Source organism: Methylobacterium litchii, assembly GCF_038442315.1.
GTDB lineage: Bacteria > Pseudomonadota > Alphaproteobacteria > Rhizobiales > Beijerinckiaceae > Methylobacterium > Methylobacterium litchii.
In genome coordinates, this window is sequence record NZ_JBBXMY010000001.1 from 1 (window position 1) to 55,868 (window position 55,868).

Consider the following 55,868-nt stretch of genomic DNA (forward strand, 5'->3'; position numbering starts at 1 on the left):
GCGGCGCCCTCGTCTCCACCACCACCCCCGGCGTCACCCTCGTCTCCGGCCCGGCCAACACCCGCCGCGACACCGAGTTCGCCGTCGTCCGCGCCGGCGTGAACTACAAGTTCGGCTCGTACTAAGATCTTTCGTTCGGATTTGGCCCCAGAGTCAGCCCGATCGAACTGATTTCATAGGCCAAGCAGCGCCCCAGGAGTGTCACAACTCCTGGGGCGTTTGTGCTTTACTCGGCCGCTTCGGCCTTGGCGTCGTCCTCATCCAGGATCACTTCGAGATCCCCGACGAGCGCGTCGAGCTGTTCGGGCGTGCCCTTCAGCTTCAGCTTGGTCCCGTCCTCGGCTTCGACCGCGATCTCGATGTGATCGCCGACCTTGGCGGCCATGGCCTGCTTCACGGTGTAGGTCGTCACGTCTGCCTTGTCGGCCATGCCTGTCTCCTTGATGGGCTTCAGGCAACGGGGCGGACGGGCCATGGTCGCTGCGGCAGAACCCCGCGCAGGCCGTTCGTTCGCGGGCGGCGGACGGCCCGACGCGCGGGCACCGGTGCGAAAATGCACCTGTCTGGCTCGATGATCGCGAAACGGCGCCCACACCCGCCTCGGCGGGCTTGTGTGGTGCAATGCAAAATCTTATAAATGCAGTGCAGGACAGCGATGGCGTCGCCGTCCTGCTGCCCTTCTTGGGCGTTTCCTCCCTAGACTTACAGCCGCTCCTCGTGGGCGGCTTTTTTCTTGTCCGGGACACCGGCCGTAGCCGAGAGCGCGCGGCCAGACAAGCAGGATTGCGCTACAAAAGCAGCGCGATGGCAATTTACTGCAGCGATCCGCCCTTATGCCGTGGATCGTCCCCCGCCAGCCGCGACGGTGACCCGATGACTCTCCCGATCCTCCCCGCCTCCGCCTTCAAGGCTCCGACGGTCCTGCTCTCAGGGGCCGTCGACTACGCGATGTACAAGGATTTCCGCCAGCAGTTCGAACCGGCCCACGAGCAGGACCTCGTCGTGATCGAGTTATCGACCCTCGGCGGCGATCCGGAGGTCGCCCGGATGATGGGCGAGGACGTGCGCTACCATAGCGAGATGAACCCGGAGAAGCGGTACGTCTTCCTCGGCAAGGCGGCGATCTACTCCGCCGGCACGACCTTCATGAGCTTCTTCGCGAAGTCCAACCGCTACCTGACGCGGGGGACGCGGTTGATGATCCACGAGCGCAAGATGGACAAGCACCTGCATGTCCAGGGGCCCCTCACCACCTGCGTGGCGGCGGTGAAGGCGACGCTGCACGAGATCGAGACGTCGATCGCCATCCAGAACGAGGGCTTCGCGAACCTGATCCTCGGCTCGTCCGTGACGATGGAGGAGGTCCTGCAGCGGGCGCCGGCCAATTGGTACCTGGAAGCGGAGGAGGCCCGGGGGCTCGGTCTAATCGAGGCGGTGCTCTGAGACCGGTCCTGCCCTCCGGCGGGGAACGAGCCTGTCGATTGCGTCATTGGCCCCAACCTGACGGAGGTTGTGGCGTATGAGCCTCGTGGCTGATTTTCTCACCCGTGTCGCCCGCGCGGTGACGGCCTATGCCGGCGACGAGACGCTGATGCAGGCCGCCGTGTCTGCTGCCGCCAACGTGATGGTGGCGGACGGCGAGGTGGCAAGCGAAGAATTCGAGACCGCTCTGACGGGTGTGCTGGCCAGCCCTATCCTCGAGAAGGGCTACGATGCCCTGATGGTGGAGGAAGCGCTCTACGAGGCCATAGGCCGGGCGCGCACGCGGGCCGGCCGGGCGGACAACCTCCGCCGCATCTCGGCGATGGCCGGCAGGCCGGGCGATCAGCGCGAGAGCGTGTTCCTTCTCGCGGCGGATGTCGCCGACCATGACGGCATCGCCGAGATCGAGCACGCCGCGCTCACGGAGATCGCGGCGGCTCTGATCGTCGACAGGGATCGCCTGCTCGACGCGGTGGCGGCCAAGCCGACACGTTAGCGGGCCGCGGCCTCAGCGACGACGCGCGACTTCGCCGGAGCGACCGGCACGAGGCGCGGCGTCGTGGTCAGTTCGGACGCCGGCCGCACCGAGGCGGTGACGCGCGCCTGATCGCGGTACAGCGTGGGGGTGAGGTTGATGCGCTCATCCGCCAGGGCTGGCCCCGCGAGAGCGACGGCGGCCAGAGCGGCGAGCGTGACGGTACGAACGGTCATTGTGATTGTCCCTCAGGTGCTTGGAGGCTGGTGCCTCCTGTCGAGGGGGAATGTGTACCGCGCCGCACCATCATTCAAACAAATGAGATCGATAGCCGAAATCGATGTTATCGATGCTCTCTGGCCGAGGAGCCCAAACAAAAAAGGCGGGGCTCTCGCCCCGCCGTCGATCCTTCGTGATCCCTCGTCACAGGGCCATCAGTACGCCGGCCGAGCCGACGACGGTCATCACAAGGCCACCGACGAAGATGGCCGCCATGGCGTAGGAGAACACTTTCAGCATCGCACTGTCCTTGTGAGCTTAGCAGCGGTTGCCGCCAGCGGTCTGGCCGTACTGCTTCACCGGGAAGTTCTGCTGATTGGCGTTGCCTTCAGCGGCCGAACTCATCGGACAGGTCGCGGGGTTGCGGTCGTACCGGCTCCCCGAGAAATCGAGCGAGCCTGTCGTCTCGACCTCGTAGGGGGTGAGACCGGTCCAGGTGGACCGCTCGAAGGCCATGGCCGACGCGATCGGAGCGACGCCAAGCACGAGCGCGGTGACGACGGCGGCGATACGGGTCTTCATGGCTTTTTCTAAACTCCTTTACGCAGATCAGTCCGAGTTATTCGGTCTATTTCTCCTTGCGTGATCCTAAGATGGTGCTTGTTTTGCCGGCATGACGTGCCTCCGCGCACGCGGCGCGGCGGATTAAGATTGCCGGAGATGTTTCGCGGATAGCGCCGGGCGCCGGGCGATCAGACGATGAGGCGAACCGCCATCCCGAGCAGCACAGCGGCCCCCAGGCAGCGTCGCCACGGGTTGACGCCACGGAGCACCTCGTCAGCCGCCCAGACCGCGAGTGCGATCCAGGACGCGAGTTCCGCCCAGCGCCCGATGGCGTTTGCCTCTCCGGCGATCCAGGCGACGGCCTGCGCGAGGCCGAACAGCCAGAGCGGAAGGTTCGGCCACTGGCCGATGACGATGCGCCCACTGGTGCGATCGCGGAAGAACCAGTCGAAGGCCGCGTTCAATGGCTGATCAATCGTGAATGCCGACCACCTGAAGGCCCGCGCAGGAAGCGCCAAGGCCTTTGGTGGAGCTGAGGGGAGGAGAACCCGCGAGATACAAGACATGTAAAATCAACATCTTAGGTCGGCTGCTCAGGCGACTGGTGTACCACAATTTTGTACCAGCGTGAGTTGCACCTGGGTGCAACTCCGCGGCCGCCATGTCACTTGGTCCGGATGCCGTGCTGATCGACATCGGCATCAGCAACACAGCTGTGGCTTAGCGAGCCCCGATGACTGAGGCGCCCACGAACACGGCTTTTGGACCAGCGAGGCCTCGCATGAGTTCCGACGAGCGAATCGTCTACGGATTAGAAGTACCACTGAGGCTCGTAGCTTCGCACGATATCGCCCAGCCCGGTTTCCAGTCCGCGCGCCGCGGCGAGTTCGTCCTCATGGATGCCTCGTCTCAAGATGCCTCCACGGAGATCGTCCTTCGCGACCTGACCATCCTCGGCGTGCTTCTCGTGAAGTTCGCCCTGCAGAGCCCAAACGGGGATACCCGGCTACTCCGGGTCGACTTCGATCGCGCTATGACCGAAGCGGACGCGTTCGTGTTCATTCAACGCTTCGCCGATGGCTGGTCGGCGACGCTCGCCGATGGCCAGCGCGATCCGTGGTACGGCAACCTTTACGTCGACATCCGTTGGGCGGGTGTGAAGACACTTACGGCTCAGAGCGGTGGTATTGAAGCCTCTATGCAGATGACCTCCATTGAGGGCGTCGCTGTTGCGCCGGCGCTTTTGTCCGCCTTGGAATGGTCGCCGCTCACCGACGTGTTCGTGGAGGGCATGAAAGCGTCGCAGCCGAAGTCGAAGTTCCTGTTCTGGTTCGTGATCCTGGAGGAACTGGAGAAGCGGAAGGAGTTCCTGACCCTGTTTACGCCGTTGTTCTCGGCCGAGGACAAGGCGCAGTTGCAGGACGCCATGCGCTCGAACAGTCCGGCGCTGCAGCGCCTGAACGGTCTGTTGAACAATCCTGCTACGACGCTGGAGGGCCGGGCGGCGAAGCTCGCCCACATCGTCGAAGCGATAGGCGGCTCCAGCATCGACGGTCTGAGCGGCCCGATCCTCGTGGACCAAGCGCGCTGCGCCGCCTTGATTGAGCAGCGAAACAAGGTCGCTCACAAAGGATCGAGCATCGACAGGGATCTACTCTACTCGGTGCTCTTCCCTCTCAGCCGCATCGCACTCAAGTACATTCTTGACCGGGATGCCGGCACTGCCAGCGAACCTCGACCCTGAGTTCCCGTTCACGCGGGATCGTTCAGACTGGTGGGAAGCGGACCTGATGAACGCTCAAGTTGGATCGCAAGCAGCCCCACGCGATTGACGCCGGGGTAGTGCCGAAAGCGTTTTGAACCTAGGTGCAAAATCTATATTCTGTTTAGAAATTCGTCTGACATTGCGGGACGAGATACCGAATATGCTCTCTGATATTACGATCGAACCGACGCACGCCCTTCCAGAGCGCGTGAGCAGCGCACCACCCGCTGATTATCCGATCGGCCCGGATTTTCCTTTCTTCTGAACTGATATCACCGCGGTCCCACAAAGCCTCTATCTTATGAAGTATGTCTTCCTCTCGGCCGTAACCAATCTCAATCCTGACGCGCCGACGAACCAGTCGCAGTACGTAGCCAAGTGCCGGTAGCCCATTCCTAATTCCCTGCGGGCCTGTCGAATGCACTCTCAGCAAGCCGGCAGGATGCGCCTCGAAGAGGCGCTCCAAGGTCTGTTGGTGCTGCCTTGCTCCGATCTCGTCAGGTGCTGAGACGAAGATGTTGTCGACGTATGCCTCAAAGGCGACGCCTTCGGGCACCTCTTTGAGAACACACGCCAGCACGTACTCTGCGATGATCGGAGACACGGCGGACCCCTGTGGAAGACCCTGCCGGCTTGTGGGGCATGTGCCCGCATGAATGTCTAATGCTATTAGATTGATTTGGTCCGCTGCACACACCGCCTGAGTGACCTCTGGTGGCAACGGTAGGTGCTCCTTCAGCCAATCAACCCTGATTGATCCGAAGCAGTTTTGTACATCTAACTCTACGGCGTACGTGTGCCTCCTTTCCTCTATGGTTTGCGCGAATTTCTGAATGGCTTTGTCTCGCCCGCCATTCAGTGCGTTCTGCTGGTGCAGGAGCTTGGGAAGGATCCAAGGCTTCAAGGCCCAGCTAACCAGGATCTGTCGAGCGCGGTTTTCGATACCGAAGGCGACTACATAACGATGGCCACCGCGCGGTTTTGGTATAGAGCGGATCGTCGCTTTTTCACTCGATGAGCTCCACAGGTTGAGCGTCTGGGCCAGCTCAAACAGCTGATCCTTAGGAAGCCGCGCGACAGGCTGAAGGCGACGATTAGCAGCTTCCACAGCTGCGAGCTTGGCATGAAATGAGTTGAGCAGTCGGATTATCAAACCCCTAACGCGGCGCTCATCATTACCTGCCATTGCTGTCCGTATCCGCCGTACTAATTTCGCGACAGTCCGACGCGCCCGTTTCGGCAAATTAGCCGGAGCGCAAGTCAGAGCGGTCGTCGAACTCGTAGGCTGGATAGTCATCTTTGCTTCCCCTGTAGGCTCGGTACTCGCTGCTTGGGGAAGCAAAAGCGGAGCACCGAGCCATCAATTCGGCGGCCAAACCGAATTGATGCAGAAATTCTGCATTGGTGAGTCTATCTTCATAAACTTTATTGTCAACAACAGAATTTTGCACCTGGGTGCAAAGCTGAAGGGTTGTTTTGCCGGGGTCTATTTCAGGACCGAGACCCGAACGTGCAGATGATGGCTGTGCTCTCTGACGAAGGTAATTGCCGGCAACGCACAATTTAGCTTTTTCTGACGAGTTGCACACCGCGCAGAAATCCATCAGACTTATCTGAGCGACGCCGAGCGTGGGAAGCGAAACCCGAGCATCCTCGTTTAAAGCCGCATCGCGGCAGCCCTTTCCGTGGATGTTGGAGAGCTTTTTAAAAGGCGCTGACTTCCTATTGCCAAAGCGGTTTGCACCCAGGTGCAAAGTTCAGTCCCGTGCAGCCGCAGGCAGCGTCGTAATTTAGTGATGTGCTTGAGGAGCACGGTACTTCGCCGGTAGCATCGGGTGCGAACCGCCGAACCCGATGTGCTTCATGCCGAACTCGGGGATGATAAGCCCAAGGTGGTGGAGTAGCCACGCGGAGATGTAGCCGCGGTGGCACCAGTCCGGTCCGCCTGCGCGCTCGTAGCAGCAAAGCACGGGGATCTTGCCGCCGGCCGCCTTATCGATAGCCGCGACGACCTGCATGGGACCGAGCTTGGCGAGCTGCCCGACATAGAGCGAGCGGTAGGTCTCGGTGTCGGCGGTCTTGAACCAGGGGCCGGGATTGAGCGAGAGGATGTTCGGTGCGCTGATCACCCCCCGTGGCGTGCCGCGAGAAACGCCAATCTTGATATGGTCGTCAGGCAAGCGTGTGAACCAACTCGAAGTCAGCCTGGGATCGAAGTCATCTGGTTGGCATAGATCATCTTGAGCCGGTGACGATCTCGCGTCCAGGTCAGGAATCCACCAAAACTGGGCATTAAAAGAAGTGCGGAACAAAGGCGTCTATGCGATTTTCACATCAATGATATCAGCGACTTATGCAACTACTGGCTCCCGTGAAAGAGGCGCGGATTTGGGCGGCATTTGCAGCAACGGGCTTGAATGAGATCCGCAACCGTTTGCAGCTCACTGTGTCCACACGGCACTGAGTATTGATGGCTTGAGCGCCGCGTTGTCCTTGGCGCTCGTCTAAGGCCGTCCGCAGCATCAAAGCTTGCACCTGGGTGCAAACCTGCTCGGTCAGTCTGCGGCCTGGACCTCAGTGCTTCTGGTCGGCTCCCGACCCAACCCAGCCGCCGGGAACGCCATTTGCGTTTCTATAAAGCGGTCATTCGCCGGCCACCCCGCAAGCTCGGCTCTGGGTGGAAACCAGCCCCTCGCCGATCGGGCTGAAGCCGACGTTCCGTCTACGACCCAGCCCCGCAGTTCGGTTCGATCAATTCGAGGACCGAGTCGATCAGTGGGTTGTGATGCGCGGTGGACCAGACCAACGCGGTGACAACGATCTCGACCCGCTCCTTCAATGGTCGGAAGACGACGCTCGATGGAGCAAGCCTCTCGGACCTTGACGGGACGAGGGCGATCCCCTGACCGCATCCCACAAACGCAATCTGCGATGTGACGGAGCGGACTTCATGCAGGATGCGAGGCGAGAAACCTCCATCCTGGCAGGCCGCCATCACCTTGTCGAAGTAGACCGGGCTCGAACGGCGCGCGAACATCGCGAAGTCCTCCTGCGCCAGCATGGCGAGAGGGACCTCGGCCATGGTCGTCAGACGGTGTCCCTCGGAAAGGACCACCGCAAGCCTGTCCTGCGCCACCGGCCGCGACTGGATCGTCGGACCGAGCACCCCTTCAAGCCGAGCGAAGGCAAGATCGATGTCGCCAGCCTCAAGGGCCGGGACCGCCTCAACGCTGTCGATCTCCCTGATCGCCACAGTCAGGCCGGGATGCGTAGTTCGCAGAGAAGCGACCAGGGGCGGGATGTCCTCGACCAGCGCCGCGTTGATGGCGCCGATGGTCACTGTCCCGGTCCGACCAGCCACCGCCTCCCGTACCGCGAGTTCCAACCGTCCCGCCTGATCGACGAACTTGCGCACGGCCGGGAGGATTGCGGTGCCCGCCGCTGTGAGCCGAACTCCACGACGGTCGCGCACGAACAACGCCGTCCCGAGGGCCTGTTCCAAAGCCTTGATCTGCTCGGTCAGCGGTGGTTGTGACATCCCGAGCCGCTGGGCCGCACGTCCAAAGTGGCGCTCCTCCGCGACGGCCAGGAACAGCCAGAGGTGCCGAAGCAGGCGGAAGTTGACCATTGACGATAGGCTCAGCGGATCACAGGCATCCGTTCTTCGTATTTTACCTATGAAAGCGGCGGTGAGAAGAAGCGCTGAACGCGCCCTTTCCGAGGCTCCATGCCCGATACATCCACCCTAACGGCCTACCTCATCGTCATCTTGGGCTTGGCCGTAACGCCGGGACCGAACATGATCTACCTGATCTCCCGCTCCATCGCGCAGGGGCGCACGGCCGGGATCGTATCGCTAGGTGGAAGCGCGCTCGGCTTCATCGTCTACATGGGGTGCGCCGCCTTCGGGATCACTGCGCTTCTGACGGCCGTTCCGATGGCCTACGAGGCTCTGCGCATCGCCGGAGCGGCCTACCTGATGTTCTTAGCTTTCCAGGCGGTCCGGCCCGGCGGGCGCTCGCCCTTTCAGATCAATGCGCTGCCGAGCAGTAGGCACGGCAAGGTCCTAGCGATGGGGTTCCTGACAACGATCCTGAACCCGAAGGCTGCGCTCATCTATCTCGCACTGCTGCCGCAGTTCGTTGTCCCAGGACACGGCAGCATCCTTTCGCAGACCCTCGTTCTGGGATCGATGCACATCGCCCTGAACCTCGCCCTGGGCATCGTCATCGCCAGCACGGCCGGAACTATGGCTACCGGATTGGCGAAGCGGCCCTCCTGGCTTCTGCTGCAACGTTGGCTCATGGGCGGCTTGCTTACGGCGTTCTCCGTTAAAATGCTGTCGGAGGCTTAAGAACGGTTGCCGGTAATCAGACCTTCCGAGGGTCAGCAAAGGGTCGTGAGCGGTCCCCGTGGCTATGTCCGCTTAATGCAACTGCTGACCAGAAGCGGAACGGCGAAAAACCACCCCATGCGGTCCTACGGCTTGCGACCCAACCAAGACGCCGGGACTGCTGATTGCGCTTCTCCAAAGCGGTCGCTTGTAAGCCGTCGCGCAACTTCGGCTGGAGTTAAAGAGCGGACGCTGACCCTTCGCCGTGAAGCGGACGTTCCGTAACCGACGTGTAGATGACCGCGGCTCAGGTTTGCGACAAGCACTTTCAAGGTGCATCCCCGCCGACCGTCTCAAGGATTACGCGCGCCGTTTCGACAGGCTGATCCCAATGCGGGAAGTGGCCGCAGCGATTAAACCGATGCAGCCGAGCCGACGGAAAAGCTACCCGAGCGTGGGCAGCCTGGCGCGGCAGCAGCAGCTGGTCGTGGCGGCCCCATCCTAAGGTGACCCGGCCAGGGTGTCTGCTGGCCCTGCCGCAACGGCCCGCGTGCCAACTCACACAGCATCGCATCGAACACCGGTGTGGCCGCTAGGCTCTGCAGCTCCTCTACGACAAGCTACGGTGGCAGCACCCACGGACGGGCCGACAGTTGGGCTAGCAGCAGCGTGCGGGTGACGGCGTGGCGCGACAGGCCAGGATGGAATGGCCGGAGCAACCGCACCAGGCGTATCGACGCCGCGAGCGTCCAGTGAAACCAGCGTGTTTCCCACCCACACCAGAAACCACCGGGATCGAGCGCCACGCAGTGCCGACCGATGCCCCGCCGCGCCAACTCCAGCACCAGCCGGCCCCCCCACCGAAGTACCGACAAGGTCCGCTGTCGTCAGACATTGCGACTTCACAAAGCTGGCGAGGGCGTCCGCATGGGCCTCAACTGTCTGCGGGCCCGCGAGTTGGGCCGATCGGCCATGTCCCGGCAGGTCAACCAAGATCAGTTCGCGCGAGCCTCGCAAGGCGGTCAAGAGCGAATCCCAGGTGCGCAGATTGGCCCCCAGCCCATGGACCATCAGCAGGGTCCGGCCCATGCCCTGGCGTTCAAACTGCAGGGACATAACGGTATGCTAAAACAGAGTCCGATGGGTTATGACGTCGGTCAAACCGGTTTGCTCAGCAGGACGTCGAGCTTGTCGAGACGCGCCGGCGCCTTGAGAAGAGCGTTCGAACGTTTCATCAGGATCTCTGCTCCCTCACCTGTCAGGTGCGCCTCGCGGCCGGCCTCGTCGGGGAAGACTTCGAAGATGCCGAAAGTGGAGTGGCTGAGCCGGACACCGTACCACGGCGCGGTCGCCCGCTCCCGTCGGACACAAGTGAGGATGTCCCGGAGCAGGGTCTCAACCTCCGCCTCATGTCCGGCCTTGGCCTCGAGATGGATATGCAGCGCCTTGGCCGTGGTGCTCCCCGCCGATCCGGTTATGTTCACTGGACGGTGCGGCAACGCTTTTACGATCGCCCCGAGCACCAGCCCGGCGCCGACGACGGCTGCATTTGTCAGCAACGGGTTGAGCGCCGCTTTGGTGTAAAGGCTCGTCTCGAGAACGCGACCCTCATAATTGCCGCGCTCGCTTAACATCTCGGTCGCCTCATCCAGTCCGCTGCGGTCACGGCTGCGCTGCAGTGGACGACCACTCGGCGTATCCGGGATGATCTTCGCGTTCATGCCTCGATCGGTCAGGCTGGGCGCTAGATGCGCGACCTCCGCCATCACCTTGGCGCCGCCGCCGACATAGACGTCGCGCACCGGCTTCTCGGCAGCCGAGAGGATAGCCTCGGCCACGACACCGGGTGCGTAGACCGGCGGCACATGGTGCGGCTCGCTGTCGAGGTAGTTCTTGGCATTGACCGTGAACGGCGTGTCGATCTGTCCGGGCTTGATCAGCGTCACCGAGACCGGCGCGCCCTCATTCTGCAACTCCATGCGTAGCGCGTCGGTGAAACCCTTCACCGCGTGTTTCGATGCGGAGTACATCCCCTGAAGCGGCACTGCCCGTTCCGATACCTCGCTGCCGACGTTGATCAGCGCGCCGCCGTGCTTCTTGAGGTGCTTTACCGCCTCCAGCGAGCCATAGACCTCGCCCCAGAAGTTGGTTTCGAACAGTTTGCGCATGTCTGCAAGGGAGACCTCCTCCAAGCGTCCGTACAGGCCAATGCCGGCGTTGTTCACCCAAGTGTCGAAGCCGCCAAACGTCGTGCGCGCCTCTTCGGCGATACGGGTCAGATCCTCCGGTTTACAGACATCGGCCACCACGACGTGTGCCCGTCCGCCCTTGCTTTTGATTTCGTCAGCGAGTTGCTGGAGCGCACCGTCGCTGCGTGCAGCCAAGATGACGCGAGCGCCGCGATCGGCGGCCATGCGTGCGGTTGCGAGGCCGATGCCGGAGGAGGCACCAGTGATGACGACGGTCTGCTCGGCGAGAGGCTTCAGGGTCGGCGTCATGTAAATCCTTGCGCGGTCTGGATGATCCGATCCAGCATGCTTATCCCGTCATTTTGGGAAGCCGGCTGCAACATGGATCAGAGGAACGACCGGCCCCTCACTGATGCGGTGATTTGGTCGGTAATCCATCTGAGCTTCTGCCGCGTCCTGTCGCGTCGTCGACGCATCTGCTGAGGACCTTGCCTGGTTCTTTGGAGCGGAGGCTCCCTACACTGTCGCCGCGATGTTCATGCCCCAGCTCTCGTAAGCGTTCGAGATCGCGGGTGAGCGCGAGGATGGCGTCCGCTTTCAACCTTTGTGCACCAGGAGCGAACCAGCTCCATTCCACCCCGAGCCACCGTTCCGCACCCGACCCAACTCGGCCGCCCACGATTTTTTTGCGCCTCCATAAAGTTGACGTTCGACCTTGCGCCCGTCTCAGTCATTTGAGGCACATTCGTTCGTCCCCATAAGCAGACGACGGCAGACCCGGCGTGGGAGTTGCACCTCGTCCGCCCGCCTTTCAACGTCGCTTGGATCGCTCCGCTTCCAAGAGTGCGACCGCGGCCAGCACACCGCCAAACGCCAGCCCGAGCGTAAGGCCGGGGTGCATGGCCGCCGTGGTGGTGAGCGCGGTCTCGCCCGGATAGCGGGTCGAAGTGCGGCGTGCCAGCAGGTGATCGTAAAGTTGCGTGAAGGCGCGGTCGATCGCGCGGGTCTCAACGAGCGTGCGGTCTAAGAGCTTGACTGCTTTGGCGTGTCCGAGCGCCTGTGCGGCGCTACGCAGCGTGCCATACCGGGCGATGTAGAAATGCGCCGCAACTTGACCGTACTCGATGTTGATGAGGTCGCGGTCGGCGGCATTCCCGTGCTTGGCTATTTCCGCTTCGTTGAGATCGCAGATGCCCTGCATGGCGAGATCGTTTCTGGGGTCGGGCCTGACGCCGATTGAGGCAAAGACCTTATCCAACCGCTTTAGCTGAACGATGTTCTGCTTCGATCCAGCCTCCAGCATCTGTTTCAGCTTCGGCAGCGTAGCCGTCTTGTCGTTGCGCTTTGCCTGCGCCGCTCCCTGCCGATGCGCTCCGTGGAGCAGATGTAACCCATCCTCGAAAAGTCGCCGGTTCCCTTGCATTGTTCGACACCTCGTATGCGCGTTCTTGGGCGCAAAATCTGTTTGGCAGTTCTAACCGCCCTAGTCGTTCGGTCGATGCGAGCGACAGCCGGATGCCGGCGCGGCTCCCGCCGTCTCAGGCCTCGGTCACCGCGCGGACCACTTCGAGCGGAAAGCGGAGACGATTCGCGAGCGAGCAACCGTAACGATCGGTTCGCCTGTTGGTTGAGTCTCGTACGAACTACTCCAGCAAGTAGTTGTCGGCCGAGTGGATCTCGACCCCGTCGAAGCCGGCGCGCCTGGCGTTCACGGCCGCGCGTCGGCAATCCTTGACGATGCCGGGGATCTCGTCGGTTTCTAACGCCCGTAGGGTGACGTGGAGCTTCATCCCCTCCATCGTGAAGGCAGTCCCCTCCGGCTTCACCGCCGAGGCCGAAACCGGGAGCCCGCTCCCCGCCTGAAGGTCGGAATGGGATATCCGGCCGGTGTGCTAGAGCTGGAGGAAAATGCATCCGCCGTTGGCGTGGACCGTCGAGACGACGCGCGTTCAGGCCTCTACTTGATACATCCGACCAGATCCCCGGCGTGTAGGCGTAGCCTACGGCCTGGGGCGAGATGTTGGTTGCCAGGGAGACGATCAGGCCGGCGCTGGCGCGTTGACCGTAATAGTCGGCGGCGAAGTCCGGCGGCACGCCTGCGGTCGAAGACCGACTGCGGGTCAGCAGCGCCTTCACGATGCGGTTCTAGAGGGTCAGGTCGCCGATGGTGACGAGCTGAAGGATCGGGCTCGATGTGATGGCTCCTCGGATCATGATAGCGATGGCGAGCGGACCGAGGGTCAGCCCCTCAGGAATGCCACGAGATCGCCGTTCAGCCGCTCGGCATGGGTAAACGGGATCGCGTGAGGGGCGCCTTCGTAGACCACGAGCTTGGCGCTGGGGATCGCAGCTGCGTTAGCCTTGCCCGACACGTCGATCGGCACGGTCTGGTCGGCGTCGCCGTGGATGACGAGGGTCGGCACGTGGAACGCGCTCATGTCAGCGCGGAAATCAGTCTCTCCAAAGGCGGTCACGCTAGCGATCGTCGCCTTTGGCGAAGCGAGCATCGCAAGGTTGCCGGTCCATTGGATCAGGTCGGATGAGACCGGCGACGAGAGCATCCCGACCCCGAAGAAGGTCTTGGCGAAGGTCGCCATGAAGCTCGGGCGGTCCTTCTTCAATCCATCGATCATACCCGTGAACACAGACGGATCCACGCCCTTGGGATTGTCGGCGGTCTTGAGCATGTACGGCGTCACCGCCGAGACCAGCGCCGCCCGGGTGACCCGGGCGCCGCCGTGTCGGCTCATGTAGCGGGCGATCTCGCCTCCACCCATCGAGAAGCCGATGAGAGCGACGTCCTGCAGGTCGAGGGCGTCAAGCACCGCCTTCAGGTCATCGGCGAAGGTATCGTAGTCGTAGCCACCCCAGGTCTGATCCGAACGGCCGAAGCCGCGACGGTCGTAGGCGATAGTGCGCAATCCCGCCTCGGTGAGCGCCGGCTGCTGAAACTCCCACATGTCCGCATCGAGCGGCCAACCGTGGATCAGCACGACCGGCCGACCGCTGCCCCAATCCTTGTAGAAGAGTTGCGCTCCATCCTTAGCCGCGAGGAAGGGCATGCCGGTATCTCCGATCGGTCGTGATGTCGGGCGGGGAAGGCCCACTGGGCAGCGACGGTTCCCATGCGGTGTACGTGGGGATTCAGGCGCCCTACCTGGCGGAAGGCTAGGGCCTGACACCTGGATGCATCATGGTCAGGTTGCGACCGGGTTCGTCGGCAATCTGAAGCATGGCTGCCCCTGCCGCGATGAAACCAGCCATCGCCCTCACATCAGAAGGCTGCTTCGGATCACGCGAGATCGCGTCAGTCTCTCGCTGCAGGCGGACGTTGCAAGCGCGAGACGGCATCCTGCCGTTCGGCGTGCAGGCGTCGTGCCGGGCGCAGGCTGCGTCAAGGGCGTCAATTGGCGGAAATGGGGCGTTGTTGCCAGGGCCGCAGTAGTTGCCATGGATCAGCATTTTCGGCTCACCCATAGCACCGGGTTCGGCCAGGACCGGTGTCGCGATGCTTATGGCGAGAAGAAACGGTACGACGGTTCTGCAAAGCATGGTTTCATATCCCGAGGCGAGCACGCCCCCTCAGACGGCTGGTATTGGGCGCTGCTTGACAGCATCCCGGAAATAGAACTGATCACCGAACAGCGGGTTTCGGTACGAGCTATGCATCGCATCGGGCTAGGTGTGACGCGAACAAACTCTATACGTGGGAAGAGATAGGCACGGGTCGACGATAGCTAATTGCCAAAGCTGTGAAGGGCAGAGGAGCCCCGCCACCCATTTTGCGACGGATGGCGGGGTGAGATGCTATCAGCGACCCATGGTGCCCGAAGAGCCACCCGTTCCGTTGCCCATCGAGCCGGAACTCCCGGCCGAGCCGGTTCCCATTGAGCCGGAGTTGCCCGTCCCCATGCGGCCACCCGTGCCGGTCCCGTCGTTCATCTGACCGCCTGTGCTCATGCTGGTGCCGGATCCGCCACCTGCACCCATCGAACCGCCCGTTCCCATAGAGCCGCCGCTCATGCCGGTGCCCCCACCAGTGCCTGCACCACCAACTCCACCACCTGCCGCACCGCCCTGTGCGAGAGCAAAGCTAGCGCTTCCAAGAAGCACAGTCACAGCGATCAAAGGCATGCGAAAATTTCTGACGTTCATCTCAAACTCCCTGTGTCATTCGCGGAGATCCTTGGGAGGATCTTGAACGGCAAACCGCGTCACCGAGGAGATGTTCCTGCCTATAATCGCCTTTCGCTCGTAATATTTTGTCTACTTTTTCAAAATTTACATAGATTATAATCCGTGGTTGCCCTGCGATAGGACGTAATCTCCGAGTGTGTGCGTTCATTTTATAGTGAGCGACTATTCCACCGGCGGCGGCCATCTCCATATGCATCTCCATGCTCAGCTGGAACAGCATGCCCCCAACTGGCATATCTCACGATCATAGTGAACTGCTTATCGCGTTCCCCCGTGTTCGCGACGATGTGTTCGGCAAGCAATCGGGTGCCATACCTTTTGGTCGCACCAAGATCGCCCAACAGGACATCAACGCCGTCCGGCCTTATGCGTCGGCTGTACACGAGGTCGAAGAAGTAACGCTTGGCCATACCTATGAGTCCGGATGCTAAAATATTCGCTGAGGGAGTGTCCGCTTTCGGGCTGCCAGCGTTGACGGTTGGATGGCGGCAATGGGCGCGATCCAGCCGAGCGGCTTGGAGCCCCCCAACGTCGCAGCCGAAGCACCTATCGTTCAGATCTCCGTGCCTTCCGCCAGGACGAGCGCGTCTTTGACGTCGACCCCGAGGCAGCGCCTACGACGAATTCGAGACATCGCTCGCTAGGTCAGGTGTTGGCCGGGAGCTTGCCAAGTTCGTGGAAGAAGTGATGCACGTCGGCGTAGAGGAACGGCTTGAAGCAGCCGTAGACCCCCGACCAAGGCGGCACCCAATCCACTAGGGCATCGGTCAGCGCCGACAGGAGTGCGGGGTCGAGGCCGCGCCGGGCGACGATGACGGCTGGCTTGGCGTCTTCGTAGCGATCGATGACCTTCGTCGTGTCGGCGTTGCCGGGCGTCGTGCGCCAGACGTCCTCCGGCACCATGGTGGCGCGCACCTCGCCCGCGGTCACGGCGTCGACCTGCCCCTGCCACGCCTCGACCGGCCGGCCGTCGAAGAAATCTGCGAACCGGATGCCATGGGCGTGCAGCATCACGATCGGTGGGAAGTAGCTCGACGTGCAGGAACTGTTGATGAAGCCGTAACTCGCCCCCCTCAAGTCCATCAGACCCTCGGCCGGGTCGTCCTTGCGCACCACGAGGACGCTGGGCAGGTCGGTGCTGCCGGTGAACTTCGAGGTGGGCATGACGAAGCCGCGGTAGTGGCGGTCCCCCCGGCGCAGGGCGCGCTGCCAGTCGGCCGAGGGGATGTAGGCAAGGTCGGGTTCGTGCCCCGCGACCCTGCGGCCGATCAGCGGCAGATCGGTCGAGCCGTCCACCGCGACGTCGAACCCCCGCAGCACCGCCGCCACGGCCTCGTCGTCCGTGTCGATCGGCAGGTTGGTGTCGATGAGGAACCGGTAACCCATGCGTGCGCCTCGCTCGTGGGGGCCGTGTGGATGGTGTGGAGGAACGCGCTCAGTACGCCCCGGACTGCAGCGCGCCGCCGCCGGGCGCGATCGCTTCAAGACCCAGCGCCCTTAGCCGGGTGCGAATCAGCGGCGCCTTCACGATGCGGTTCTTGAGGGTCAGGTCGCCGATGGTAACGGGCTGCAGGGTCGGGCTCAACGTCATGGTTCCTCGGATCATGCTGGCGATGGCGAGCGGAGTGTGGGTCAGCCCTACAGGAAGGTGATGAGATCCCGGTTCAGCCGCTCGGCATGGGTGTCCGTCCCGCGCGGCCGCCGTCGAGAGGTAGAGCACGTTGCCGACCCGGCGCGCTGGCACGTAGGCGCCGACCGGCTGTGGTTTCATAACAGGTCGACCGAGGATCTCGACCAAGCGTGCGTCGCGTGATGGTTCTGCGGCGCGCAGCGCGGCGATCGCAATCAGCTCGCTGGTCAGTCCTGTGATGAAGGCCCACCTCGATCCCGGGCATGCACGCATATCGGTAACCGCCTAAGTGCGACCGCGCGGAGGGATGCGAAATCGAAGCCGGCTCCAGCCGCCGAAAGAACTCGATCAGTCAGGCAACACCATCGCCTCCCGCGGCTCGGCGATGGTGCGACCGTTCCGCTCGGCGCGGAAGCGCTTGCCCATCTCGTAGGCCTGCTTGCGCGAGCGCATGATGCCGCCGAGGGGCCGGTGCGCGGCGAGCCCGTGCCATGGGCTGAACGACAAGCCGTCGTCGACCGCGCTCGACCGGGCCTCGCTCCAGGCTATCTGCGGCTTCACCCGGATCCGCGCCACGGTCTGATACAGGCTCTTGCTCTCGGGCCAGACCGTGGCGGCGTTCTCGACCGGCATTTCGTCAAGGTCGGTGCAAAGCTGCGCCCTGACCTCCCAGACTCCCCCATTCGCGCGGAAGAACTCGACGACCGCCTCGCGTATGGCGTTCGGGCCTCCGTCCTTCGCCAGGGGCTTGTCGGTCAAGGCCGTCAGTTCGGGTGCGACCGGCACCACGGACAACTTGGCGACGTAGTCGCCGAAGCGCACGGGCACCTGACTGTAGAAGGTCTCGCCAAGGATGTTGGTCTCGGGCTGGCCGCCCATCGTGGCGACGGTGGCGTTGGGTCCACCGGTGGTCGCGACGATGATCTCCTGCACGCCGCGCATGGCGCCCGAGACGACCTTCTTGAACCCCTCCGCCTTGTCGGTCGTGGCCGCGAGCAGCTTCAGCGTGGCGAGGAAGGCCTTCGGCGTCGGCGCACCGAAGGCGGGTCCGTTGACCAGCACGAGGTCCTGGGTGACGTCCCCTTCGGAGCCCTCCAGCCGCTCACCCTCGACACCGATGATCTTCACGGCGAGGCCGCGAGGGGTCGAGACGCTGTCGTCGCTGATGTCGCCGGGGATGGTCGAGAGCCGCATGATCACGGGATAGGTCGCCGGTTTTGAAAACAGGCCCTGTGCCAGCATGGGCGGAAGCCCCGAGGCCACCTCAAGCTCGCCCTCAAGGAAGCCGTGGCTCTTGGCGTGGACGCTGCGGATCGCGTGGCCGCCGTCCGCCAGGGTCTTTTCGCTGACCGAGCGCATCGTCTCCATCAGGCCCTGCGCCGTCTCAGCCTCATCATCGGCGACGGTTTCGATGTCTGGACTGTAGCGAAGGTAGAAGGCACTCGCGTCGATCATGATAATTCCTCGGGGCGGGAGCAATTGCACGACCGAGGACCGGTCACCGTTTGTCGACGCCCACTGAACGTTGCCAAGACAATGCGACTTCGACAGTTCCAGGGGCTCGGTCTCGTCGAACGCTCGCGGACGTGATCCGAACGATGGAGCACCGAGACGGGGCCACTCGACGTCTTGACGGGATCAGGTCGGTTCTGTGGGAGGCTCGCTCTCAATGCGCTCCGGCTCGCCTTCGTCCATTCCGCCCACCAGACGAAATTGGCTCGGCGCGGCCCCGAACTCTACCTCAAACGCCTTGCTGAACGCGCTCCGGCTCGCGTAGCCCACGGTTGCGGCGATGACCTTCACCGGCAAGTCGGTGCCGCTGAGGAGACGGGAGGCAATGCGGAGGCGAACCCTCTGGACGAACTCCATCGGGCCTTGTCCGAAGGCCGTGGCGAACCCTTCCGCGAAGCTGGTCCGGCCCATGCTCGCGAGGGCCGCCAAGCTGTCGACGGAGTAACGCGCACCCGGCTGTTCGAGGATCGCCAGGACGGCGCGGGCGAGCTTCGGGTTCTGCAATGCCGCCAGGATCGGGGATGTGAAGTCGCTCGCCACCAGTTGCCGGCGCAGGAGGAGGATGAGACACTGCTTCATCAGCACCTCCGTCATCGCCTGTGTCGCGAGATTGGGGCTCACGACCTCGGCGAGCATGAGCTCGAAGGCGTAACGTAGCACCGGATCCGAGGGAAAGGTCTCCACCATAGGGGCTTGGAACAACTCGAACAGACCCATCGCACCGGTGTGGGTGTCGGCGATCTGGCCGCATACGAAAAGCGCGTCGGGGCTCCCGTCACCCGCCGTGAAGGAGATCAACCCGTCACCGTGAAGGACGCAGTGATCCTCGGCGCGGACCTCACCGATGCAATCCTCGGCAGCGCCAAGGCTGTGCGAATGTCGTGCCGGCACGACGATGATAGTGTGCGGCGCGAAGGACCGCCACGGTCCGTGCCCGACCCGGAGGCTCCCGGTTCCACGCAGCACGTAATGGACGGTGATCGCCTCGAACGGACTGAACCCCAGGCGCCACCCGCGCTGTATCGTGCAGACGGAGAACGAGCGCAGCCGCACCGCGAGCGTGACGAGAAGGCGGTCGAGAATATCGGCTTCCATGGTGGCAGACTATGCGTCATCGAGGTCGAAAGCCCCAGTGATTTCGAGCAGACGGGGGCGGTGAAGCTGATACGCTGCTTTCAATCCTTAGCGGGCCCGACGACGATGTCCGCTTCCATGGATCGCCGCCCCGAAGCGGACTGACGGCAATCCACCCAACTCAGTCATGTCAGTTGGTCCTATAGGGGATCACTCTGCAGCTCAGGCAACTAGCTCTCAAGTCGGATAGCCAGCGTCCGCCAATGCTACCGGCAGGCGCATCGGCTTCGGCTCGCTCAACGCTCGCTTGCGCGAACCGTCGAGCGAGCCGATATCCGGCACCTTGTCCGCCGTGGATCGATCCCGGAGTGGTTGCGCGTTCGATGGAGATATGCGGCGACAGCTTGGATGAGATCCTGATCGACCTGTACCAATCCCTATTGGGATCAGGCCGTCCCAACACCGGCTCCCGCGGCTCTACTTATGAGGTCTTGGGAGCCGCGATCCGGCTCCGGAAGCCTCGGGCGCGCCTCAGCCGGTCCGAAAACCGAGGGAAGCCTTTCAGCGCGCTCGCCGAATTCCTTTGGTATCTCTCAGGCTCTGGCGATCTGGAGTTCATCCGGCCTTACATCCCGGACTATGTGGAGGAGGCAGTCGACGGGAAGATCCCAGGTGCCTATGGCCCCCGCATCTTCTCCATGCGGTCCGGCATCGACCAACTCGACAACGTCACGAAGCTCCTCGAATGGAAGCCGACGTCTAAGCGCGCCATCATACAGCTTTTCAATGCGGAGGACATCAATCTCGATTACGCTGCCGCGCGGAGCGAAGGCTTCATCTACCGCGAGGTGCCTTGCACCGTCAGCCTGCAATTCCACCTGCGGGAAGGGCTGCTGCACCTGTCGGCCAACATGCGGTCCAACGACGCCTACAAGGGGCTTCCGCACGACGTGTTCTGCTTCACCATGATTCAGGAGATGATGGCGAGGCGCCTAGGCGTCGAACCGGGCGAGTACCTCCACTACGCGGGCAGCATGCATATTTACGAGACGGATCTCGACAAGGTCCGCGGCTACGTCTCGGAAGGGCATCAGAAGATGGTCGAGATGCAGCCGATGCCCCCGGGCGACGCGTTCGGGCTCGCAGAGACCCTCGTCGCGGCGGAGGGCAGAATCCGCGCTGGTGAACCCCGCTCTGCGGCCGAGGTGACCCTCGCCCCCTATTGGGCAGACTTACTCCGTCTCCTGGAGGCGTTCTGGGCCTCGGGCGACGAGACCAAGCTCGATGCGCTCAAAGCGGACATCACGCCGGCCTTTCGGATATTCGTCGACAGCCGTCGCGACAAGCCGAGGCGTTGTCCCATGCCTCGCCAAGTGCAGTTCGTCAGGGGGAGGAGGCTCTGATGTGGCCGAGCTGGACCCCAGAACACGCCCGTCTGACTTCCGCCCTCCAGACGCATGCGGGCCCGCTGCCAGGCTTGGCGGATCCCCGTGCCCTCGACGTCCTGGCATGGCAGTTCGTAGCGAGCCTTCGGCGCGAAAGCTACTATAGACAGGTTCAGGCGAAGTCGATCTCCGCGAATCGAGCCGACCCGAATAACAGGAGCTTCGACGCCGAACGGGCGGTCGCGTACCATGTCCGTCAGGGCGACCTGGACGAGGCAGGTTGGCTCATTTTCCTCATGACCCATTTCGCGCGGCCAGCCGACAGCGGCTGGCGACGCTTGCAAGACGTGTACGGCCGCCTCGGCACAGGCAGATGGGATTGGGTTACGGTGAGCGCGGATCCCGGGGCGTTCACAGCGTGGCTTGCCGCGAACTGGATGTCGGTCGGCGGCAAGTTCGGCAACCATAGGAAGTACGAGAGCCTTAGACCCGACTCGAACCGGCCGATATCCGCGGTCGTCGCAGCCTATGTGCGCTGGATCGGACCAGTCGGGCACGCCCGGTTCTATGCCGACGTCGTAAGGCGAACAGGCAACGACCCGCACGCCATCTACGATGCCCTCTATCGAGACCTGCGTGTTCCGACCTTCGGCAGACTCGCGAAATTCGACTACCTGTCCCTGATCGGCCGGTATGGCATCGCCCCTATCGCGGCGGGCTCGGCCTACCTCCAGGGTGCCACCGGCCCGGCAAACGGGGCCCGCCTGCTACTAGACGGCCGGCGGGACGGCCCTTCGTCGATCCAAGAGCTGCAGGCGGGCCTCGATGCCCTGGACAAGGACATCGGCGTCGGTATGGCGGTTATGGAGGACGCGCTCTGCAATTGGCAGAAAAGCCCGACGAGGTTCATTCACTTCAAGGGCTAGGCCAGCGCCGGATTAATCTCGTCCCAGGTCCAGGTCCGCCTCAGCTTGTTGAGCCGACTGTGCGGGATCAGGCCGCTGTGCTGCATCTGTCCCACCGTAAGTCCCGGGGCGACCCGCAGCTCGCGGCTGAACCGGATGACCGGCTCGTGGTCAGGCCGGAGGCTCGCAAGTTCCTGTCGCCGGTCCGGCGGGATGATGTGATCGGCCGCGAACGCATTCGCCTCGCGTTCGGGCCCGTCCTCGTCCGCGCCCTCCTCGTCGACGAAGGTCCGCCCCCCGTGCAGGAGTAGGTGGCCGACCTCATGGAGCAGCGTGAACCAGAAATGGTCGTCCGAGCGGTGCCGGAAGCTCGCTAGGACCATGGCCTTGGTCGGGGACAGCATCCGCGCCGCGCCGCTCGCTCGGCAGCCCTCAGGCGCCCGCACGATAGCGAGCGCGACGCCGAACCGGGCCAGCAGCGCCCTCAGCCGGGGGAGAAAGCGAACGGGCTGGCCGATCCGGCTGAGCTCGACGATCTCGCCGATCGCTGCACGCAGCCCGTCGGGATCCCATGCGTCCGTCGAAACCAACGCGGCCTCGACCTCGCCCTGCCGCAGCCACATGGCGGTAGCGCCCGGATTCACCTCGAACGCGGCGGATTCACGAAATTGGGTCTCGCAGCGCAAGGCCCCATAGCGGCGGGACCATGCCTCCGCGCCATTGACGTCGAAGAATACGAGCCTCCGCTCTACGGCGGCGCGGCGGCTGTCGTCGCCCGTTCGCTCGCGGATGACCGGTCCGGCCGAAGCCGGGACCGGGACCCTTGCCAGCCACGCGTCGCCGTCGGTTGCCAGCACCGCGTCGACCACGCGGCCGAGACAGGCCTCGTACAATCCCTGCCGGCGCAACCAGAACGTAGTGGTGCCGCCCACGCTGGCCGCGAGGCCTCCCGCGACAGCCTCGTCGATCGCAACGTCACCTGTCAGCAGGCCACGGAGCGTGGCGAGGCCGCCCGGCAACTCCCGCGCGACGTCGGCGGGGGCCAACCGCTTGCGCTGCATCATCGCCAGCATCGAATCGGCGGGCTTCGAAAACCAGTCGCGGTCGAAGGCAGGCTCGTTCATCATGGGCGCGGCGGCAAGGCCGTCAGCTTGAGATATTTGACGGTCGACCAATCGGGGCTCCCGTCGGGATGCTTCTGGTAGCGCGAGCCGACCGGCACGAAGACCGCATGACGCTCTGGTCCGACGGTCACCTCGATTTCGTCGCTCTGGGAGACTCTAGCACCGTCCACCGCAAGTTCCAGGAACTCATTGGCGGTATCCAAAGCCTCGATGTCTGACAGGATCGTGAGGAGCGAGCGCGCATCGGCCAACCCAAGCTCGCGCTCGGCGGCGTCTTGTGTGGCGCACAACGTGCGCAGGGCAGCGGTTTCGAACGAGACGATCACGTCAGGTTGATGTGAGCCAGAAGGGCGGGTCCGAGGCGATCGTCGGGATCCGGCACGCGGATCGAAAGGGTATCTGACCTAGGATTGACGGTAGGAGCATGCCCGGTTCTCACCGGCGGGACAAGGTCGTCCGTTCGCCCCCGGCCGCTTTCGGATCCGCTTCGACGGCGACGTCCTTCGCGCACAGCTCGCTGCCAACCCTGCAAACGTGCCGATCTGCGAGCAGGCTGGTTCGATCATCGCCCGGATGGAGCGCGGGGAGAAAGTCACAGCCGACGGCATCCATCCCGCGTTGCGCCCGCTGTTCCAACCCGAGGTGTAGAGTTTCTTAATCAGCCTATTCGCGCTCGATCCCACCAAGCTCATCGCCGCCTATGACGGTCCGGCGCTATTCCATCAGGGCCTTCGCAACATTCAGGTCAATCACACAGACGCGGAACGGTTACATCAGGCTAGACCAGATACCGAGATCGTCTTGCTGTCGGATACCAATCATATCCTCAAAGCGGTGACGTCGGATGACAGAGCCGCAAACGTGACGACTTATCAGGATTCGAACCTCCCGCTCGCCCCTGGCGCCATCAACGCTCTCGCCCCCCTTCGTGAACCAGACGAGAAACCCTCGCTGAAGGCCCCCGGTCGCAGTAGTGACGTTCGCTTCGATGTGGCTGTCACTCGATAGCAGATGGGCAGCAACCCACCCTGTGCGGACCCAGGAGTGGCGGGCTGCGCTCCAGGTTGAACCTGGGTTCAATCGTCAGGCAGCAACGGGTAAGCGGTACTGCGGTGGCAGGAGGGGGTGCGACCCCGAAAAACCCTGCCCCTCGCAGCCCAGCTCCTCAACAACCAGACCGAGATGTTCGCAGAGCCAGACGGAGATCAGCGCGCGATGGCAGAAGTCTCCCTGGTTCGGCTTTTCCCAGCAGCATAGCACAGGGATCCGGCCAGCGGCCAACTGGTCGATCCGCTCGACAATCGCCATCGGATCGAGGCGAGCCAGCCCTTCAGCGTAGAGCGGAATGTACTGATCGACGGTCGCGGTGCGGAAGTAGCTGGCGCCCGGTGCGAGTTCTCGGATCTGCGGAAGGTCTCGCATGCCGCGTGGAGTTGACCTCGCTATCGAGATCCGCAAGTGGCCTGCTGGAAGCGGACCGAAGAAGCAGCCGGTAAGCATATACCACCTTGAGCCGGTCTCGGCGGCTCGTCTAGGCCAGAAATCGACCAGATCTGCGAAAACCAAAAAACGCTGAGACCACGTACGTTCGCTTTCTCAGATTCAACGGTGGCAGTCATTTATCCAATACTTGCGCCCTGGTTAAGCGAACCCTGTTTGTATGCTCTGGGGAACACACTCTATTGTGGGCTCATCATCACTGCTGTGGAGGTGTGCTCGTGTTCGATGATCTCAGATAGGCTGTAGGGAAGGGGGAAGATGCTATGGAGCAAACAGACAAAGTGGCGGGGGCGCTGATCAAGGCATCTCGTACCTTCGACACGGTGGCGGGGATGGCCGACGTTGCCGTGGCGCTGCGCGCGGTGGCCCATGAGCTGGGGACGCATCAGCACGAGATGCAGTCGGCCCTTGCGACGCTGCACGCTTCTCTGGACCGGGACCGGAACGCGGCTTCGCTCCAGCACTAGGCCGCTGTGCGCCTCATTCGTAGCGCGTCGTCGGTAGGATTTTGCCGAAGGCGTCTACTCTGGTCTCGATCTGCCCCCAACGGATGCCGTCGAGCCATTCGCCGTTGGCTGCTTTCCCTAGGGCCGGGACTTGGCGCCACCGCGTACCGAGCTGGCCGCCGTAGACGATGCTTCCGACGAGGTAGACGCTACCCACCCTGGCACTGTTCGGGATCTTGGATCGGCACTCGATAGGTATGCTGCCACCAACCGGGATGACCCTTCGCGCGATCTGTTCGCCTCAGAACCACGCGAGGTTGATGAGGCCCGGCCGCGTCACCGATGCGACCGTAGGAGCCAAATTGCTGTCGTCCGCGAGAGCGAACTCGGCCCGATCCAGCATGGCGACCTTGCTGCCCACATTCGTCAGCTTCAGGCTGACGGAGATGTACGCCTCACCGGCACGCACGATGTCCGGGTTGCTCTTGGCACTGAGCTGAAGGAACGGGTGGTCGCTCTCGATCAGGGCTTCCTGCGCGATGTCGCCCTGCCGCTTCGCCTGGACGTAGGCACCTCCGGCGAACCCGGCCGCAGCCAGGGTCGCAATCAGCGTGACGGCCCCAACTACGCGCTCGTACCGGCGCTGCGTGGTCTCTTCGTCGGCCAACATCTGTCCCCCGACCCGCTTTGGCTCAATACTGGGGCACAGCCGCAATCTGCATCAAGGTAGGCTGGTCGGGGGCACCGTGAGCACAAGCGATCCGATGGGAGACAAGCCGAAGGATAAGGGAATGGTGGACCCGGATAACGCCATTCGCATCCTTGCTCCGCTTGCCTTCAAGGCCGCAGACAAGTTTTTCAAATTCGTCACCTGGGCGTTCGCTATTGCTGCGCTCCAGTTCGCCGTGAAAGCGACGGGAAGCACGCCGCTGAAGTGGGTTTCGTCCCTCGCGACGCAGATCTACGTCACAGCCCTATTGCTACAAGCATTCTATGTCGCGATGCGCCACCCTTCTACGCTCGGCATGCCTGAGAGCTGGCACGGTGTATCTCAGATCGTCCAGATCATTGCAGGTTTCACCCTCGTCCTGGCATTGAGTTCGCCTGCATTCTACCTCGATCAGATGTTCGACGCTTTGGCGCAGGCTCGGCCCAAATAGGCAAGCGGACACAAAATTTTGCGTCTGAGTTCAATACTTGATGAAATCCAACTCAGGCACAGCCTTGAAGGTGTCTGAGCCATTTTGGGTGATTGGTAGCCCACAGAGAAGCTGTGCAGCTCTTTTACCTGACGTAAATCCTGGAGTTGCCCCACCTCCAATGTTGTAAAATAGATTGTTACCAGAAATTACATGTACTCTCGGGTCGTATCTTGGAATTTCCTTCGGATCATCAGGAACGCGAACCGTCGCTTCGATGCTAATTTTCCATCCACGAGCCAATCTAAAATCAGCCCATTCGTCGGAAACATCGACCGCAATCTGCTTTATATCTGATGTGTATGAACTCAAAGGCTGACAGTTCCGCCAAAATATCTGTACTGCTCTCCGCACATCCGCTTCACTAATTTTCGATGTTCGCATGCTGATTACAAAAGTGGGTTCCAATGCGCTCGCATGACCGAAAGATGCCATAGCGATACCGGCGGCAAACAGGCTCCGTTTGATCGCATAAGATCTCATGGTTTCCTCCCGGAGTTGGTACTATGGCGGGCTACGCCGTCATTGACTACAACTTTTATCTGTTCCCGCGCCTCAAGACGTTATCGTGCGGCCCAACATCGACTGCCGCATAGAGATCATCGCCATCCTTGCGCAACAGGATGCGGTCGCCCTGGTTCGGGTTGATCAGGTAGTAGCCAGACCGGCCGGCGAAGGCGCGGAAGCGCAGGCTGGGAAGGTTCGGCTCTTCCATGAACTTCAGCAACGCCCGTCCAGCAGCCCTCTTCCGATCCGGCGGTAGGTTGCGCAGCCCGGCGTCGAAGCTCGGGAGGACGGTAATTCGGACCTTCACACGGCCCCGAGGCGGGCGAGGTGATCACGCAGGCTGGCGGCGTCGCTGAAGGTCGGCGCACCCTGGTTTGCCGGGTCGATCTCGGATCGCAGAGCCCTTATGAAGGTGGTGTAGTCCAACAGGGCCTCGATCAACCGCTGATCCGTCGCGAACACCCGCGCAGCCACCTTGCGCCTCGCAAGCGCCAGCGAAGGGGAGTGCTTCGCGTCCACCTTGGCTTGGCGCTCTACGGTCTTCTTCGCTTTGCCAGCCCGGCGCACACGCATGTCGGCCACGCGCTCCAAGTCGGAGATGGCCTGGGTGAACTTCGCGATCTCGTCAGCGGAGCCGACCCCGCTGGCTTTCGCCCCGTCGAGCTGCCGGGGCATCACCTGCATGGCCTCGATATACCGCTCGGCGTCCGCGTCGAAGGTGTCCGCCAACCGCATGCCGATCCGGAGGAACTCCTCACCCAGGGCGTCGAGCGCGATGCGCTCTTCGACCACCATGGTGGGAGGCTCCGGGGGCATCCGGGCGTCCAGGCTGAGCAGGATCGCGGGATCAATCATAGGCGCATCCTAGCACACGGTGCGTCCTGCATCACCGTCTGCCTTTGAGCGGGCGTGGCTTCATGGGCACAGTGGCGCGGATAGCGATCCGGGCCGGGAACCCAACCCCCCAGAGCCTCGTTCGCGTGCCCATGATTACCCAATGGCTAAGCTTTTCCGACCGCTCGCCGCTCACCGTGCCTACGGTGTTCCTGGCTCTCGGTATCGGTTGCCTGAGCGCGGTGCTGGTGATGGCTCTCGTCTGAGGCCGTCCGTAGCGCGAGCGATTGCACCCAGGTGCAAATCCCGGTCGGTCAGCGTCCGGCCGAACCTCGTGACGCTGCATGCTATCCTGAACTAGGATCCGAACGGGGTTCAATCAGGCACCAAATCCCGACCTCAAGGCTTGTCGATGGACGGCACGGAGGAACCCAGTATGCGAGATCGGCCCACGATCAGCGGGATTGGCGCGGCGCTGGTAGGGCTTTGCCTCTGCTACCCGACTGGTGCTTCAGCCCAAACCTTGGGCACCTACACATACTCTTCCGGCAAGACGACAGGGACGATGGTCGTGACCGACGTCTCCGCTTGCGAACAGAGCAAGGCTTTGGGCTGTTTGTCCGCAGCCCGTCCCCTCAAGGTATCAATCCGGACGCTCAATGGTGCGAGCGGTAATGATTGCGACCTCGACGCAATCGAGGAGACGGCGGGACGGATTTCAAGCGCGGCGGGCCTAGAGGCGATGCTGGTGATCCAAGACGAGCGTAGCAAGGGAAAGCCGAACCTACTCATCACATTCGCCAAGGGAGGCGCTGTCGTGAAGCCACAGGGCGCGGGCGACGAGATCGGCTGCGGAGTGAACGTTGGCTACACTGGACGCTGGCGCCGCAAGGGTAAGTGAGGGCTGCTTCGATCCCTTGCTGCTGGCAATCCCGCTCGGTCAGTCACTCGAAGCGAGTACCGCTCTCCCTAGTCGAGGGACGCTTCTGGACCGGCGCGCCCCACCCAGATCGAGATTTGAGCGGATCAGCGGGACCCTCGTCAGGGTCGGGTTCAGGCGGACGTTGGGAGGCTCTGCCTATAGGTCCGAAGATCCACGTCGCGATGCGGATAAGGCTGTAGAGCACTACGATGAGACAGGCGAAGGCGACCACGGCTACGATGAATGTCATGGTCTTGGCCTAAGGTCGGGGTACGGACGCAGCGTCTCTTCGAAGATCGTCACGGTAGTTGCTACGTCTTGGCAGCGGTCCAGGGGCGATCCGCCCTCGGACCATCGCCGGACCAGCGGACTACGACGTCAGCCCGCTCTGGTAGCTCCTCCCGCGCGACGTAATCGACAAGGCCGTCCATCGCGTCGGCGGGCTCCCGCTTCTGGCTCTCAACGTAGATGAGTAGGTCGAGTGCGCGGTCGAGCTGGCGCATGGCTTCGAGCAGGAACACGCTTTCGATCAAGACGGGCCTATTCATGTCTAGGCGGGCGCTGAGAAGCCGATTGATCTCCTCCGCGCGCCAAGATCGAGGCAGCTTTCGTTGCGTGCGGTAATCATCCAGGAAAATGCAGGGCGTACCGAGTTGCCAAGCGAGCCACGCGCCCAGTGATGACTTGCCCGCCAAGTCCAAGCCGTCGATCCCGATGAGGCATCGCTTCCGGTCGGGAAATCCGGTTGCGAGCCAGCAACGCTCCAGCGCGACCACGTAGTCCGGCGGTGCCACCTTAAGCGGGAAGGTGGGCGGCATCTCGATCTCTTCGTCCTCAAAGTCCCACCAGTCAGAGGCCACCAGCTTGCTCACAGCTTCATGGACAGGAGCAGACGTTTAACAGCTCGTTCAGTGCGGGTCCTTTGTCGGGAACGCGACGGATTTGAACCGCTCCCATTCCTCCCGGCTGATGCCGTCAGGTGCAGGGAATACCGGCTGATCCCCCGAAGGCTGATGGGCAACGGTGGTCTCAAGCCGAGATGGTCTAGCTGCGATCTCCAGGACACCGCCTACCACTAGCAGCACCGCGCCTATCCAGAAGAAGCCAGGGCGATACGGGTTGGCGCCGACCATAGCTGCCAGCTCGATCACCTGCCCACATACACCGGCAGTCGAATACAAACATTGCAGTGGCGGTTCGGCCTGGGCTCCGAGGACCGCTGCAACCTGCCCATAGAATTTCTGCCACCATACGACTGAGCCGCCGACTAGCAGAACCCCTATCACCGCCAATGTAGTCCCAAGCCGAAAGAGGTTCATCAGCGGGCTTAGCTCTGATCAGCTCGACAGCATGGTCGTACACGATATCTTCGCGCAATCGACTAAATGGATCGTGACCGGGTTGCCCGCCGGAGCCACGACATATCGGCCGGCGCACGCGGCGCCGCCCGCACCATCTCCTGGTCCGGCAACACAAACTCGGGGACGTCCCTGCCCTTGATGACCTGACGGAGGGTCTTCGCGAACATCCGCGTGTCGCCGAAGTAGTTCGGGAACGCCTGGACCAGATTGTTCACGCTGTCGGTCGTGACCAGCACCGCATCGAACTGGTCTCCGTCCCTCTCCATGGCGTGGTACGCCCGCGAACCGGCGGCTGAGCTGCTGTACCCGACAAGGCTGACCTCGTGGGTCTGCATGTCGAACCGGATGAGGTACACCTCACTGCCTGGGGCTCGGACGTATCGCTTGGTGTAGTCCACCGCCTGACTGATCCCGTCGAGGAAGGACGCCGCCTTCAACCGTGCGTTCAGGTCTCGCAGCTCTCGGACCCGATCAGCATGATCCGGTGCGCCTGGGACCTCTGGACGCCCTTCGATGCGTGCGGTCTCGGACGCCATGAGCAGGAACAGGCGTAACCAGTCCGGGTCGCCCTGCCCGCTCTTCAGAGCTTCGCCACGAAAGAGGCCAACGGCTTCGACGGCGGTCGCCCAACCATGCTGCCGCCTTGTCCGAAGCTGAAGCTCGACGCGACATCCTTCAACGACCTCCTCGAACCTGTTTGCCGCCTTGTACTTCAGCATCAGGTGCAAGCTGCGGTAGCCGCTCGGCCGGGGCACAGCGATGTAGTCGTCCGTGTTGTAGATCTCGTGAGGCAGACCGAGGCGGCAAGCTTCTGCCAGCCGCTCGACGTCGCGCAACGTGGGCAGGATCACCCGCACGCCGGCTAGATCCTGGATGACGTCGAGGTAGCGTTTCTCCAGCTTCTTGCGGATCGAGGGTAGCCGCTTCAGCCGTGCCGCCGTGAGCCTGCCACGGAGCTGCATTCGGTTGAGCTGGCCTATCGTCTGCGCGCGGATCCGCACCATCGGGAAGTTGTGCGCGTCTCGCCAAGCGTTCGCGACGTGGAAGATGTGGCGGATCTCGGGGGCGGCCTCGTCTGACCAGAGCAGCTTCCGTTTCGCCAACTGCTTTCCGGCCCAGCGAACCTCGGCACGGTCAAGTCTTTCGGTCGGGAGGTCTGCCACTCGGAGGTATCCAGGCGCGTAGAACGGCGGTTCGCTCACGCGACAGTAGCATAGCACCCGCACGACGGCCGAAGCCGGTGCATCAGCTATCCACCGTTGCTGATATGCGGCGGGCGAAGTTTGCACCGGGGTTCAAAACGCTCGATCAAAGGTGGCAGAGCGTCAGAGCGCAGCGACCGAGATAGCCGGGCGGGCGGCTGACCGATGCTTCGGGGCCGGATCCTGTCTCGGGGCTATGGCGGGCGCCGTGCGAGCCAGAAGGTTCTTCACGGTGGAGACGTGCCATTCCCCTCCCCGCACGGTGGCAACCCGCCGCTCGTTCAGCGCATCGGCGATGGCTTGCAGGGTGGTCCGGCCGCTCGCCTGGATCTCGCGCACTATCGGCATGACGTTGGCTGCGAAGGTGTCGGCGGACCGGGCGTTGGTGGCAGCACCGCGCCTGTGGCCCTTCGCGAGGTTCGAGAGGTTGCCGAGGACGGCACCGGCCGCCTTCTTCCGCTGGAGCGCATCCCGTGTGCGCGAGGCAATCAGGGCGCGCTCCTTTTGCGCCAGGGCGGCGTAGATGTGCAGGAGGAACGGATCACAGTCGGCGCCCAGCTCGGTCACGATGAAGGGGACGCGCTGGGTCATCAGGGTTGCGATGAACGCCACGTCGCGTGAGATCCGATCCAACTTGCTGACCAGGACCGCGCACCGGAGCTTCTTGGCCTTCGCCAGGGCCGCCGCGAGCTGGGGGCGACGGTCGAGCGCGTCAAAGCCCTTCCCGGTCTCCTGCTCGCTGAACCACTCGACCACCTCGTAGCCCTGGGCGGCGGAGAACAGCTCGATAGCGATGCGCTGGGCGTCGAGGCCGAGATTTTGTTTCTTGGTGGAGGTCCGCAGGTATCCGACTGCTGCCGTCATGGCTGCTGCCTGCCTTTTACAAAGAGTGGAGGGTGGTGTGGAGTTTGTAGAACCTCACTGTGGGCCGTAATCGCTGGGCGGGGAAGGCCAGAAGCGCAGTAATCGGAAGATTTTGCACCTGGGTTCAGACGCCCCCCAGCAACCAGCCATCTCGTGCGTTGAGCATTAAGCGCCGAACCCGACCGGCGCACAGCCTCGATCCAGGACTGACTATGGACCAGCAGGACAACACCATCCGCCTTGAAGGCCGCTACATCAGCAGCGGCCAAGCGGTAACAGATCCCCTCAACTTGGAGTGCGAGTGGGTGGACTACCGCCAGCCGGAGTTCAAAGATGTGAAAGCGCCGGACGGCACGATCAAGCAGCGGTCAGTAACGACGCAACCGTCGCTGGTCGCCACGGGCCTGCCGAACAACTTCGTCCAGGAGAAGGGAGACTGGACGCACATCGTGAGCCCTGCGCTGCCTCATGGGGAGGGCGAGCTAGTCCAGATCATGCCGCTCGGAAACGGCCGGGCGCGCTTTTTCGTTCGCTACCGAGAGTAAGCCGTCCTGGATTGGTAGATAGCGGGCCTTGAGACCCGATTATCCCGAAGCGGACATTCTGGGTCCGACCCAACTTCGCCGTTACCACCGATACAAGCTGCTGCCTGAAAGCGGACGTGGGGATCGCCGTTCCAATAGGGCTTAGCCCTATCAGAACGGGCGGTCGGCGCTACGCGTCTCGGATGGTCCTAGATCGTCCATTCGCACCACTTTGGAAGCACCGGATAGATGCGTGCGAGACGGCGGAAGCGTCTTACCTTGATGTCCCACCGGGGCATATCCATCCGGTTAGAAGCTCCGCGCTACTGTGTCGGTGCCAGCATTGCGCTAACGGCGGGATCGAGCGGCACGTCGAGCCGGCAGTGCAGGCCCCCCGCCTCGAAGTCCAAGTCGATCTCCCCCGCCAGCTCGCGCCGCACGCCCCCGGCGATCAGCCGCGTGCCGAAGCCCGCCCGCGTCGGCGCCGCCACCGGTGGGCCGCCGCTCTCCCGCCACGCCAAGCGCAGCCGCGCCGCGCCGGACTCGCCCTGGGCGAGCGACCACGCAACACACACCCGCCCTCCGGGCACGGACAGCGAGCCGTACTTGGCCGCGTTGGTGGCCAGCTCGTGCACCGTCATGCCCAGCGCCAGAACGTGCCGCGGCGGCAGCTCCACCTCCGGACCCTCTAGGGTGATGTGATCCGGGCCCGCGCGGTAGGGCGACAGTTCGTTCTCTAGCATCTCGCCTAGCGACGCCCCGCTCCACTCGTCCCGGGTGAGCAGGTCGTGGGTCTTCGACAGGGACAGGATGCGCGCCTCCAGGCGCTCCCCCGGGGCGTCGCCACCCCGGGTCGACTGCCGTGCCAGCGCTTGCACCGTGGCTAGGGTGTTCTTCACCCGGTGGTTAAGCTCGTGCAGCAGCGTGACCTGCCGCTCCTGCATCCGCAGCCCGCGGGCGACCTCGCCCTTCAGCTCGACTTCGTTGCGCCGGAGCGCCCCGGCCATGGCGTCGAGCTTGACCCCGAGCTGACCGAACTCGTCCCGCCCGGACAGCCCCGTGCGGGCGGTCAGGTCCCCCGCCTGCCAGGCCGAGGCGGTGAGCAGCAAGCGGCCGAACGGACGACGGATGAACAGGCGCCCAGCCAGAAGCGCGGCCGCCACGGCGAGGGCGGCGCTCAAGCCGATGAGGGTCAACCCGCGCCGCGCGGCCGCATCGACGTCGGCGAAGGCCACGTCCCGGTCGCGCCCCACCGTGACCCACGCCCGCACCGAGGGGTTACTCGGCCGGGCGTTGGCCAGCACACGCTCGCGCCCGTCGATGCCGAGGTCGAGGCGCACGCCCTCGCCCCGGTCGGCGAGCAGGGTCTGCCGCTCCGCCGGGATGGGGCGCCCGATCCAGTCGGGGCCGTCCGGCCGACGGACGATGATGACGTTGTCCGCGTCGGCCACCGTCAGCGAGGTGCTGGGGAGGCGCAGCACCTGCTCCAGGTGCTGCGACAGCCAGGCGAGGTCGATGGAGGCCACGACTACGCCGTCGACGACTCCATTTGCACCCCGAATCGGCTCGGCAAAGTGGATAGAATCCTTCCCGGTGGCGACGCCCCGGGCGTAGGTGCCCATGACGAAGCCGCCCTCGGCCAAGGCGCGCCGGTGGTAGGCCCGCGTGGCGTTGGTATAGGTGCCGGGGGGCGAGCCGACGCTATTGCACACCACGGTGCCGTCCGGGCGCGTCAGGGCCAATAGGTTGACGTGGGGCAGCGCTGTGGCCGCGCGGCGCAAGTAGTCGGTGCAGGCGGCAGGGTCGAAGCCGCGCACGCTCGGGTCTTGGGCGACGAGGTCGAGGGACTGTCGCACCCCCTCGGAGATCTGGGCGAGGTCGTCGGCCACGGCGCGAGCGGTGGCCATCGTATCGGCCCGCACCGCCGCGTCGCGGGCGGTACGGAGCGCGACCTCGTTATAGCCCTGGATCGCCAGCGCCGGAGCGAGTGCGAGCAGGACCAGAAGCAGGATGCGGATCGTCAGAGACATCGCACATCGCCGGTAACGGAAGCTGCGTCGATCACAGCGTCCGAGGCACGCGTCGGCCGGGGGCCCGTTGCCTCGCAGGCGGGGTCCACGCCACCCCGGTTTTCGGGCATGCGGATAGCGATGTCGAACGGATCGACACCCATCGATCGCTTCATCTTCGTCGGCACCCACGCGGCTTTGACGATGGCAATCATCGGCCAGGTAAGGCAGCACCCCACACCGGCGGAATGGACTCGGACGGCACAGGCTCGCTTGCTCATGGCGCTTCGGGCGAGAACCCGGCGAGCGGGGCGACCACTTCGCACGCCAGGCCGTCGCGGTGGTAATGCAGCCTCACGCTCCCGCCGACCGCCCCGGCCAGCCCGCGCTCGATCAGCCGTGAGCCGAACCCTTTGCGCGGGGGCGGAGTCACGGACGGCCCACCGCGCTCGGACCACGTCAGGCGGACCTCGTCTCCCCCGGGGGCGGACGGCGTCACCGTCCAGCCGATGTCGATGCGCCCATCCGCCGTGCTGAGTGCCCCGTACTTGGTCGCGTTGGTCGCTAGCTCGTGCATCATCAGCGCCAGCGACAGCGCCGCCTTCTCACCGCACACGACCGCCGGACCGTCGAGTTGGAACCGGCCGGGCCGTCCGTCGTCGTGGATCGCCAGCGCCTGCGCGATCACCGCCCGCATGTCGGCGCGCTCACTCTCGCCAGCCATCAGGATGTCGTGCGCCTTGCCCAGGGCGATGAGCCGGGCGGCGAGCACCTCCTTGGCCGTGTCGAGATCGGACGCGCCGCGCATAGTCTGCGTGGCGATCGCCTGCACCATCGCCAGGGTGTTCTTCAACCGGTGCGACAGTTCCTGATTGAGCAGCGCCCGCCGCTCCTCCGCGCGTACCCGCGCCACGCCGACGTCGACCCGGTCGGCCACCGCCCGCACGAAGGCGATCTCAGCCTCAGTCCAGTCCCGCGGTTCGTGGTGGTGCACGAGATAGATCGCCACCGTGCGCCCGCGCTCGCGCACTGGGATGTCGAGGAGCGCCGTCACGCCGATCGCTCCCCACCGCGGCAATGCGCCGGCGGTACGCGGGTCGAGCGCCACGTCGGGGACGATCAGCGGTTCGCCGCGCAGCAGGCCGTCGAGGATATCGCCGTACTCGGCGAACCGGTGGACACCGGCGATACTAGTATGCCCCTGCATCGTCCAATCGGGCTCGACGTGCAGGACGCCGTTCGTCGCGTCGATCAGACCGAAGCTGACTCGGCTAACTCCTAGCGCCCGCCCGACAATCTCAGCCGCCGCCCGCGTCATCTCCGGAACGGCCGGCAGGTCGCGCAGGCGGTCGCCCAGGGCGAGCAGCGCCGCCTGGTGGGCGGCGGCCTCACGGCGGTCGGTGATGTCGCGGGCCGCCCCCACGAAACGCACCGGTCGACCATCTCCGTCGCGTTCGAGATCGCCCCGGCGGCCGATCCAGCGGACCATGCCGGTGTCGGGACGGCGGATGCGGTACTCGACATCGCGCGGGGCGTCGCCGCTGCCACGGGTCGTGGCCGTCGAGACGAGGTGCGCGTCCTCCGGGACCACCAAGCCCTCGAACGCGGTGGAAGGATACGCATCCTGGATCGGCAGGCCGTAGAGACGGCAGAACTCCGGGGTCGGGCGGAGCGTGTTGTCCGACATCTCGACCGCGAACAGGCCAACGCCGCCCGCCTCCTGTGCACGGTGCAGGCCGGCCTCCGCCTCCGCCAGGGCCTTCCCCGCCAGGTGCTCGTCGGTCCGGTCGCGCAGCACCTTCACGAAGCCGATGTGGCCCTCGTCCGCGTCGCGCAGCGGCATCATCTCGCCCGATGCCCAGAACCGGGCGCCGTCCCGCTTGAGATGCCAGCGCTCGTCCGAGGCGCGCCCGTGCTCCAGTGACAACCGCATCTCGACGCCGGCGCGGTCTTCGGCGCGGTCCTCCGGGGTGAAGATTCGCTCGACGGTCTCCCCGCGCATCTCGTCGGCCGTCCAGCCGAGGACCCGCTCGGCGCCGCTGTTCCAGTCGGTGACCCGGCCATCACGGTCGGTGACGACGATCGCGAACTGGGTCGTGCTGTCGAAGATCGCCCGCTGGCGCTGCGCGCCCGCGTTCAGCGACCGCAAAGCGGCGATTTCGCTCGCCTCGGTCAGCCCCATCGTGGCCAGACCGGCGAACGCCACGACTAGATCCAGGTCATGCTCCGTGAACGCGTCCGGCCGGCTCGCCTGCAGCTTGAGCACGCCGAGTATGCGACCGCCGCGGACGACCGGGGCATGCACGGCCGAGCGCAGATCGATGATCGGGCGCAGGTCCACCTTCACCCGCGGGTCGGTCAAGGCGTCGGACAGCAGGATCGGTTCGCCGGTCCGTGCGCAGGCGCCCGACGTGCTGCCGTTCAGCGGCACGCGCGTACCCCGGTGCGGGGTCAGGGTGCCACCCACGGCACGGTATTCCAACTCTTGGCCGTCGAGCATCTCCATGACGCCGCCCTCGGCCGCGGGCACGGCGCGCATCGCCCCATCGACTAGGGTGGCGAGGATGGCGTCGAGGTCGCCACCGCTCGCCGCGACATTCCCCTGCGTGCGGCCAAGGGCCAGCCGGTCCCTGGTCGCCGTTCGCCGGTCCGCCAGGAGCCCGTCTCGCTCGGCCAGGGCGCGGCGCATCTCAAGTTGATCGACGACTTGGTCGGCCAACCGTTCAAGACCCTCTACCTGCGGCGCCGCCAAGCCGTCGGGGCGGGGTCGTCGATCGAGGACGCATAGCGTGCCAAGGACCGCTCCCTCCGCGGTCCGCAGCGGCATGCCGGCGTAGAAGCGCACCCCGCCCTCGCTCACCGCGACGTTGTCGCCGTGTCCTTCGGCCAGCGTGTCGCGGATGACGAGGGGCGCTCCGGTGCGCACCGCGATCGGGCAGAAACCGGCGTCGAGCGGCGCGTCCGGCCCGCCGTCGTAGCCTTCGCGCGCTTTGAAGAACTGTCGCGTGCCGTCGACGAGCGTGACGAGCGCGGTGGGCGTCGCGCACAGGAGGGCAGCGACCCGGGCGAGGTCGTCGAACGCCCTCTCAGGTGGCGTGTCCATGACCGCGTAGGGATCGAGGGCACGCGAGCGATCGGGAACGTGGGTCATGTGTCCCGGGTGACCCGCTTGCGCCGCCGTTTGGCGGCGGCCTTGCGCAGGATCTGCGAGAGCTGCTCCACCGAGTACGGCTTGTGCAGCAGCTCGAACCCGTGTGTGCCGTCCTTGGCCAGGACGTGGCTATAGCCCGAGGTTAGGACCACCGGCAGGTCTTCGTGCAAGCGGCGGACCTCCTGGCCCAGCTCGACCCCGCTCATCCCCGGCATCATTACGTCCGAGAACACCACGTCGAACCGGTCGGCGCCCTCAGCCAAAGCTGCCAGCGCCGCCGCGCCGTCCGCGGCCAGCGTGGGGGCATAGCCGAGGTCGCTCAGCGTCTGTACGGCGAAGGTGCCGACCTCGACGTTGTCCTCGACCACCAGCACGCGCGTGCCGTGGCCGTCGATGAGCTCCGCCACCTCGGCCTCTTCGGACGGAGCCGGGGCCGCGACGCGTGGCAAGTAGAGGGTGAACGTTGTGCCCTCGCCGACCGTGCTGTCCACGGTCACCTCGCCGCCTGACTGCTTGGAGAACCCGAACACCTGGCTTAGGCCCAACCCGGTGCCCTTCCCGGTCTCCTTAGTGGTGAAGAACGGCTCGAAGATCCGTTCGACCATCTCGGGCGGAATGCCTGTGCCGGTGTCGCTCAGCGAGACCGCCACGTAGGGACCGTTCACGGCGGCGTGCGTCCGGACCGCCGGCAGTGCCTCCACCGTCCGGACCCGGAGGGTGATCCTGCCCTCACCATCCATCGCGTCGCGGGCGTTGACCGCGAGGTTGACCAGGGCGGTGTCGAACTGGCTGGCGTCGGCGTTCACGAAGCACGGCGTGTCCGGCAGGGTCACGGTGATCCGCACGCGCGAGCCGGTCAGCGTGCCCATCATGTCCGCGAGGCCACGCACGCTGTCGTCGACGGAGAATACCTCGGGCTTGAGCGCCTGCCGCCGGGCGAACGCGAGGAGCTGGCCGGTCAGCTTGGCGGCGCGGTCCACCGTGTCTGAGATCGCGCCGATGTAGCGGGTACGCCGCTCCTCGGCGAGATCGGGCCGCTTGAGCAGGTCGGTCGAGGACTTAATCACGGTCAGCAGGTTGTTGAAGTCGTGCGCCACCCCGCCGGTGAGTTGGCCGATGGCCTCCAGCTTCTGCGACTGGCGCAGGGCCTCTTCGGCCTGTAACAGGTTCTCAGCCTGTTGGGCCTCGACCGTCACGTCGCGACCGTAGCAGTAGACGAGGCCGTTCTCCGGCGTTGTGATCCACGAGATCCAGCGGTAGGTCCCGTCCTTGTGGCGGTACTGGTTGCGGTGCGACGGCAAGGGTTCGTGCGCGGCCTGCCGCAGCGCGTCCCGCGACGCCGGATGGCCGTCCGGATGGGTGAAGGCGAACAAGGGGCGGCCGACCATCTCCTCGGGGGCCCAGCCGAGGAGCCGTGTCGCGGATGGGCTGACGGCCAGCAGGACGCCCTCTCCATCGATGACGAACTGGAGGTCCTGGGCGTTGCGCCAGACGCGATCCCGCTCCTGCGTCCGTTCCGCGACCTGCGCTTCCAGCGAGGCGTTCAGGGCGCGCAGCTCGCGCTCGGCCACGCGTCGGGCGATCTCGACCTCGGTCCGGTCCATGACCCGGCGGGCGAAGGAGACCTCCTCGGAGGTCCACGCATGCGGACGGCTCTGGTTGAGGCAAAACACGACCTTGAGCTGGCCCCGAACCATCAGCGGCAGGTTGACCAGGGCGATCAAGTCCATCGGCTTGAAGCTCTCGACCTGACCCGCGGTACGGGGATCGACGGTGATGTCGTCGATGATGACATCCTCGCCGCGCCGCAGGGCCTCGATGTATGAGCCGAACTTAGCGAACTCGTGGGTTCCGGCGATGCTCGGCTGCCCGGGGGCAAGCCAATCCTGCCGGACGACGATCCGACGCGCGGCAGCATCGATGTCGCCGTAGGCGACCCGTGAAAGGCCCAGCGCCAGACCGACCGTCTCCGCCGCCGCAAGCGCCAGCTCCTCCGGGGTCCCTAGGCCGCGCAGGCGCTCGCCGAGTTCGCCGAGCGCCACATTGAGGCGCCGGGGCGCCACGTCGATCAGGATTCCCGGGAAGCGAAGCGGCGTGCCGTCGGGGCCATGCTCGACGTGGCCGTTGGCTTCGAGCCAGTGGTACCGGCCGTCATGGCGGCGTACGCGGTACTGGTGGGCGTAGCGTCCGCCCCGGTCGATCGCCTCGTTGATCGCGGCGGCAAGACCCGCCTGGTCGTCCGGGTGGACGGTGGCGACGATCCGCTCCAACGGGATGCCCTCGCGACCGAGCGCCGGATCGAGGCCGAACGCGGTGGCGAACGCCTCATCGACGGTGAAGCGATCGGTGGGCAGGTCCCAGACCCAGGTGCCAATGATCGCCCCGGCAGACAGGGCGAGCCGGACCCGCTCAGCGTCGACCTGCGCCTCCGCGCGCGCCCGCTCCTCGGTGATGTCGCGGGCGACGCAGTAGAACCGACCGTCGTCTGGAACGGCGGTCCAAGCCAGGGTGCGGTAGTCGCCCGCGCGGGTCCGGAACCGGTTCTCAAAGGCGAGGGTCGTCAAGCCCTCGGCCAGCCTGTTGATCTCCGCGCGGGTCTTCGCTTGGTCGTCCGGATGTTCGAGCCACTCGGACGTGCGGCCGACCAGCTCCGCTTCCGTCCAGCCCAGTACGCGGGTCCAGGCGGGATTGACGCTCAGCCACACCCCGTCGCCGTCGCTGACCAGAAGCATGTCCTGGCTGACCTGCCAGATCCGCTGACGATCCTTGATGCTCTGCTCGATCCGCTGTTCCAGCGTGGCGTTCTGATCGCGCAGTTGCCTCTCGGCCAGCCTGAACGCGGTGACGTCGTTGAACGTGCCGAGCATCCGCCGGGTGCCGTCCGGGTTCTGGATGATGGTGCCGCTGCTCAGGATCGAGCGCCGGGAGCCATCCGGATGGATGACGTCGTAGTTGAGGTCGACGATGCGCCGGAGGTTCTCGGGATCGAAGGGCCTCCCGATGCCCATGGCGACCTCGGCGTCGGTCCGCACGCGCTCGACGTCCTCCGGCGCGATGCAGCCGAAGGTATCGACCTGCGTGAGCGCGCCCTCCACCGGCAGGCCGAACATTTCGCGGCCGCGCGCATCCACCTCGATCACGCCGGTCGAGGGATGCCAGTGGAACGTCCCCAGCTGGGCGACCTTGAGCGCCGTTTCCAATCGCGTCCTGGCTTGCTCCTCGGATCGCTCGGCCGCCTTCTGCCGGGTCATCTCGGTGGCCAGGAGCAAGACGCCCGCGAAGTCGCCTTCCTCGCCCTGCACCGGCGAGAAGCTGTAGGTCCAGACCGTCTCCTCGTCCCGGCCATGCCGGCGCATCTTGAGGGGAAAATTCTCGATGGCGAACCCGTTCCCGGTGCGCAGGACCTCCGCCACCTGGGGCCCGAGCACCGGGGCGATGTCGGTCAGGACCTCGGGCATCGGGCGGCCGAACGCCCGGGGGTGCCTCTCGCCGAGGGCCTCGCCATAGGCGTCGTTGTACAGCAGCCACTGCTCCGCCCCCCAGTACAGGGCGGCGATGCCCTTGGCGTTAAGCACGAGCGAGAGGGCGGAGCGCAGCGACTGCGGCCACGTCGCGAAGGCGCCGAGGGGGGTGGCCGACCAGTCCGTCTCGCGGATGCGCCGGCCCATCGCGCCGCCGCCCGCCATCGGCGGGACCGACCGTGTCCGAAAGGCCGAGGGCTTTGAAGTAGAGCTCACCGTCCCGTCCTAGCTTGCCCGGGCCGAAGACTTGGGCCGCGCTGCTAGATCCTGCGCCTCCTCGCGGTCGAGCAGGCGTAGGGCGGCGCGCACGACCTCGCTGGTGCTGGCAAAGCGACCGGAGTGCAGGCAGGCCCGGATCAGGTCTTCCTGCTCTGGCGTGATCGAGACGGTGATGGTCCGGCGCACGGGCATGGCCCGGCTGTGCCTTGTGGGGTATCTGCTTACAAGACTGCCATTCGTCACATACGCGACATTGGGGCGAGAAGGCTCTGACGTCCCGTACCCCCCACTTATGCGAGCGGGCGGTATGAGCCTCAATCACTTTGGGCCGTGAGCCGGCGCGTCGCGGTCTCCAGTCCCGCCGCATGCACCGACCCTCACGCGACCGCCCGGCCGAGGCCTCACGGGCTCGCGCGGGGAACTGGCCCGCGCCCGCCTGTCATCGCGTGCTCACCCACCGTCGCGCCGTGCGGTGTCGCGAACGCCTCGGGCGCGCCTGCGGAGAGGGGCGTGCTGTAGCAGGCCGGATCGGCTCCGACGATTGACCAAGACGACGTCGGTATGCAGTCCGTTCCGATAGGGCCTGCCCCAGTGGGACGATCTACAATTCCGGCCAAGCCGTTCCAGAAGGTGCTTGCGGAGTTTGGAACGATCAAAAGGCCGACACCTTAGACCCGTGTGGAACGCTGCTGTGCAGCGTGTCCGATCAGGATTGGTCGCAGCACCGGATCAGGTTGCCTGCAAGCAAACTTTTCGAACCTCGAAGAAGAGTTGGAAACGCGCGCGACGGCGACGTCTGCTTCTCTGCATTAACGCCCGAAAGCGGACCAGCGGCTTTCCACCCTTCTCGGATATAAGGGGCGAACCCCGAGCATTGGATTTTGCACCCAGGTGCAAGCAGAAGCCGGTTGCCCACCTGCCTATGCGTGGTGGAGATGCGACAGGTCCAACCCCTCGTATCCCACCTTCTCGATCTCACGGGCTAACGTGCTCGCTCGCAAGCCCGACCCATAGTCGTCTTCCGTCCTGCCGCTGGACCATCCGCCTAATGCGCGTACTCGCTCTGCCGAAATGTTGCCTTCGCGAAGTGCGTCTCGGTAGTTGTGCCGAAAACTATGAAAGCTTGTCCTTTGCTGCGTCGCGCCGCACGAACGCAGGAAGTTTGCGAACCACTTCGAAAAATTGTCGCTGAGGTAGCCTGAGGCTCTGGCTGCGGTAAGCTCCGGGAAAAGACGCTTCTCGCCGCGTGCAGCGAGCGCATCTCGATACTGCAACAAGCCGCAACGCTTCAGCTCTGGGTGGATGGGCACGAAACGCTCGCCTGCCGCTGACTTTACGCGCTTCACGCCGGCATCGTCGGCAGCCACGATAATGACATCGACCCCGTCAAGCTGAGCGACATCACGTACCAGCAGCTGGCAGATTTCGTTCATCCGCATTCCAGTGAACAGCGACATCAACGGTACCCAAAAGCGACCGCGACGAACAATCTGAGGGCCTACTCGTGCGTAGCCAGCCTCGTCGTTCAGGCACCCTGTATAAAGCGGCGCCGTGAAGATCTTGATGAGCTGCTCTTTGGAAAACGGATGCCGGCGGTCTTTGGCCGCTACGCCATCGACCCCAACCGAAAGACCGGTAGTGGGATTGTCTGCTCGCACTCCCCGCGTAACGGCAAATTCCATGAGGGTTGAGAACGCGGATAGGTAGGAACTTGCTGTAAGACGAGTCATGAGCGGAGCGCCGACCTTGGCTCCAGCATCGGCAGCCTGAGGCGCTGTAAGCCCTGGAAATCGCTTCGTGGCGCTTGCGGGTAACCGGACCAGAAGGCTTACGAGTTCCGCAGCGTCTGAGCGTCTGATCTGCGATACATCCAGGTCGCCCCCAAACACCTGCTCGAACAGGCGAGCCTGTGCGGCACCCTTCAGCTTCGATTTCGGCGACATTTTCTGCCAAGCTGGCTCGGCCCGATGCTGTGCAATCAGCGCCCTCAAAGTGACGCCCTTCGCTGACGTCACGCGGATTGGAGCGTCCACACCCGCTTCGGCGAAAAACGTGTCTCCATCCCTGTGAGTGAAGTCGCTCCTCGCCTGTCGCAGCCCACGGCGAGCTTGCTCCAGCCCTCCTCGGCGAACCAATTCCACAAGGTGGCGAAACTCCGGAGTTTCGAAATCGACGGCTATCCCATGCCGCTCCAAGAGCCGTATCGTGGTGTCTCGGATGCCAGCCTGAACCTGTGGGTCGGGATTGGCGTACCCTGCTTCCGCATCCTCCCGATCCGCGATCTCATCGTGGAATGTCCAATTCTCGTCGTAAACGAGTTTCCTGCCAGAGCGCGCCAAGTCCCGCTCACGAAACCATACCCGTGCGAGATACTCGGCCTCTGGATGGGTCAACGCCTTGATCGGAGCCGGATCCAGCCGTTGCTTCGCAGCGGCGATCTCCGCATCGATTTCAATAATTTCATACGGCAGGAGGCGACGGGCTACGGAGAGATCCCCGGTCCGCAGACTTTTTCGGAATTCACGTTTTTTTATCAGCCCCGCTCTGCGCAGGGGCTCAGGTACCTTCACTCTGACCCAATAGGTGCTGCCTACGAGCTGTAGCCGAGCATCCCTCTTTGCCATGGGTTCAGGAAGCTTGGTGTACCAATCCGGTGTACCAAGATAGCCAGAGAACTCATTGTCGCGCAATGAGTTCGTGACTTTCCAACAGGTTAAGAGAACCTGGTGGAGCTGAGGGGATTCGAACCCCTGACCTCCGCAGTGCGATTGCGGCGCTCTCCCATCTGAGCTACAGCCCCGTCGAGGCGCCGGCCTTGTAGGCGCGGGTGCCTCAGCCTGTCAATTCCCGTCTCGCATGTCCGGGTCGCTTTCGCGGCCGCGGCACGCGAAATCCGCTCCCCGAGGACATCGCGCGCGCGCATGAACGCCCTGATCTGGCTCTTCGATACGGTCGTCCAACTCTTCATCTACGTGCTCATCGCGAGCGCGGTGCTGAGCTGGCTCGTCGCCTTCAACGTCGTCAACGTGCGCAACCCCGTCGTCGCGCAGATCGGCGAGGTGCTCTATCGGATCACCGAACCGGCCCTGAGGCCGATCCGCAACCTGCTGCCCAACCTCGGCGGCGTCGACATCTCGCCGATCATCCTCATCCTGCTGCTGCTGTTCATCAGCCGCCTGCTGCACGAGTTCGCCGTCCCGGCGGCCTATGTCTACACCCGTTGAGGAGCGGCGCCCCGTGAAGACCAATCCCGGCCGGTTCTTCGAGGATTTCCGCCTCGGCGAGACCATCCGCCACGCCACCCCGCGAACGGTGACGACCGGGGACGTGGCCCTCTACACGGGGCTCTACGGGCCGCGCTTCGCCGTGCAGTCCTCGGACGCCTTCGCCCGCGCCCTGGGCTATCCGAAGAGCCCCCTGGACGACCTGCTCACCTTCCACGTGGTGTTCGGCAAGACCGTGCCGGACGTGTCCCTGAACGCGCTCGCCAATCTCGGCTATGCCGAGGGCGGCTTCCGCCGGCCGGTCTATCCCGGCGAGACGCTGTCCACCGTCTCCGAGGTCATCGGCCTGAAGGAAAGCTCCAACCGGCAGACCGGCGTTGTCTACGTCCGCTCGGTGGGCTCGGACGAGCACGGCGAGACCGTGCTGAGCTATTGCCGCTGGGTGCTGGTGCGCAAGCGCGACCCCGAGGCGGTGATCGCCGAGGAGCACGTGCCGACGCTCGCCAAGGCCGTCGATCCGAAGGACCTCGCGGGCGCCCTGCCCCCGCTGAACCCCGCCGCCTACGACGTGGCGCTGGCCGGCAGCCCGCACCGCTTCGGCGATTATCAGGCAGGCGAGCGCATCGACCACGTCGACGGCATGACCGTCGAGGAGGCCGAGCACCAGATCGCCACGCGCCTGTTCCAGAACACGGCCAAGGTGCATTTCGACGGGCTCGCCGCCAAGGACACCCGGTTCGGCCGCCGGCTGATCTATGGCGGGCACGTGATCTCGCTGGCCCGGGCGCTCAGCTACAACGGGCTGGGCAACGCCTTCGCCCTCGCCGGCATCAATGCCGGCCGGCATGTCGGCCCGCTGTTTGCCGGCGACACGGTCTATGCGTGGAGCGAGGTGGTCGAGACCGCCGACGTGGGGCGCGAGGATGTCGGCCTGCTGCGCCTGCGCACGGTGGCCACCAAGAACCAGCCCTGCGCCGCCTTCCCCGACAAGTTCAACGACGGCTACGATCCGGCGGTGATCCTCGACCTCGATTACTGGGCCTTCGTGCCGAAATAGGACGAGGCCGGGCCTCCGGAGGGCGACACCCCTCCGGAGGCCCGCGATCCGGCGTCAGTCCCGGACGACGACCTTCGTGCCGACCTTCACCCGGTCGTAGAGATCGACCACGTCCTTGTTGGTCATGCGGATGCAGCCGGAGGAGACCGCCGCGCCCATCGTCTCGGGCTCGTTCGAGCCGTGGATGCGGTAGAGCGACGAGCCGAGATACATGGCGCGGGCGCCGAGCGGGTTGTCCTGGCCGCCGGCCATGTAGCGGGGCAGGTCGGGGCGGCGGGCCAGCATCTGCTGCGGCGGGCGCCAATCCGGCCATTCCTTCTTCATGGAGACGGTCTTCACCCCCGACCACGAGAAGCCCTCGCGGCCGACGCCGACGCCGTAGCGGATCGCCTCGCCGCCGCCGAGCACGTAGAAGAGCCGCCGCTGGCGGGTGGAGACCACCACCGTGCCGGGCTTCTCCTTGCCCGACCACGCCACCGTCTCCCGCGGAATCGCCTGGGTGCGGAAGCCGTTGAGGAAATCGGCGATCGGCCCCCGGTCGAAGAGGTCGGCCTTGGCGGGAACGGCTCCGAGGGGCACGGCCCCGAGCATCAATCCCGCGATCGCCAGCGTCGCGATGCGTCCCGACATGCGCTATCCTTACGTCCATCACAAAAGGCGGACCCGTAGGTCCTCAACCGGAACGGGCATCGGCATCGCGGCAGGGATGAGGCCGCCGGCCGGGACGGGGGCGGGTTTGCGCGGGGGTGTGCGATTGTCGCCACACACGCTGCGGCACCGGTTGCGATTGCATCCGCGAGGGGCCGCGCTTATCTCAGCGGCGTGATCAGCCCGCCTGCCCCCTCGGCCCGCCTCGATGCGGAGCCCGTGGCCCTCCGGCCCGGCACGCGGCCCGCGGCGTTCGCCGCGGGTCTGGGGCTGCTCGTGCTGGGCCTCGTTGCCCTCGCCTTCGTCGCCTTCGGACCGGGCAGGATGGAAACGTCCGTACCCGGGATGGCGTTCCGACCCACCCTCACCGTCATGGCCCCGCACACGGCCTCCGTCCCGGCGCCGCTGATGCACCGGCTCGATTGGGACGGCCCCGCCGTCGCCGCCGCCGATGGCGAGATCACGGCTGATTCGGCCCTGCCCTCCCCCGTGGCGCAATCCGTGCCCGTGCCCGGCTTCGTGCCCGCGCCCTTCCGCGAGGGGAGTGCGACCTTGCCCTCGCCCGAGCCCGTCGCCTCGCCCCTGCGCCCTCCCCGCGCGGCCTGAGCCTCGCCCTTTCGGAATTTGGACACGGAGCGGGGGCATGATGCCCTGGAGCCCGGACCTACCGAGAGCGCCGCCTTGAGCCTTTAGGTCTGCCCACACGACTTCCGTCCGCATCCGCGAGACGCCAGTCAGGAGCGTCGCAACCCGTGATCCGCCTGCCCCTCCTTCCCGCCCGCGCCCTCGTGCTGCTGCCCGTCGCCGCGCTCGGCCTGTCCCTGGCCGCCTGCAACCCGCGCGAGGCCGCCGCCCCGACGCCCCCCGTCCCGGAGGTCGGGTTCGTCACCGTCCACGCCCAGGCGATTCCCTATGTCCGCGACCTGCCCGGCCGCGTGGCGCCGATGCGCATCGCCGAGGTGCGCTCCCGCGTTTCCGGCCTCGTGGTGAAGCGGCTGTTCGAGCAGGGCAGTCAGGTCAAGGAAGGCGACATCCTCTACAAGATCGACCCTGCCCCCTACGAGGTCGAGTTGGCCAGCGCCGAGGCGGCCCTGGCCCGCCAGGAGGCTGCGCAGGTCCTCGCCCGGCAGCAGGCGGACCGGCTGGAGCAGTTGCTCTCGCGGGCGACCGCCAGCCAAGCGCAGTACGATGCCGCCTTCGCCGGGAAGAAGCAGGCCGAGGCCGAGGTGGCCGGCGCCAAGGCGACCCGCGACCGGGCGCAACTGAACCTCTCCTGGACCGATGTGCGCGCCCCGATCACCGGGCGCATCGGCCGGGCGCTCCTCACCGAAGGCACGCTCATCGAGCCGGGCCAGACGGGGGCGCTCGCCACGATCCAGCAGCTCGACCCGATCTACGTCGACATCACCCAGTCGGTGGGCGAACTGAACCGCCTGCGCCGGGACCTCGCCAGCGGCGAGCTGGCGCGGCTGGAGGAGAATTCCGCCAACGTCCACCTGATCATGGACGACGGCAGCCTCTACCCGCTCGCCGGCCGTCTCCTCTTCTCGGACGTGACCGCCGACCCGAGCACGGGTCAGGTGACGCTGCGCGTGCAGTTCCCGAACCCGCACGACGAGCTGTTCCCCGGCATGTATGTCCGCGCCCGCATCAAGCAGGGCATCGATTCGGACGCCATCGCCGTGCCGCAGCAGGCGATCCAGCGCACCGAGGACGGCCGCGCCGAGGTCTGGCTGATCCGCGAGGACCAGACCGTCATGCGCCAGCCGGTGGAGGTCGGACCCGTCGTCGGCGGCGACTGGCTGATCCGAACCGGCCTGAAGGCCGGGGAGCGCGTCGTGGTGGACGGCTTCCAGAAGGTCACGGTGGGGATGAAGGTGAAGCCCCTCGACCAGACCATGCCCCATGCCGAGCCGGCGCAGCAGACCGACGCCGACGAGGCGAGCGAGAAGGCCGACACGCAGCAGCGGGCGCAAGCCGCCGCGCAGCGTCGCTGAGGGAGGCGCTTCATGGCCCGCTTCTTCATCGACCGACCGGTCTTCGCCTGGGTCGTCGCGCTGTTCATCATGCTCGGCGGCGCGCTGGCGATCCCGAACCTGCCGGTGGCGCAATATCCGGTGATCGCGCCACCCTCCATCGCCCTCTCGACCGCCTTCCCCGGCGCCTCGGTGGAAAGCCTCTACACGGGCACGACCCGGCTCATCGAGGATGAGCTGAACGGGGCGGCCAACATCATGAGCTTCGAGTCGACCACCGATTCGTTCGGCTCCGTGAACATCACCGCCACCTTCCGGCCGGGGACCGACCCGTCGCTGGCCTCCGTGGAGGTGCAGAACCGGCTGAAGCGCGTGGAGGCCCGCCTTCCCGTGGAGGTGCGCCAGAACGGCATCCTCGTGGAGGAGGCCTCCGCCGCGACGCTCAACATCATCACCCTCGTCTCCACCGATGGCGGCATGGACGAGGTCGGGCTCGGCGACTTCCTGATCCGCAACGTCATCAACGAGATCCGCCGCATCCCCGGCGTCGGGCGCGCGACCCTGTACTCGACGGAGCGCTCGCTCCGGGTCTGGGTCGATCCCGACAAGCTGCGCGGCCTCTCGCTCACCCCCGGCGACGTCAGCGATGCCATCCGCAACCAGAACATCCAGATCGCCTCCGGCGCGGTCGGCGCGCAGCCGAGCCCGTCCGCCAACGCGCTCACCGCGCCCATCGTGGTGAAGGGCCAGCTCTCCACGGTGGAGGATTTCGGGGCCATCGTCCTGCGGGCGAACTCGGACGGCTCGAACGTGCGCCTGCGCGATGTCGCCCGGATCGAACTCGGCGGCGACGCCTACCAGTTCTCGACCCGCCTCAACGGCGGTCAGGCGGCCGGCATCTCGGTGACGCTCGCCCCCGACGGCAACGCCCTGGAGACCGCCAAGGCCATCCGCGCCAAGATGGAGGAGCTGTCGCAGTTCTTCCCGCCGGTGCTGAAATGGGACATCCCCTACGACATCACCCCGGCCGTGAAGGCCTCCATCGAGAAGGTGCTGCACACCCTCGTCGAAGCGGTGATCCTCGTCTTCCTCGTGATGTTCCTGTTCCTGCAGAACATCCGCTACACGCTGATCCCGACCATCGTCGTGCCGATCGCCCTCATGGGCACGGTGACGGTGATGTGGCTCACCGGCTTCTCCGTGAACGTGCTCACCATGTTCGGCATGGTGCTCGCCATCGGCATCCTCGTGGACGACGCCATCGTCGTGGTCGAGAACGTCGAGCGCATCATGAACGAGGAGGGACTGCTCCCGAAGGAGGCCACCAAGAAGGCCATGGACCAGATCACCGGGGCGATCATCGGCATCACCCTGGTGCTGATGGCGGTGTTCGTGCCGATGGCGTTCTTCCCCGGCTCGGTGGGCATCATCTACCGGCAGTTCTCCATCGCGATGGTCACCTCCATCGCCTTCTCGGCGCTGCTCGCCCTGTCGCTGACGCCCGCACTCTGCGCCACCTTCCTCAAGCCCATCGAGAAGGGCCACGGCCACGCCAAGGGCGGCGTGTTCGGGATGTTCAACCGGTTCGTGGACCGGGAGACCGCCCGCTACGGACGCGGCACCGCGTGGTTCATCGCCAAGGCGGGCCGGGTGATGCTGGTCTACGTCGCCCTCGTCGCCGGCACGGCCTACGCCTTCGTGCAATTGCCGGAGGGCTTCCTGCCGGTGGAGGACCAGGGCTTCTTCACCGTCGACGTGCAGACGCCCCCCGGCGCCTCGTTCAACCGGACCATGACGGCGGTGCGCAAGGTCGAGGAGCATCTCCTCGCCCAGCCCGGCGTCGCCACGGTGACGATCCTCAACGGCTTCTCGTTCTCGGGCCAGGGGCCGAACACCAGCCAGGCCTTCGTGACCCTGAAGCCCTGGGACGAGCGCGACGCGAGCAGTTCCGCATCCGCCCTGGTGAAGGGCACCAACGACGCCCTCGGCAACTACCGGGATGCGATGATCGACGCGCAGGAACCGCCGCCGGTCGACAACCTCGGCAACGCGTCGGGCTTCTCGTTCCGGCTGCAGGACCGGGCGCAGCGGGGCTATGCGGCGCTCACCGCCGCGCAGGCGCAACTCCTGTCCATCGCCCGGCGCAGCCCCGTCCTGAAGAACGTGAAGATCGAGGGCCTGCCCGCCACGCCCCAGGCCGAACTCATCATCGACCGCGAGAAGGCGGCGGCGCTCGGCGTGAAGTTCGAGGACGTCAACGACGTCATCCAGGTGAACCTCGGCTCGGTCTACACCAACGACTTCCCGAACCGGGGCAAGATGCAGCGCGTCTACGTCCAGGCCGAGCAGCTGCAGCGGCTCAACGCGGCGGACATCCTCAACTACGCGGTGAAGAACAGCACGGGCACCATGGTCCCGATGTCCTCCTTCGCCGAACTGAAATGGGGGGTGGGGCCGAGCCAGATCGTCGGCTTCAACGGCTACCAGTCTGTGCGCTTCACCGGCGAGCCCCGGGCGGGCTTCACCACCGGCGATGCGATCACCGAGATGGAGCAGCTGATGCTCCAGCTGCCCAAGGGCTTCGGCTATGCCTGGACCGGCCAGTCCGAGCAGGAGAAGCTGGCGGGCAGCCAAGCGAGCCTGCTGCTCGCCCTCTCGGTGTTGATCGTCTTCCTGTGCCTCGCGGCCCTCTACGAGAGCTGGGCGATCCCCGTCTCGGTGCTCCTCGTCATCCCGCTGGGGGTGATCGGGTCCGTGGCGGCGGTGATGCTGCGAGGCATGCCGAACGACGTGTATTTCAAGATCGGGCTCATCACGATCATCGGCCTCTCGGCCAAGAACGCGATCCTGATCGTGGAATTCGCCAAGGACCTGTGGAAGCCCGGCACCTCCGTGGTGAAGGCGGCCATCGACGCGGCGACGCTCCGCTTCCGCCCCATCGTGATGACCTCGCTGGCCTTCATCTTCGGCGTGGTGCCGCTGGCCATCGCCACCGGCGCCGCCTCGAAGAGCCAGCAGGCCATCGGCACGGGCGTGATGGGCGGCATGATCACGGCGACCGTGCTCGCGGTGTTCTTCGTGCCGGTCTTCTTCGTGGTGGTGATGCGCGTCTTCCGCCGGAGGGCGGTGCGCGAGGGCGAACAGGCCGCCGCACAGGAGAGCCCCGCACCCCGCATCCACGCGAGCGCCGCCGAGTGAGGCGGCGCTCCCCTTCTTCCCTCGGGGCGACGAAAAAAGCCGCCCCGAGGGGCGGCTGAACGAGTCATCAGGGAGGCATCAAACAGAGTGGACGAAACCGGGTCGCACTCGACATCCAGAAAACTGGATGCCTCCTTCATGAAGTAAAAACCTTAATGGGCTGTTAAGGACAGTCCGACGGATACGATCCAGCCGTCCCTAAACAGTACAAAACCCGTCATTGCGAGCGGAGCGAAGCAATCCAGAGCGGCTGGACGCCTCAGAACGTCGCGTATCCCTGGATTGCTTCGCTCCGCTCGCAATGACGGACCGGCGGCAAGCCGATCCGCCGCAAGCCGGATCAGGCCGCGAGGCTCTCGAACAGGCCGCGCCCATCCGTGCCGCCGATCAGGCCTTCGACGAAGTTCTCCGGGTGGGGCATCATCCCGAGGACGTTGGCCTTCTCCGAATAGATCCCGGCGATGCTGTTCAGCGAGCCGTTGCGGTTGGCGGCGATTGTGGTCTGCCCCGCCGCGTCGCAGTAGCGGAAGGCCACGCGGCCCTCGCCCTCGATCCGGGCGATGGTGTTGGGATCGGCGAAGTAATTGCCCTCGCCATGGGCGACGCAGATGTCGATCACCTGCCCCGCCGTGTAGGCGCGGGCGAAGCGCGTGTCGGTGCGCTCGACCCGCAGGGTCTGCCGGTGGCAGATGAAGCGGCGGTCGACGTTGCGCATCAGCACGCCCGGCAGCAGGCCCGATTCGCACAGGATCTGGAAGCCGTTGCAGATGCCGAGCACGAGGCCGCCCCGGGCCGCGTGGGCCCGCACCGCATCCATGGCCGCCGCCCGGCCCGCGATGGCGCCGCAGCGCAGGTAATCGCCATAGGAGAAGCCGCCGGGCAGGACGGCGAGGTCGGTGCCGGCGGGCAGCGCCGTGTCGGCGTGCCACACCATCGAGACCTTCGCCCCCGAGAGCCGCAGCGCCCGCGCGACATCCGCCTCGCGGTTCGACCCGGGGAAGACGACGATGGCCGCGTGCATCAGGCGATCTCGATCGCGTAATTCTCGACGACGGTGTTGGCGAGAAGCTTCTCGCAGGCCGCCTTCAAGGTCTCCTGGGCCGACGCGGAATCGGCGGCGGCGACTTCGAGATCGAAGACCTTGCCCTGCCGGACACCCTCGATGCCGGCGATCCCGAGCGACTTCAGGGCCGCCTCGATCGCCTTGCCCTGGGGATCCAGCACGCCGGTCTTCAGGGTGACGGTGATTCGGGCTTTCATCGCTGTTTAACTCACCGGTTGCCGAGCGCGCACCGCGTCGGCGACATCGAAAACGTGATCGGCGATCCTTAGATCAGCCCGCTCACCTTGTCGAACGTTGAGAGAGGTCCGCCACCCTGCACGGCACGCGGGATTCAGGACCGTTTGGCTTGGGTGATCGGCTCGATGCTCGTGGCGCGGCGCCAGAGCTGGAGCATGATCCAGGCAGCGAACAGGCTGAAGAGCCCCATCAGGACGTGGCCGACCCGGTCTCCGAGGTCGAACAGACCCGCCAGCGCCCAGCCGGCCGCGATCGCCACGGCGAACACCTCCGTGCCCACCAGGACCATCATGCTCAGGATGGTGACCGCATTGCGTGCGTTCACGAGTTCAACCCTTCCCGCCGCCCGTCGACCGGGCTCGCAAGGCGTCCTGCTACCTCAGGGCGGGCAGGCGGCGCAAGCAGCGCCGCCCGGTCTCGCCCGCTCAGCGCGGAGCGCGCTTGGCCAGGATGCGCTGGAGCGTCCGGCGGTGCATGTTCAGGCGGCGCGCCGTCTCGCTGACATTGCGACCGCAGAGTTCATACACCCGCTGGATGTGCTCCCACCGCACCCGGTCGGCGGACATCGGGTTCTCCGGCGGATCCGCGCGCTCGCCCGGCTGGGCCATGAGCGTGCCGTGGATCTCGTCGGCGTCGGCGGGCTTCGCGAGGTAGTCGAACGCGCCGAGCTTCACGGCCGTCACCGCCGTGGCGATGTTGCCGTAGCCGGTGAGGATGACGCCGCGCGCCTCCGGCCGGCGCTCCTTGAGCCGGGCGATGACGTCGAGGCCGTTACCGTCGCCGAGGCGCATGTCGATCACCGCGAAGGCGGGGGCATGGGACTCGACGGCGGACACGCCCTCGGCGACGCTTTCGGCCACCTGAACATGGTAGCCGCGGCTTTCCATCGCCCGCGCGAGGCGGGTGGAGAAGGGCTTGTCGTCATCCACGATCAGCAGGCTGCGATCGGTGAAGGCGGCGAGCGGATCGGTATCGCTCAAGATCGCGGCATCGGTCGCCGCGGAGGTCCCGGATTGCGTGAGCATCGGGGGTCCCTTTCGAAGATGTCTCTGTTGAAACCTTTATATAGGCACGATGTCGCGCGGCGGCAGGGGCGCGGAACCACTTATCTCCGGAGAATGGCGCGGAACGGCTCCTCTTTCGAAGATATGCCGCGCCCACGAAACCCGGACGATGGCACCATGGGCATTGGCTCCGGCCGTGTTCGACAGGCCGATCTGCGCGCCGGACCGCTCGATCAACGTCTTGGCGATGAACAGGCCGAGGCCGAGACCGACCGTCGCGCTGCCGCCGTCCTGCGATTGCTCGACGCTGCGGGTGGTCACGTAGGGTTCGCCCGCGCGCAGCAGCACCTCCGCCGAGAAGCCCGGCCCGTCGTCGCGGATCTCGATCCAGACCCGGTCGTGGTTCCACTGGCCGGTGATGGCGACACGCGTGCTGGCGAAGTCCACCGCGTTGTCGAGGATGTTGCCCAGGCCGAACATCACGCCGGGGTTGCGGCGGCAGGAGGGCTCCGGCCCCTCCCCGTGGCAGGAGGCGTCGATGACGACGCCGAGCGCTCGCTGCGGCGCCACCAGTTCCTCCACGAGGTGGCTGAAGGTGACGGTGGTGAGGAAGTCGCCCTCGCCCTCGCCGTCAAGGGAGGTGAGCTTGCCGAGGATGCCGCGGCAGCGGTCGACCTGCTCGCGCAGGAGGGCGAGGTCTTCCGCCACCGCCGGGGAGGCATCCGGCCCCAGCTGGCGGATCAGCTCCTTCGAGACGACCATGATCGTGCCGAGCGGCGTGCCGAGTTCGTGCGCCGCCGCCGCCGCGAGCCCGTCGAGTTGCGACAGGTGCTGCTCGCGGGCGAGGACGAGTTCGGTGGCGGCGAGCGCCTGGGCGAGCTGGCGCGCCTCCTCCGCCACCCGCCACGCGTAGACGCCGGTGAAGGCGGTGCCAAGGAGGATCGCGGTCCAGACCCCCGAGACGTAGAGGAACGGCAGTTCGATCTTGCCGTCCGCGAACCAGGGAAGCGGCCGGTGGACCAGGGCGAGCAGCGTCGCGAGGCCGATGGCCAGCAGTCCCAGCGCCAGGGTGCGCTCCGGCGGCAGGGCGGTGGCCGAGATCAGCACCGGGGCGAGGAAGAGGAGCGAGAACGGGTTCTGTAGCCCGCCCGTGAGGAACAGGAGGGCGGCCAGTTGCACGATGTCGAAGGCCAGCAGCAGGGCCGCCGAATCGGCGTTCAGCCGGTAGCTCGCCGGGAAGCGGATGCGCAGGGCGAGGTTCAGCCAGGACGAGGCGGCGATGACGAGGAAGCACCAGCCGAAGGGCAGGTTCAGGCCCAGCCCGAACTGAGCCCCGACCACGGCCGCGCTCTGCCCGGTGATGGCGAGCCAGCGGAGCCTGACGAAGGTATCGAGCCGAAGCTGCCGCGCCCTGCCGTCGAGTCCGGTCAGTCGCTCCTGGATCGTATGCATCCCTGGAAACTAGGGTGCTCCGGCCAGAACCCACATCGATCGCGGCAGAAAGCCCGGACAATCCAGGTTTCACCCTCGGATGGGGCGAGGCGCCGCGCCGTTACGGCCCCGTTCAGGGGGAACCATCATCTTGAGCGTGGGGTTGCCGCTTTCCAGACGGGGCGAGCCCCGTTGCCGAGGGATCTCCCATGCTGCTGGCCTATGGATTGTTCGAAGGCGCGCGGATGATGATGGCTCCGGCGCGCCTCGCAGCCGACCTCACCCGCTACAGCATCAAGAGCCCGGCCAACCCGCTCGCCTACTCGCCCTACGCCCGCTCCATCGCGGCGGGCTGCGAGATGTTCGAGCGGGTGACGCGGCGCTACGGCAAGCCCGCCTTCGGTTTCACCGAGACCGTCGTCGAGGGCCAGACAGTGCCCGTGACCGAGCGCGTCGTCTCGGAGCGTCCGTTCTGCCGGCTGATCGCCTTCGACCGCGCCTTCCGCACCCCGCCCGCCGAGCCGCAGCCGAAGCTTCTCATCGTCGCGCCGATGTCGGGCCACTACGCCACCCTGCTGCGCGGCACCGTCGAAGCGATGCTGCCGAACCATCAGGTGTTCATCACCGATTGGACCGACGCGCGGATGGTGCCGCTGCTCGCCGGGCCCTTCGACCTCGACACCTACATCGACTACCTGCGCGACATCTTCGCCGAACTCGGGCCGGACCTGCACGTCATGGCCGTGTGCCAGCCGGCCGTGCCGGTGATGGCCGCCGTGGCGCTGATGGAGGCCGAGGACGAGCCGCACGTCCCCGTCTCGATGACTCTGATGGGCGGGCCCATCGACACCCGCCGCTCGCCCACCGCCGTGAACTGCCTCGCCCAGGAGCGCGGGCAGGAATGGTTCGAGCAGAAC

Annotated in this window: 55 protein-coding genes, 1 tRNA gene and 3 pseudogenes (1 of these 59 running past the window's edge); 17 read left to right on the forward strand and 42 right to left on the reverse strand. The window is 65.2% G+C overall.

The features are described 5' to 3' along the window. Positions 1-125: pseudogene (locus tag AAHF99_RS00005) on the forward strand (porin family protein); the annotation flags it as partial. A 101-nt stretch (positions 126-226) separates the two neighbouring features. Here the strand turns inward: AAHF99_RS00005 and AAHF99_RS00010 are convergent. Continuing rightward, complete coding sequence (locus AAHF99_RS00010; RefSeq protein ID WP_342162119.1) at positions 227-430, reverse strand: hypothetical protein; 204 nt, start codon at positions 428-430, stop codon at positions 227-229. Positions 431-873: 443 nt separating this feature from the next. On the opposite strand from AAHF99_RS00010, the gene AAHF99_RS00015 reads away from it, so the two are divergent. Both AAHF99_RS00015 and AAHF99_RS00020 read left to right on the forward strand, forming a co-directional pair. Next, positions 874-1,443, forward strand: a complete 570-nt coding sequence (locus AAHF99_RS00015) for a peptidase S14 (RefSeq protein WP_342162120.1) — start codon at positions 874-876, stop codon at positions 1,441-1,443. A 76-nt stretch (positions 1,444-1,519) separates the two neighbouring features. After that, entirely contained in the window at positions 1,520-1,978 is a 459-nt protein-coding gene (locus AAHF99_RS00020; protein WP_342162121.1) for a tellurite resistance TerB family protein, read from the forward strand. Here the strand turns inward: AAHF99_RS00020 and AAHF99_RS00025 are convergent. The 3 genes from AAHF99_RS00025 to AAHF99_RS00035 form a co-directional block, all read right to left on the reverse strand. After that, positions 1,975-2,193, reverse strand: coding sequence for a hypothetical protein (locus tag AAHF99_RS00025; protein ID WP_342162122.1), 219 nt, complete (start codon positions 2,191-2,193; stop codon positions 1,975-1,977). The two genes, AAHF99_RS00020 and AAHF99_RS00025, sit on opposite strands and share 4 nt — an antisense overlap. A gap of 301 nt (positions 2,194-2,494) precedes the next feature. Continuing rightward, complete coding sequence (locus AAHF99_RS00030) at positions 2,495-2,758, reverse strand: hypothetical protein (RefSeq protein WP_342162123.1); 264 nt, start codon at positions 2,756-2,758, stop codon at positions 2,495-2,497. A 170-nt stretch (positions 2,759-2,928) separates the two neighbouring features. Next, positions 2,929-3,204 (reverse strand): hypothetical protein, encoded by a 276-nt coding sequence (locus AAHF99_RS00035; protein ID WP_243956030.1) that lies wholly within the window; start codon positions 3,202-3,204, stop codon positions 2,929-2,931. A gap of 317 nt (positions 3,205-3,521) precedes the next feature. On the opposite strand from AAHF99_RS00035, the gene AAHF99_RS00040 reads away from it, so the two are divergent. Beyond that, the gene (locus AAHF99_RS00040; protein WP_342162124.1) at positions 3,522-4,484 is read left to right on the forward strand and encodes a hypothetical protein; all 963 of its coding nucleotides are present in this window, start codon (positions 3,522-3,524) and stop codon (positions 4,482-4,484) included. Between the two features lie 142 nt (positions 4,485-4,626). On the opposite strand, the gene AAHF99_RS00045 is transcribed toward AAHF99_RS00040, so the two are convergent. The 4 genes from AAHF99_RS00045 to AAHF99_RS00060 all read right to left on the reverse strand — a co-directional run bounded on the left by AAHF99_RS00045 (position 4,627) and on the right by AAHF99_RS00060 (position 8,133). Next, positions 4,627-5,691, reverse strand: coding sequence for a reverse transcriptase domain-containing protein (locus AAHF99_RS00045; protein WP_342162125.1), 1,065 nt, complete (start codon positions 5,689-5,691; stop codon positions 4,627-4,629). Positions 5,692-5,749: 58 nt separating this feature from the next. Beyond that, entirely contained in the window at positions 5,750-6,259 is a 510-nt protein-coding gene (locus AAHF99_RS27265; protein WP_342162126.1) for a hypothetical protein, read from the reverse strand. Positions 6,260-6,295: 36 nt separating this feature from the next. Then, positions 6,296-6,685 carry a hypothetical protein gene (locus AAHF99_RS00055; protein ID WP_342162127.1) on the reverse strand — a complete coding sequence of 130 codons (390 nt, stop codon included), beginning with the start codon at positions 6,683-6,685 and terminating at the stop codon, positions 6,296-6,298. Between the two features lie 542 nt (positions 6,686-7,227). Then, positions 7,228-8,133, reverse strand: a complete 906-nt coding sequence (locus AAHF99_RS00060) for a LysR substrate-binding domain-containing protein (protein ID WP_342162128.1) — start codon at positions 8,131-8,133, stop codon at positions 7,228-7,230. Between the two features lie 99 nt (positions 8,134-8,232). On the opposite strand from AAHF99_RS00060, the gene AAHF99_RS00065 reads away from it, so the two are divergent. Continuing rightward, complete coding sequence (locus AAHF99_RS00065) at positions 8,233-8,859, forward strand: LysE family translocator (protein WP_342162129.1); 627 nt, start codon at positions 8,233-8,235, stop codon at positions 8,857-8,859. 537 nt (positions 8,860-9,396) lie between these two features. Here AAHF99_RS00065 and AAHF99_RS00070 read toward each other — a convergent pair. The 11 genes and pseudogenes from AAHF99_RS00070 to AAHF99_RS00120 all read right to left on the reverse strand — a co-directional run bounded on the left by AAHF99_RS00070 (position 9,397) and on the right by AAHF99_RS00120 (position 19,461). After that, positions 9,397-9,954, reverse strand: coding sequence for an alpha/beta fold hydrolase (locus AAHF99_RS00070; RefSeq protein ID WP_143012200.1), 558 nt, complete (start codon positions 9,952-9,954; stop codon positions 9,397-9,399). Between the two features lie 41 nt (positions 9,955-9,995). Further along, on the reverse strand, positions 9,996-11,336 hold the full coding sequence (locus AAHF99_RS00075; protein ID WP_342111713.1) for an SDR family oxidoreductase: 1,341 nt from the start codon (positions 11,334-11,336) through the stop codon (positions 9,996-9,998). 502 nt (positions 11,337-11,838) lie between these two features. Continuing rightward, positions 11,839-12,450 (reverse strand): DUF892 family protein, encoded by a 612-nt coding sequence (locus AAHF99_RS00080; protein ID WP_342162130.1) that lies wholly within the window; start codon positions 12,448-12,450, stop codon positions 11,839-11,841. Between the two features lie 115 nt (positions 12,451-12,565). Then, a pseudogene (locus AAHF99_RS00085) lies at positions 12,566-12,907 on the reverse strand (oxidoreductase). 142 nt (positions 12,908-13,049) lie between these two features. After that, positions 13,050-13,163, reverse strand: a pseudogene (locus AAHF99_RS00090) (alkene reductase); the annotation flags it as partial. 104 nt (positions 13,164-13,267) lie between these two features. Further along, a complete protein-coding gene (locus AAHF99_RS00095; RefSeq protein WP_091713657.1) occupies positions 13,268-14,089 on the reverse strand; it encodes an alpha/beta fold hydrolase in 822 nt (273 codons plus the stop codon). Between the two features lie 106 nt (positions 14,090-14,195). Beyond that, positions 14,196-14,579 (reverse strand): hypothetical protein, encoded by a 384-nt coding sequence (locus tag AAHF99_RS00100; protein ID WP_342162131.1) that lies wholly within the window; start codon positions 14,577-14,579, stop codon positions 14,196-14,198. 1,290 nt (positions 14,580-15,869) lie between these two features. Beyond that, on the reverse strand, positions 15,870-16,610 hold the full coding sequence (locus tag AAHF99_RS00105; protein WP_091713658.1) for a phosphate/phosphite/phosphonate ABC transporter substrate-binding protein: 741 nt from the start codon (positions 16,608-16,610) through the stop codon (positions 15,870-15,872). A 49-nt stretch (positions 16,611-16,659) separates the two neighbouring features. Further along, entirely contained in the window at positions 16,660-17,022 is a 363-nt protein-coding gene (locus AAHF99_RS00110) for a hypothetical protein (RefSeq protein WP_143012201.1), read from the reverse strand. 180 nt (positions 17,023-17,202) lie between these two features. Continuing rightward, positions 17,203-18,309 (reverse strand): catalase family protein, encoded by a 1,107-nt coding sequence (locus AAHF99_RS00115; RefSeq protein ID WP_342162132.1) that lies wholly within the window; start codon positions 18,307-18,309, stop codon positions 17,203-17,205. Positions 18,310-18,492: 183 nt separating this feature from the next. Further along, the gene (locus tag AAHF99_RS00120) at positions 18,493-19,461 is read right to left on the reverse strand and encodes an AraC family transcriptional regulator (RefSeq protein WP_342162133.1); all 969 of its coding nucleotides are present in this window, start codon (positions 19,459-19,461) and stop codon (positions 18,493-18,495) included. Positions 19,462-19,844: 383 nt separating this feature from the next. Between AAHF99_RS00120 and AAHF99_RS00125 the strand changes: the two genes are divergently transcribed. After that, positions 19,845-20,843, forward strand: a complete 999-nt coding sequence (locus AAHF99_RS00125) for a thymidylate synthase (RefSeq protein WP_342162134.1) — start codon at positions 19,845-19,847, stop codon at positions 20,841-20,843. Next, positions 20,843-21,751 carry an alpha-glutamyl/putrescinyl thymine pyrophosphorylase clade 3 protein gene (locus AAHF99_RS00130; protein ID WP_342162135.1) on the forward strand — a complete coding sequence of 303 codons (909 nt, stop codon included), beginning with the start codon at positions 20,843-20,845 and terminating at the stop codon, positions 21,749-21,751. The genes AAHF99_RS00125 and AAHF99_RS00130 overlap by 1 nt, the downstream gene beginning before the upstream one ends. Here the strand turns inward: AAHF99_RS00130 and AAHF99_RS00135 are convergent. The 3 genes from AAHF99_RS00135 to AAHF99_RS00145 form a co-directional block, all read right to left on the reverse strand. Further along, complete coding sequence (locus AAHF99_RS00135; protein ID WP_342162136.1) at positions 21,748-22,905, reverse strand: ImmA/IrrE family metallo-endopeptidase; 1,158 nt, start codon at positions 22,903-22,905, stop codon at positions 21,748-21,750. The genes AAHF99_RS00130 and AAHF99_RS00135 overlap by 4 nt on opposite strands. Further along, positions 22,854-23,180: a hypothetical protein gene (locus tag AAHF99_RS00140; protein ID WP_342162137.1), complete on the reverse strand. Its 327-nt coding sequence runs from the start codon at positions 23,178-23,180 to the stop codon at positions 22,854-22,856. The genes AAHF99_RS00135 and AAHF99_RS00140 overlap by 52 nt, the downstream gene beginning before the upstream one ends. 757 nt (positions 23,181-23,937) lie before the next feature. Then, positions 23,938-24,276, reverse strand: a complete 339-nt coding sequence (locus tag AAHF99_RS00145) for a hypothetical protein (RefSeq protein ID WP_342162138.1) — start codon at positions 24,274-24,276, stop codon at positions 23,938-23,940. Between the two features lie 341 nt (positions 24,277-24,617). Between AAHF99_RS00145 and AAHF99_RS00150 the strand changes: the two genes are divergently transcribed. Beyond that, positions 24,618-24,821 (forward strand): hypothetical protein, encoded by a 204-nt coding sequence (locus AAHF99_RS00150; RefSeq protein ID WP_342162139.1) that lies wholly within the window; start codon positions 24,618-24,620, stop codon positions 24,819-24,821. A gap of 13 nt (positions 24,822-24,834) precedes the next feature. Here the strand turns inward: AAHF99_RS00150 and AAHF99_RS00155 are convergent, their stop codons facing one another. Then, the gene (locus AAHF99_RS00155) at positions 24,835-25,017 is read right to left on the reverse strand and encodes a hypothetical protein (protein WP_342162140.1); all 183 of its coding nucleotides are present in this window, start codon (positions 25,015-25,017) and stop codon (positions 24,835-24,837) included. Positions 25,018-25,101: 84 nt separating this feature from the next. Further along, positions 25,102-25,467 (reverse strand): hypothetical protein, encoded by a 366-nt coding sequence (locus AAHF99_RS00160; RefSeq protein ID WP_342162141.1) that lies wholly within the window; start codon positions 25,465-25,467, stop codon positions 25,102-25,104. Positions 25,468-25,591: 124 nt separating this feature from the next. Between AAHF99_RS00160 and AAHF99_RS00165 the strand changes: the two genes are divergently transcribed. Beyond that, a complete protein-coding gene (locus AAHF99_RS00165; protein ID WP_342162142.1) occupies positions 25,592-25,960 on the forward strand; it encodes a hypothetical protein in 369 nt (122 codons plus the stop codon). A gap of 30 nt (positions 25,961-25,990) precedes the next feature. On the opposite strand, the gene AAHF99_RS00170 is transcribed toward AAHF99_RS00165, so the two are convergent. From AAHF99_RS00170 to AAHF99_RS00180, 3 genes are all read right to left on the reverse strand, one after another. Next, a complete protein-coding gene (locus AAHF99_RS00170; RefSeq protein WP_342162143.1) occupies positions 25,991-26,482 on the reverse strand; it encodes a hypothetical protein in 492 nt (163 codons plus the stop codon). Positions 26,483-26,537: 55 nt separating this feature from the next. Further along, complete coding sequence (locus tag AAHF99_RS00175; RefSeq protein ID WP_342162144.1) at positions 26,538-26,726, reverse strand: hypothetical protein; 189 nt, start codon at positions 26,724-26,726, stop codon at positions 26,538-26,540. Positions 26,727-26,809: 83 nt separating this feature from the next. Continuing rightward, positions 26,810-27,361 carry a hypothetical protein gene (locus AAHF99_RS00180; RefSeq protein ID WP_342162145.1) on the reverse strand — a complete coding sequence of 184 codons (552 nt, stop codon included), beginning with the start codon at positions 27,359-27,361 and terminating at the stop codon, positions 26,810-26,812. Between the two features lie 550 nt (positions 27,362-27,911). On the opposite strand from AAHF99_RS00180, the gene AAHF99_RS00185 reads away from it, so the two are divergent. Further along, positions 27,912-28,241 carry a hypothetical protein gene (locus AAHF99_RS00185; protein WP_342162146.1) on the forward strand — a complete coding sequence of 110 codons (330 nt, stop codon included), beginning with the start codon at positions 27,912-27,914 and terminating at the stop codon, positions 28,239-28,241. A gap of 332 nt (positions 28,242-28,573) precedes the next feature. Here the strand turns inward: AAHF99_RS00185 and AAHF99_RS00190 are convergent, their stop codons facing one another. The 3 genes from AAHF99_RS00190 to AAHF99_RS00200 form a co-directional block, all read right to left on the reverse strand. Then, positions 28,574-29,134, reverse strand: coding sequence for a hypothetical protein (locus AAHF99_RS00190; protein ID WP_342162147.1), 561 nt, complete (start codon positions 29,132-29,134; stop codon positions 28,574-28,576). 509 nt (positions 29,135-29,643) lie between these two features. Then, positions 29,644-30,786 carry a RelA/SpoT domain-containing protein gene (locus AAHF99_RS00195; RefSeq protein ID WP_342162148.1) on the reverse strand — a complete coding sequence of 381 codons (1,143 nt, stop codon included), beginning with the start codon at positions 30,784-30,786 and terminating at the stop codon, positions 29,644-29,646. Between the two features lie 162 nt (positions 30,787-30,948). Then, positions 30,949-31,689: a recombinase family protein gene (locus AAHF99_RS00200; RefSeq protein WP_342162149.1), complete on the reverse strand. Its 741-nt coding sequence runs from the start codon at positions 31,687-31,689 to the stop codon at positions 30,949-30,951. 212 nt (positions 31,690-31,901) lie between these two features. Between AAHF99_RS00200 and AAHF99_RS00205 the strand changes: the two genes are divergently transcribed. Further along, the gene (locus AAHF99_RS00205) at positions 31,902-32,234 is read left to right on the forward strand and encodes a hypothetical protein (RefSeq protein WP_342162150.1); all 333 of its coding nucleotides are present in this window, start codon (positions 31,902-31,904) and stop codon (positions 32,232-32,234) included. Between the two features lie 302 nt (positions 32,235-32,536). Here the strand turns inward: AAHF99_RS00205 and AAHF99_RS00210 are convergent, their stop codons facing one another. From AAHF99_RS00210 to AAHF99_RS00235, 6 genes are all read right to left on the reverse strand, one after another. Then, a complete protein-coding gene (locus AAHF99_RS00210) occupies positions 32,537-34,243 on the reverse strand; it encodes a sensor histidine kinase (RefSeq protein ID WP_091713663.1) in 1,707 nt (568 codons plus the stop codon). 256 nt (positions 34,244-34,499) lie between these two features. After that, positions 34,500-37,373, reverse strand: coding sequence for a GAF domain-containing protein (locus AAHF99_RS00215; RefSeq protein ID WP_342162151.1), 2,874 nt, complete (start codon positions 37,371-37,373; stop codon positions 34,500-34,502). Continuing rightward, positions 37,370-41,059: a PAS domain-containing protein gene (locus AAHF99_RS00220; RefSeq protein ID WP_342162152.1), complete on the reverse strand. Its 3,690-nt coding sequence runs from the start codon at positions 41,057-41,059 to the stop codon at positions 37,370-37,372. Before AAHF99_RS00220 ends, AAHF99_RS00215 begins: the two co-directional genes overlap by 4 nt. Positions 41,060-41,119: 60 nt before the next feature. Continuing rightward, positions 41,120-41,305 carry a type II toxin-antitoxin system ParD family antitoxin gene (locus tag AAHF99_RS00225; RefSeq protein WP_091713668.1) on the reverse strand — a complete coding sequence of 62 codons (186 nt, stop codon included), beginning with the start codon at positions 41,303-41,305 and terminating at the stop codon, positions 41,120-41,122. 728 nt (positions 41,306-42,033) lie between these two features. Further along, positions 42,034-43,803 carry a site-specific integrase gene (locus AAHF99_RS00230; RefSeq protein WP_342162153.1) on the reverse strand — a complete coding sequence of 590 codons (1,770 nt, stop codon included), beginning with the start codon at positions 43,801-43,803 and terminating at the stop codon, positions 42,034-42,036. A gap of 34 nt (positions 43,804-43,837) precedes the next feature. Beyond that, a tRNA-Ala gene (locus AAHF99_RS00235) sits at positions 43,838-43,913 on the reverse strand. 121 nt (positions 43,914-44,034) lie between these two features. On the opposite strand from AAHF99_RS00235, the gene AAHF99_RS00240 reads away from it, so the two are divergent. Both AAHF99_RS00240 and AAHF99_RS00245 read left to right on the forward strand, forming a co-directional pair. After that, positions 44,035-44,337, forward strand: a complete 303-nt coding sequence (locus AAHF99_RS00240) for a YggT family protein (RefSeq protein ID WP_238248522.1) — start codon at positions 44,035-44,037, stop codon at positions 44,335-44,337. 13 nt (positions 44,338-44,350) lie between these two features. After that, positions 44,351-45,394 carry a MaoC family dehydratase gene (locus tag AAHF99_RS00245; protein ID WP_342162154.1) on the forward strand — a complete coding sequence of 348 codons (1,044 nt, stop codon included), beginning with the start codon at positions 44,351-44,353 and terminating at the stop codon, positions 45,392-45,394. 54 nt (positions 45,395-45,448) lie between these two features. On the opposite strand, the gene AAHF99_RS00250 is transcribed toward AAHF99_RS00245, so the two are convergent. Next, complete coding sequence (locus AAHF99_RS00250) at positions 45,449-46,024, reverse strand: L,D-transpeptidase (RefSeq protein ID WP_243956034.1); 576 nt, start codon at positions 46,022-46,024, stop codon at positions 45,449-45,451. Positions 46,025-46,261: 237 nt separating this feature from the next. On the opposite strand from AAHF99_RS00250, the gene AAHF99_RS00255 reads away from it, so the two are divergent. The 3 genes from AAHF99_RS00255 to AAHF99_RS00265 all read left to right on the forward strand — a co-directional run bounded on the left by AAHF99_RS00255 (position 46,262) and on the right by AAHF99_RS00265 (position 51,216). Next, a complete protein-coding gene (locus tag AAHF99_RS00255; protein WP_342162155.1) occupies positions 46,262-46,648 on the forward strand; it encodes a hypothetical protein in 387 nt (128 codons plus the stop codon). Between the two features lie 149 nt (positions 46,649-46,797). Then, positions 46,798-48,039: an efflux RND transporter periplasmic adaptor subunit gene (locus AAHF99_RS00260; RefSeq protein WP_342162839.1), complete on the forward strand. Its 1,242-nt coding sequence runs from the start codon at positions 46,798-46,800 to the stop codon at positions 48,037-48,039. 12 nt (positions 48,040-48,051) lie between these two features. Continuing rightward, positions 48,052-51,216 (forward strand): multidrug efflux RND transporter permease subunit, encoded by a 3,165-nt coding sequence (locus AAHF99_RS00265; RefSeq protein WP_342162156.1) that lies wholly within the window; start codon positions 48,052-48,054, stop codon positions 51,214-51,216. Between the two features lie 340 nt (positions 51,217-51,556). On the opposite strand, the gene purQ is transcribed toward AAHF99_RS00265, so the two are convergent. The 5 genes from purQ to AAHF99_RS00290 all read right to left on the reverse strand — a co-directional run bounded on the left by purQ (position 51,557) and on the right by AAHF99_RS00290 (position 54,972). Continuing rightward, positions 51,557-52,237: a phosphoribosylformylglycinamidine synthase subunit PurQ gene (gene purQ / locus AAHF99_RS00270; RefSeq protein WP_342162157.1), complete on the reverse strand. Its 681-nt coding sequence runs from the start codon at positions 52,235-52,237 to the stop codon at positions 51,557-51,559. Next, the gene (gene purS / locus AAHF99_RS00275) at positions 52,237-52,476 is read right to left on the reverse strand and encodes a phosphoribosylformylglycinamidine synthase subunit PurS (protein WP_243956038.1); all 240 of its coding nucleotides are present in this window, start codon (positions 52,474-52,476) and stop codon (positions 52,237-52,239) included. The genes purQ and purS overlap by 1 nt, the downstream gene beginning before the upstream one ends. Before the next feature lie 134 nt (positions 52,477-52,610). After that, a complete protein-coding gene (locus tag AAHF99_RS00280; RefSeq protein WP_342162158.1) occupies positions 52,611-52,841 on the reverse strand; it encodes a hypothetical protein in 231 nt (76 codons plus the stop codon). Between the two features lie 100 nt (positions 52,842-52,941). Continuing rightward, positions 52,942-53,541, reverse strand: a complete 600-nt coding sequence (locus AAHF99_RS00285) for an ActR/PrrA/RegA family redox response regulator transcription factor (RefSeq protein ID WP_342162159.1) — start codon at positions 53,539-53,541, stop codon at positions 52,942-52,944. A gap of 36 nt (positions 53,542-53,577) precedes the next feature. Further along, positions 53,578-54,972 (reverse strand): ActS/PrrB/RegB family redox-sensitive histidine kinase, encoded by a 1,395-nt coding sequence (locus AAHF99_RS00290; protein ID WP_342162160.1) that lies wholly within the window; start codon positions 54,970-54,972, stop codon positions 53,578-53,580. 188 nt (positions 54,973-55,160) lie between these two features. On the opposite strand from AAHF99_RS00290, the gene AAHF99_RS00295 reads away from it, so the two are divergent. Next, on the forward strand, positions 55,161-55,868 hold the 5' portion of the coding sequence (locus AAHF99_RS00295; RefSeq protein WP_342162161.1) for a polyhydroxyalkanoate depolymerase. It continues 570 nt past the right edge of the window; only the first 708 of its 1,278 coding nucleotides appear in the window; its start codon is at positions 55,161-55,163; the stop codon falls past the right edge of the window.

Bases quoted from the DNA above. Each gene is read 5' to 3' on its own strand.
- AAHF99_RS00010 (WP_342162119.1), bottom strand. From the start codon at position 430: ATGGCCGACAAGGCAGACGTGACGACCTACACCGTGAAGCAGGCCATG.
- AAHF99_RS00015 (WP_342162120.1), top strand. From the start codon at position 874: ATGACTCTCCCGATCCTCCCCGCCTCCGCCTTCAAGGCTCCGACGGTC.
- AAHF99_RS00020 (WP_342162121.1), top strand. From the start codon at position 1,520: ATGAGCCTCGTGGCTGATTTTCTCACCCGTGTCGCCCGCGCGGTGACG.
- AAHF99_RS00025 (WP_342162122.1), bottom strand. From the start codon at position 2,193: ATGACCGTTCGTACCGTCACGCTCGCCGCTCTGGCCGCCGTCGCTCTC.
- AAHF99_RS00030 (WP_342162123.1), bottom strand. From the start codon at position 2,758: ATGAAGACCCGTATCGCCGCCGTCGTCACCGCGCTCGTGCTTGGCGTC.
- AAHF99_RS00040 (WP_342162124.1), top strand. From the start codon at position 3,522: ATGAGTTCCGACGAGCGAATCGTCTACGGATTAGAAGTACCACTGAGG.
- AAHF99_RS00045 (WP_342162125.1), bottom strand. From the start codon at position 5,691: ATGGCAGGTAATGATGAGCGCCGCGTTAGGGGTTTGATAATCCGACTG.
- AAHF99_RS00060 (WP_342162128.1), bottom strand. From the start codon at position 8,133: ATGGTCAACTTCCGCCTGCTTCGGCACCTCTGGCTGTTCCTGGCCGTC.
- AAHF99_RS00065 (WP_342162129.1), top strand. From the start codon at position 8,233: ATGCCCGATACATCCACCCTAACGGCCTACCTCATCGTCATCTTGGGC.
- AAHF99_RS00070 (WP_143012200.1), bottom strand. From the start codon at position 9,954: ATGTCCCTGCAGTTTGAACGCCAGGGCATGGGCCGGACCCTGCTGATG.
- AAHF99_RS00075 (WP_342111713.1), bottom strand. From the start codon at position 11,336: ATGACGCCGACCCTGAAGCCTCTCGCCGAGCAGACCGTCGTCATCACT.
- AAHF99_RS00080 (WP_342162130.1), bottom strand. From the start codon at position 12,450: ATGCAAGGGAACCGGCGACTTTTCGAGGATGGGTTACATCTGCTCCAC.
- AAHF99_RS00095 (WP_091713657.1), bottom strand. From the start codon at position 14,089: ATGCCCTTCCTCGCGGCTAAGGATGGAGCGCAACTCTTCTACAAGGAT.
- AAHF99_RS00100 (WP_342162131.1), bottom strand. From the start codon at position 14,579: ATGCTTTGCAGAACCGTCGTACCGTTTCTTCTCGCCATAAGCATCGCG.
- AAHF99_RS00105 (WP_091713658.1), bottom strand. From the start codon at position 16,610: ATGGGTTACCGGTTCCTCATCGACACCAACCTGCCGATCGACACGGAC.
- AAHF99_RS00115 (WP_342162132.1), bottom strand. From the start codon at position 18,309: ATGATCGACGCGAGTGCCTTCTACCTTCGCTACAGTCCAGACATCGAA.
- AAHF99_RS00120 (WP_342162133.1), bottom strand. From the start codon at position 19,461: ATGGAAGCCGATATTCTCGACCGCCTTCTCGTCACGCTCGCGGTGCGG.
- AAHF99_RS00130 (WP_342162135.1), top strand. From the start codon at position 20,843: ATGTGGCCGAGCTGGACCCCAGAACACGCCCGTCTGACTTCCGCCCTC.
- AAHF99_RS00145 (WP_342162138.1), bottom strand. From the start codon at position 24,276: ATGCGAGACCTTCCGCAGATCCGAGAACTCGCACCGGGCGCCAGCTAC.
- AAHF99_RS00150 (WP_342162139.1), top strand. From the start codon at position 24,618: ATGGAGCAAACAGACAAAGTGGCGGGGGCGCTGATCAAGGCATCTCGT.
- AAHF99_RS00165 (WP_342162142.1), top strand. From the start codon at position 25,592: ATGGTGGACCCGGATAACGCCATTCGCATCCTTGCTCCGCTTGCCTTC.
- AAHF99_RS00170 (WP_342162143.1), bottom strand. From the start codon at position 26,482: ATGAGATCTTATGCGATCAAACGGAGCCTGTTTGCCGCCGGTATCGCT.
- AAHF99_RS00180 (WP_342162145.1), bottom strand. From the start codon at position 27,361: ATGATTGATCCCGCGATCCTGCTCAGCCTGGACGCCCGGATGCCCCCG.
- AAHF99_RS00200 (WP_342162149.1), bottom strand. From the start codon at position 31,689: ATGACGGCAGCAGTCGGATACCTGCGGACCTCCACCAAGAAACAAAAT.
- AAHF99_RS00205 (WP_342162150.1), top strand. From the start codon at position 31,902: ATGGACCAGCAGGACAACACCATCCGCCTTGAAGGCCGCTACATCAGC.
- AAHF99_RS00210 (WP_091713663.1), bottom strand. From the start codon at position 34,243: ATGTCTCTGACGATCCGCATCCTGCTTCTGGTCCTGCTCGCACTCGCT.
- AAHF99_RS00215 (WP_342162151.1), bottom strand. From the start codon at position 37,373: ATGACCCACGTTCCCGATCGCTCGCGTGCCCTCGATCCCTACGCGGTC.
- AAHF99_RS00220 (WP_342162152.1), bottom strand. From the start codon at position 41,059: ATGGCGGGCGGCGGCGCGATGGGCCGGCGCATCCGCGAGACGGACTGG.
- AAHF99_RS00225 (WP_091713668.1), bottom strand. From the start codon at position 41,305: ATGCCCGTGCGCCGGACCATCACCGTCTCGATCACGCCAGAGCAGGAA.
- AAHF99_RS00240 (WP_238248522.1), top strand. From the start codon at position 44,035: ATGAACGCCCTGATCTGGCTCTTCGATACGGTCGTCCAACTCTTCATC.
- AAHF99_RS00250 (WP_243956034.1), bottom strand. From the start codon at position 46,024: ATGTCGGGACGCATCGCGACGCTGGCGATCGCGGGATTGATGCTCGGG.
- AAHF99_RS00265 (WP_342162156.1), top strand. From the start codon at position 48,052: ATGGCCCGCTTCTTCATCGACCGACCGGTCTTCGCCTGGGTCGTCGCG.
- purQ (WP_342162157.1), bottom strand. From the start codon at position 52,237: ATGCACGCGGCCATCGTCGTCTTCCCCGGGTCGAACCGCGAGGCGGAT.
- purS (WP_243956038.1), bottom strand. From the start codon at position 52,476: ATGAAAGCCCGAATCACCGTCACCCTGAAGACCGGCGTGCTGGATCCC.
- AAHF99_RS00285 (WP_342162159.1), bottom strand. From the start codon at position 53,541: ATGCTCACGCAATCCGGGACCTCCGCGGCGACCGATGCCGCGATCTTG.
- AAHF99_RS00290 (WP_342162160.1), bottom strand. From the start codon at position 54,972: ATGCATACGATCCAGGAGCGACTGACCGGACTCGACGGCAGGGCGCGG.